Source organism: Achromobacter ruhlandii (genome assembly GCF_002082135.1).
Lineage (GTDB): Bacteria > Pseudomonadota > Gammaproteobacteria > Burkholderiales > Burkholderiaceae_B > Achromobacter > Achromobacter ruhlandii.
In genome coordinates this window covers 5235124-5289430 of record NZ_CP017433.1, presented here as the reverse complement: position 1 = coordinate 5289430, position 54307 = coordinate 5235124, and the positions used below count along the sequence as shown (strand labels likewise).

Annotated in this window: 54 protein-coding genes and 2 tRNA genes; 28 read left to right on the top strand and 28 right to left on the bottom strand. The window is 68.7% G+C overall.

The window, feature by feature from the left end; translation table 11 throughout:
* Nucleotides 1-332 precede the first annotated feature (332 nt).
* The 4 genes from ispB to AruCF_RS23965 all read left to right on the top strand — a co-directional run bounded on the left by ispB (nucleotide 333) and on the right by AruCF_RS23965 (nucleotide 3527).
* On the top strand, nucleotides 333-1298 hold the full coding sequence (ispB, locus tag AruCF_RS23980) for an octaprenyl diphosphate synthase (protein WP_049076730.1): 966 nt from the start codon (nucleotides 333-335) through the stop codon (nucleotides 1296-1298).
* A 161-nt stretch (nucleotides 1299-1459) separates the two neighbouring features.
* Nucleotides 1460-1536 (top strand) — tRNA-Pro (locus AruCF_RS23975).
* 115 nt (nucleotides 1537-1651) lie between these two features.
* Nucleotides 1652-2782, top strand: coding sequence for a DUF3182 family protein (locus AruCF_RS23970; protein WP_049076728.1), 1131 nt, complete (start codon nucleotides 1652-1654; stop codon nucleotides 2780-2782).
* Nucleotides 2769-3527: an alpha/beta hydrolase family protein gene (locus AruCF_RS23965; RefSeq protein ID WP_049076726.1), complete on the top strand. Its 759-nt coding sequence runs from the start codon at nucleotides 2769-2771 to the stop codon at nucleotides 3525-3527. The genes AruCF_RS23970 and AruCF_RS23965 overlap by 14 nt, the downstream gene beginning before the upstream one ends.
* A gap of 73 nt (nucleotides 3528-3600) precedes the next feature.
* Here AruCF_RS23965 and AruCF_RS23960 read toward each other — a convergent pair whose 3' ends face one another.
* From AruCF_RS23960 to AruCF_RS23945, 4 genes are all read right to left on the bottom strand, one after another.
* Nucleotides 3601-4416: a carbon-nitrogen hydrolase family protein gene (locus AruCF_RS23960; protein ID WP_080977517.1), complete on the bottom strand. Its 816-nt coding sequence runs from the start codon at nucleotides 4414-4416 to the stop codon at nucleotides 3601-3603.
* Between the two features lie 12 nt (nucleotides 4417-4428).
* Nucleotides 4429-5292 (bottom strand): serine hydrolase, encoded by an 864-nt coding sequence (locus AruCF_RS23955; RefSeq protein WP_049076725.1) that lies wholly within the window; start codon nucleotides 5290-5292, stop codon nucleotides 4429-4431.
* A gap of 11 nt (nucleotides 5293-5303) precedes the next feature.
* The gene (locus AruCF_RS23950; protein ID WP_049076723.1) at nucleotides 5304-6749 is read right to left on the bottom strand and encodes a gluconate:proton symporter; all 1446 of its coding nucleotides are present in this window, start codon (nucleotides 6747-6749) and stop codon (nucleotides 5304-5306) included.
* 437 nt (nucleotides 6750-7186) lie between these two features.
* Entirely contained in the window at nucleotides 7187-7573 is a 387-nt protein-coding gene (locus tag AruCF_RS23945) for a MerR family transcriptional regulator (protein WP_049076720.1), read from the bottom strand.
* A gap of 90 nt (nucleotides 7574-7663) precedes the next feature.
* Here AruCF_RS23945 and AruCF_RS23940 point away from each other — a divergent pair, with 90 nt between their 5' ends.
* On the top strand, nucleotides 7664-8572 hold the full coding sequence (locus AruCF_RS23940) for an alpha/beta fold hydrolase (protein WP_049076718.1): 909 nt from the start codon (nucleotides 7664-7666) through the stop codon (nucleotides 8570-8572).
* Between the two features lie 48 nt (nucleotides 8573-8620).
* On the opposite strand, the gene AruCF_RS23935 is transcribed toward AruCF_RS23940, so the two are convergent.
* Nucleotides 8621-9055 (bottom strand): SecDF P1 head subdomain-containing protein, encoded by a 435-nt coding sequence (locus tag AruCF_RS23935; protein ID WP_049076716.1) that lies wholly within the window; start codon nucleotides 9053-9055, stop codon nucleotides 8621-8623.
* A 194-nt stretch (nucleotides 9056-9249) separates the two neighbouring features.
* Between AruCF_RS23935 and AruCF_RS23930 the strand changes: the two genes are divergently transcribed.
* The 6 genes from AruCF_RS23930 to otnK all read left to right on the top strand — a co-directional run bounded on the left by AruCF_RS23930 (nucleotide 9250) and on the right by otnK (nucleotide 14471).
* Complete coding sequence (locus AruCF_RS23930) at nucleotides 9250-9696, top strand: hypothetical protein (RefSeq protein ID WP_049076714.1); 447 nt, start codon at nucleotides 9250-9252, stop codon at nucleotides 9694-9696.
* A gap of 178 nt (nucleotides 9697-9874) precedes the next feature.
* A complete protein-coding gene (gene otnC / locus AruCF_RS23925) occupies nucleotides 9875-10513 on the top strand; it encodes a 3-oxo-tetronate 4-phosphate decarboxylase (protein WP_049076712.1) in 639 nt (212 codons plus the stop codon).
* A 31-nt stretch (nucleotides 10514-10544) separates the two neighbouring features.
* Nucleotides 10545-11336, top strand: a complete 792-nt coding sequence (gene otnI, locus AruCF_RS23920) for a 2-oxo-tetronate isomerase (protein WP_049076711.1) — start codon at nucleotides 10545-10547, stop codon at nucleotides 11334-11336.
* Entirely contained in the window at nucleotides 11333-12310 is a 978-nt protein-coding gene (gene denD / locus AruCF_RS23915; protein WP_049076709.1) for a D-erythronate dehydrogenase, read from the top strand. Before otnI (AruCF_RS23920) ends, denD begins: the two co-directional genes overlap by 4 nt.
* On the top strand, nucleotides 12307-13212 hold the full coding sequence (gene ltnD, locus AruCF_RS23910; RefSeq protein WP_049076707.1) for an L-threonate dehydrogenase: 906 nt from the start codon (nucleotides 12307-12309) through the stop codon (nucleotides 13210-13212). The genes denD and ltnD overlap by 4 nt, the downstream gene beginning before the upstream one ends.
* On the top strand, nucleotides 13209-14471 hold the full coding sequence (otnK, locus tag AruCF_RS23905) for a 3-oxo-tetronate kinase (RefSeq protein ID WP_049076705.1): 1263 nt from the start codon (nucleotides 13209-13211) through the stop codon (nucleotides 14469-14471). Before ltnD ends, otnK begins: the two co-directional genes overlap by 4 nt.
* 46 nt (nucleotides 14472-14517) lie before the next feature.
* Here the strand turns inward: otnK and AruCF_RS23900 are convergent, their stop codons facing one another.
* Both AruCF_RS23900 and AruCF_RS23895 read right to left on the bottom strand, forming a co-directional pair.
* Nucleotides 14518-15225 carry a FadR/GntR family transcriptional regulator gene (locus tag AruCF_RS23900; protein WP_049076702.1) on the bottom strand — a complete coding sequence of 236 codons (708 nt, stop codon included), beginning with the start codon at nucleotides 15223-15225 and terminating at the stop codon, nucleotides 14518-14520.
* 49 nt (nucleotides 15226-15274) lie between these two features.
* On the bottom strand, nucleotides 15275-16195 hold the full coding sequence (locus AruCF_RS23895; RefSeq protein WP_231891624.1) for a LysR substrate-binding domain-containing protein: 921 nt from the start codon (nucleotides 16193-16195) through the stop codon (nucleotides 15275-15277).
* Nucleotides 16196-16371: 176 nt separating this feature from the next.
* On the opposite strand from AruCF_RS23895, the gene AruCF_RS23890 reads away from it, so the two are divergent.
* The 5 genes from AruCF_RS23890 to AruCF_RS23870 all read left to right on the top strand — a co-directional run bounded on the left by AruCF_RS23890 (nucleotide 16372) and on the right by AruCF_RS23870 (nucleotide 23002).
* Entirely contained in the window at nucleotides 16372-17703 is a 1332-nt protein-coding gene (locus AruCF_RS23890; RefSeq protein WP_049076697.1) for an MFS transporter, read from the top strand.
* A complete protein-coding gene (locus AruCF_RS23885; RefSeq protein ID WP_049076688.1) occupies nucleotides 17703-18794 on the top strand; it encodes a M14 family metallopeptidase in 1092 nt (363 codons plus the stop codon). The genes AruCF_RS23890 and AruCF_RS23885 overlap by 1 nt, the downstream gene beginning before the upstream one ends.
* A 153-nt stretch (nucleotides 18795-18947) precedes the next feature.
* Nucleotides 18948-21035, top strand: coding sequence for a TonB-dependent receptor domain-containing protein (locus AruCF_RS23880; RefSeq protein WP_049076687.1), 2088 nt, complete (start codon nucleotides 18948-18950; stop codon nucleotides 21033-21035).
* A gap of 78 nt (nucleotides 21036-21113) precedes the next feature.
* Nucleotides 21114-21899 carry a 2-oxo-tetronate isomerase gene (gene otnI, locus AruCF_RS23875; RefSeq protein ID WP_049076684.1) on the top strand — a complete coding sequence of 262 codons (786 nt, stop codon included), beginning with the start codon at nucleotides 21114-21116 and terminating at the stop codon, nucleotides 21897-21899.
* A 119-nt stretch (nucleotides 21900-22018) separates the two neighbouring features.
* Nucleotides 22019-23002: a Bug family tripartite tricarboxylate transporter substrate binding protein gene (locus AruCF_RS23870; protein WP_049076683.1), complete on the top strand. Its 984-nt coding sequence runs from the start codon at nucleotides 22019-22021 to the stop codon at nucleotides 23000-23002.
* A gap of 128 nt (nucleotides 23003-23130) precedes the next feature.
* Here the strand turns inward: AruCF_RS23870 and AruCF_RS23865 are convergent, their stop codons facing one another.
* Entirely contained in the window at nucleotides 23131-24027 is an 897-nt protein-coding gene (locus tag AruCF_RS23865; protein ID WP_049076681.1) for an EamA family transporter, read from the bottom strand.
* A gap of 22 nt (nucleotides 24028-24049) precedes the next feature.
* Complete coding sequence (locus AruCF_RS23860) at nucleotides 24050-24694, bottom strand: LysE family translocator (protein ID WP_080977516.1); 645 nt, start codon at nucleotides 24692-24694, stop codon at nucleotides 24050-24052.
* Nucleotides 24695-24888: 194 nt separating this feature from the next.
* Here AruCF_RS23860 and AruCF_RS23855 point away from each other — a divergent pair, with 194 nt between their 5' ends.
* Together AruCF_RS23855 and AruCF_RS23850 are read left to right on the top strand one after the other, a co-directional pair.
* Nucleotides 24889-25365, top strand: a complete 477-nt coding sequence (locus AruCF_RS23855; RefSeq protein ID WP_049076679.1) for an Lrp/AsnC family transcriptional regulator — start codon at nucleotides 24889-24891, stop codon at nucleotides 25363-25365.
* Nucleotides 25366-25444: 79 nt separating this feature from the next.
* Nucleotides 25445-26053, top strand: coding sequence for a LysE family translocator (locus AruCF_RS23850; protein WP_049076677.1), 609 nt, complete (start codon nucleotides 25445-25447; stop codon nucleotides 26051-26053).
* A gap of 216 nt (nucleotides 26054-26269) precedes the next feature.
* Here the strand turns inward: AruCF_RS23850 and AruCF_RS23845 are convergent.
* Nucleotides 26270-26345 (bottom strand) — tRNA-Phe (locus AruCF_RS23845).
* Between the two features lie 327 nt (nucleotides 26346-26672).
* Between AruCF_RS23845 and hemA the strand changes: the two genes are divergently transcribed.
* The 5 genes from hemA to AruCF_RS23820 all read left to right on the top strand — a co-directional run bounded on the left by hemA (nucleotide 26673) and on the right by AruCF_RS23820 (nucleotide 31014).
* Nucleotides 26673-27947, top strand: a complete 1275-nt coding sequence (gene hemA / locus AruCF_RS23840; RefSeq protein WP_006391699.1) for a glutamyl-tRNA reductase — start codon at nucleotides 26673-26675, stop codon at nucleotides 27945-27947.
* An 82-nt stretch (nucleotides 27948-28029) separates the two neighbouring features.
* Nucleotides 28030-29112 (top strand): peptide chain release factor 1, encoded by a 1083-nt coding sequence (prfA, locus tag AruCF_RS23835; RefSeq protein WP_049076675.1) that lies wholly within the window; start codon nucleotides 28030-28032, stop codon nucleotides 29110-29112.
* A gap of 40 nt (nucleotides 29113-29152) precedes the next feature.
* Nucleotides 29153-29980, top strand: coding sequence for a peptide chain release factor N(5)-glutamine methyltransferase (prmC, locus tag AruCF_RS23830; RefSeq protein WP_049076673.1), 828 nt, complete (start codon nucleotides 29153-29155; stop codon nucleotides 29978-29980).
* Between the two features lie 139 nt (nucleotides 29981-30119).
* Nucleotides 30120-30446 (top strand): Grx4 family monothiol glutaredoxin, encoded by a 327-nt coding sequence (gene grxD, locus AruCF_RS23825; protein WP_020926055.1) that lies wholly within the window; start codon nucleotides 30120-30122, stop codon nucleotides 30444-30446.
* Between the two features lie 4 nt (nucleotides 30447-30450).
* Nucleotides 30451-31014: a UbiX family flavin prenyltransferase gene (locus AruCF_RS23820; RefSeq protein ID WP_020926056.1), complete on the top strand. Its 564-nt coding sequence runs from the start codon at nucleotides 30451-30453 to the stop codon at nucleotides 31012-31014.
* A 105-nt stretch (nucleotides 31015-31119) separates the two neighbouring features.
* On the opposite strand, the gene AruCF_RS23815 is transcribed toward AruCF_RS23820, so the two are convergent.
* Entirely contained in the window at nucleotides 31120-32193 is a 1074-nt protein-coding gene (locus AruCF_RS23815) for a DUF6817 domain-containing protein (RefSeq protein ID WP_049076671.1), read from the bottom strand.
* Between the two features lie 181 nt (nucleotides 32194-32374).
* On the opposite strand from AruCF_RS23815, the gene AruCF_RS23810 reads away from it, so the two are divergent.
* Both AruCF_RS23810 and AruCF_RS23805 read left to right on the top strand, forming a co-directional pair.
* Complete coding sequence (locus AruCF_RS23810; protein WP_049076669.1) at nucleotides 32375-33172, top strand: MetQ/NlpA family ABC transporter substrate-binding protein; 798 nt, start codon at nucleotides 32375-32377, stop codon at nucleotides 33170-33172.
* A gap of 3 nt (nucleotides 33173-33175) precedes the next feature.
* Nucleotides 33176-33715, top strand: coding sequence for a 1,2-dihydroxy-3-keto-5-methylthiopentene dioxygenase (locus AruCF_RS23805; protein WP_049076666.1), 540 nt, complete (start codon nucleotides 33176-33178; stop codon nucleotides 33713-33715).
* Between the two features lie 109 nt (nucleotides 33716-33824).
* Here the strand turns inward: AruCF_RS23805 and AruCF_RS23800 are convergent, their stop codons facing one another.
* Genes AruCF_RS23800 through AruCF_RS23785 form a run of 4 tightly spaced genes read right to left on the bottom strand, consistent with a single transcriptional unit; the run spans nucleotide 33825 to nucleotide 37928 of the window.
* Nucleotides 33825-34640, bottom strand: a complete 816-nt coding sequence (locus tag AruCF_RS23800; protein WP_049076664.1) for an SDR family NAD(P)-dependent oxidoreductase — start codon at nucleotides 34638-34640, stop codon at nucleotides 33825-33827.
* On the bottom strand, nucleotides 34637-35425 hold the full coding sequence (locus tag AruCF_RS23795) for a citryl-CoA lyase (protein WP_049076662.1): 789 nt from the start codon (nucleotides 35423-35425) through the stop codon (nucleotides 34637-34639). Before AruCF_RS23795 ends, AruCF_RS23800 begins: the two co-directional genes overlap by 4 nt.
* Nucleotides 35422-36927, bottom strand: coding sequence for a class I adenylate-forming enzyme family protein (locus AruCF_RS23790; protein WP_049076660.1), 1506 nt, complete (start codon nucleotides 36925-36927; stop codon nucleotides 35422-35424). Before AruCF_RS23790 ends, AruCF_RS23795 begins: the two co-directional genes overlap by 4 nt.
* Nucleotides 36928-36938: 11 nt before the next feature.
* Nucleotides 36939-37928, bottom strand: coding sequence for a Bug family tripartite tricarboxylate transporter substrate binding protein (locus AruCF_RS23785; RefSeq protein ID WP_049076658.1), 990 nt, complete (start codon nucleotides 37926-37928; stop codon nucleotides 36939-36941).
* Nucleotides 37929-38030: 102 nt separating this feature from the next.
* Between AruCF_RS23785 and AruCF_RS23780 the strand changes: the two genes are divergently transcribed.
* Entirely contained in the window at nucleotides 38031-38834 is an 804-nt protein-coding gene (locus tag AruCF_RS23780; protein ID WP_024070597.1) for an IclR family transcriptional regulator, read from the top strand.
* A gap of 50 nt (nucleotides 38835-38884) precedes the next feature.
* Here AruCF_RS23780 and AruCF_RS23775 read toward each other — a convergent pair whose 3' ends face one another.
* The 3 genes from AruCF_RS23775 to AruCF_RS23765 form a co-directional block, all read right to left on the bottom strand.
* Nucleotides 38885-39430 (bottom strand): DUF934 domain-containing protein, encoded by a 546-nt coding sequence (locus tag AruCF_RS23775; RefSeq protein ID WP_049076651.1) that lies wholly within the window; start codon nucleotides 39428-39430, stop codon nucleotides 38885-38887.
* Nucleotides 39423-41159 (bottom strand): nitrite/sulfite reductase, encoded by a 1737-nt coding sequence (locus tag AruCF_RS23770; protein ID WP_049076649.1) that lies wholly within the window; start codon nucleotides 41157-41159, stop codon nucleotides 39423-39425. The genes AruCF_RS23775 and AruCF_RS23770 overlap by 8 nt, the downstream gene beginning before the upstream one ends.
* A gap of 159 nt (nucleotides 41160-41318) precedes the next feature.
* The gene (locus AruCF_RS23765) at nucleotides 41319-42848 is read right to left on the bottom strand and encodes an MFS transporter (protein ID WP_049076647.1); all 1530 of its coding nucleotides are present in this window, start codon (nucleotides 42846-42848) and stop codon (nucleotides 41319-41321) included.
* Nucleotides 42849-42972: 124 nt separating this feature from the next.
* Here AruCF_RS23765 and AruCF_RS23760 point away from each other — a divergent pair, with 124 nt between their 5' ends.
* Nucleotides 42973-43836: a LysR substrate-binding domain-containing protein gene (locus tag AruCF_RS23760; protein WP_049076645.1), complete on the top strand. Its 864-nt coding sequence runs from the start codon at nucleotides 42973-42975 to the stop codon at nucleotides 43834-43836.
* Between the two features lie 75 nt (nucleotides 43837-43911).
* On the opposite strand, the gene AruCF_RS23755 is transcribed toward AruCF_RS23760, so the two are convergent.
* On the bottom strand, nucleotides 43912-44103 hold the full coding sequence (locus AruCF_RS23755; RefSeq protein ID WP_006390012.1) for a DUF2970 domain-containing protein: 192 nt from the start codon (nucleotides 44101-44103) through the stop codon (nucleotides 43912-43914).
* Nucleotides 44104-44189: 86 nt separating this feature from the next.
* Nucleotides 44190-45113: a LysR family transcriptional regulator gene (locus tag AruCF_RS23750; RefSeq protein WP_049076642.1), complete on the bottom strand. Its 924-nt coding sequence runs from the start codon at nucleotides 45111-45113 to the stop codon at nucleotides 44190-44192.
* A 320-nt stretch (nucleotides 45114-45433) separates the two neighbouring features.
* Between AruCF_RS23750 and AruCF_RS23745 the strand changes: the two genes are divergently transcribed.
* Nucleotides 45434-46768: a DUF3100 domain-containing protein gene (locus tag AruCF_RS23745; RefSeq protein ID WP_049076640.1), complete on the top strand. Its 1335-nt coding sequence runs from the start codon at nucleotides 45434-45436 to the stop codon at nucleotides 46766-46768.
* Between the two features lie 164 nt (nucleotides 46769-46932).
* Here the strand turns inward: AruCF_RS23745 and AruCF_RS23740 are convergent, their stop codons facing one another.
* The 8 genes from AruCF_RS23740 to AruCF_RS23705 form a co-directional block, all read right to left on the bottom strand.
* On the bottom strand, nucleotides 46933-47514 hold the full coding sequence (locus AruCF_RS23740; RefSeq protein ID WP_049076637.1) for a hypothetical protein: 582 nt from the start codon (nucleotides 47512-47514) through the stop codon (nucleotides 46933-46935).
* Between the two features lie 133 nt (nucleotides 47515-47647).
* Nucleotides 47648-48469 (bottom strand): class I SAM-dependent methyltransferase, encoded by an 822-nt coding sequence (locus AruCF_RS23735; RefSeq protein ID WP_144419176.1) that lies wholly within the window; start codon nucleotides 48467-48469, stop codon nucleotides 47648-47650.
* Nucleotides 48470-48875: 406 nt separating this feature from the next.
* A complete protein-coding gene (locus AruCF_RS23730) occupies nucleotides 48876-49481 on the bottom strand; it encodes a glutathione S-transferase (RefSeq protein ID WP_049076635.1) in 606 nt (201 codons plus the stop codon).
* A 25-nt stretch (nucleotides 49482-49506) separates the two neighbouring features.
* A complete protein-coding gene (locus AruCF_RS23725) occupies nucleotides 49507-51213 on the bottom strand; it encodes an FAD-dependent oxidoreductase (protein WP_049076633.1) in 1707 nt (568 codons plus the stop codon).
* A 5-nt stretch (nucleotides 51214-51218) separates the two neighbouring features.
* Nucleotides 51219-51959, bottom strand: a complete 741-nt coding sequence (locus AruCF_RS23720; protein WP_049076632.1) for an SDR family NAD(P)-dependent oxidoreductase — start codon at nucleotides 51957-51959, stop codon at nucleotides 51219-51221.
* Nucleotides 51960-51967: 8 nt separating this feature from the next.
* Nucleotides 51968-52723, bottom strand: coding sequence for an SDR family NAD(P)-dependent oxidoreductase (locus tag AruCF_RS23715; protein ID WP_049076630.1), 756 nt, complete (start codon nucleotides 52721-52723; stop codon nucleotides 51968-51970).
* Between the two features lie 13 nt (nucleotides 52724-52736).
* Nucleotides 52737-53456 carry an ABC transporter ATP-binding protein gene (locus AruCF_RS23710; protein WP_024070589.1) on the bottom strand — a complete coding sequence of 240 codons (720 nt, stop codon included), beginning with the start codon at nucleotides 53454-53456 and terminating at the stop codon, nucleotides 52737-52739.
* A complete protein-coding gene (locus AruCF_RS23705) occupies nucleotides 53449-54213 on the bottom strand; it encodes an ABC transporter ATP-binding protein (protein ID WP_049076628.1) in 765 nt (254 codons plus the stop codon). The genes AruCF_RS23710 and AruCF_RS23705 overlap by 8 nt, the downstream gene beginning before the upstream one ends.
* Nucleotides 54214-54307 lie beyond the last annotated feature (94 nt).

The following is a 54307-nucleotide window of genomic DNA, read 5'->3' as shown; positions in this document are numbered from 1 at the left end:
GGGCGTGCGTAATTCACCGACGTAATTCGGCCATCTCTGACCGAATCCGGGATATTAGCCCGCGGGCGGGGAAAAGTCAAAAAGCGCTTGCAGGCTAAGGGCTTAGGTGTGGCCTGGGCGCCGCGTCGGGGTGGCTGGCGACCAAGAAAACGGGGGCGGGGCGATTCGAAACGGGGTGGCGGACGGGGCGTCCGCGCCCCGGGCAGGGGTGTCGCTACGTCCGGCTTTGGTTCCTGACAGCCCGTATAATCGCTGGTCGAATCCCTCCGCCATGCCGGCGGCCCAGCGGTAAGAGCTGTTGTGAACGGCTCGTTTCACTCTCCGGATACGTCTTGAATCTCCCCGCGCTCATTGCCCCCATAGTTGACGATATGAAAGCCGTCGATGCGGTTATCCGCGAGCGGCTGAATTCCGATGTGGTGCTGATCCGTACGATCGGCGACTACATCATTGGCGCGGGCGGCAAGCGCATGCGCCCGGCGATGGTGCTGATGGTGGCCCGGGCCCTGGGGTATCAGGGGACGCACCACCAGTTGCTGGCCGCCGTGGTGGAATTCATCCATACCGCGACCCTGCTGCATGATGACGTGGTCGACGAGTCCGACCTGCGCCGTGGCCGGGAAACCGCCAACGCGGTGTTCGGCAACGCCGCCAGTGTGCTGGTGGGGGACTATCTGTATTCGCGTTCGTTCGAGATGATGGTCGAGGCCGACTCGATGCGCATCATGAGCATCCTGTCCGAAGCCACCACGGTCATCGCCGAGGGCGAGGTGCTGCAGTTGCTGAACGTGCACGATCCGGATGTCTCGCAGGAGCGCTACCTGCAGGTCGTGCGCTACAAGACCGCCAAGCTGTTCGAGGCCGCGGCGCAGGTCGGCGCGGTGCTGGCCGGCGCCACGCCCGAGCAGGAAGCCGCGGCCGCCGCCTACGGTCGCCACGTGGGCACGGCTTTCCAATTGGTGGACGACGTGCTCGACTACAGCGGCGACGCCGCCGCGTTGGGCAAGAACGTGGGCGACGATCTGCGCGAGGGCAAGCCCACGCTGCCGCTGATCCGCGTGATGGAAGTGGGCACGCCGGCACAGCAGCAATTGATCCGCGACGCCATCAAGACGGGCGACGCCGACTTTGCCGCCGTGGCCGCCGCCATCCAGGCGACGGACGCGTTGGAACACGCCCGCCAGGCCGCCGTGGCCGAGGCGGATCGGGCCCGCGAAGCACTTTCTGCATATCCCGTTTCCCCTTTTCTAAATTCTCTGTTAGAATTCTGCGCTTTCGCGGTGAATCGAGATCGCTAGTTGAAAACAGCACTGCAAGCGCTGCTTTGAGCAAGGTTGGAATTCACGAGGCGGGAAGGGCAAAACCTTCAAGCCGAAGCGAAAAGATGATTTGGTTGCACTGAGCGCAACGAAGTCAGCAGCTGTAGGGTGTGGGAGATGTATAAGCCCATGCCCAGACTCGGGGCGTAGCTCAGCCTGGTAGAGTACTGCGTTCGGGACGCAGGAGTCGGAGGTTCGAATCCTCTCGCCCCGACCACTTATCTGTGGTCGAATTCTTGAAGGTGTTTCCCGACACCTTTGGCTGAAAGCCGGTACCGCGCAAGCGTTGCCGGCTTTTTTGCGTGGGCACGCCGTTTGCTGGCGTGGCGCCCATGAACTCGTTTTCTCTCGCAGACGGCCCGCTCGTGGTCGCTTATCCTCGCCGCGCCCGGGCGTCCGAGCACGAAGTGGCGTCGCATGACGCCCTGGCGGCGCGCCTGGCCGCGCTGTTGGGCGGGCGCCATGTTCCCGATTACCGGCCCAGTCGCCATCGCGGCGGCCCGGTGCCGTATTACGTGCCCGACCGCTGCATCGCCGGGGCGGCGCGCGCGACCATCCTGGGTATCGCGGGCATCGCCGACCTCTATGGTGGCGTCGTGCCGCATGCCTTCGTCGCCACCAAATCCATCAGCCATGGCCTGACACTGCCGGATGCACCGGCGCCAGCGGGTTGGGTTGCCTCGCTGGCGGATGCATTGGGTGACGCGGTACTTGCCGGCTACACGGCGTTCCGCCCGGAAGACGCGCTGGCCGGTGGCCTGCGGCTGTTGCAACGCGGGCCGGTGCGGTTGAAACCTGCCGATGCGACCGCCGGGCGCGGGCAGGAGGTCGCATCGGATGCGGATGCGCTGCGGCAGGCCTTGGAGCGCCAATGCGCGCGGACGATGGGGCGGCTCGGCCTGGTGATCGAGGAAGACCTGGACGAAGTCGAAACCTGCAGCGTGGGCTGGTCCAAGGTGGGAAAAATGGAGATCGCCTATGTCGGCACGCAGTCGCTGACGCCCGACAATGCGGGCTGCCTCGTGTACGGCGGCTCGGAGCTGCGCGTGGCACGGGGCGGCTTCGATGCCTTGCGCCGGCTGGATCTCGCCGACCGTGAACGCCGGGCGATCGACCTGGCGTGCCAGTATGACGCGGCGGTATCGGCCGCCTATCCCGCGCTGATTGCTTCGCGGCGCAATTACGATGTGGCGTTTGGTCTCGGCGCCGATGGCCGGCCGCGTGCGGGCGTGCTGGAGCAATCGTGGCGCGCGGGCGGCGCCAGCATCGCGGAACTGGCCGCCATGCAGGCCTTTGCGCTCTCGTCCGCGCTGCGCGAAGTGCGCGCCGCAACCCGCGAGCGCTATGGCGCCGACGAACCGCCGCCAATCGCGCAACGCCTGGTGTTCCACGGCCACGACGCGGCGGTCGGACCCATCAGCAAGTCGGGCGGCATCCTGGAGGCGGCCGATGGCGGCGCATAGCAGTCCGCTCGCGCTCGACGTGGATGGCGTGTCGCTGGACGCCACGTTCCTCACCCCGGAAGACAAGGTGCCGGGGGTGCTGTTCATCCATGGCTGGGGCGGCAGCCAGCAGTTCGACCTGTCGCGCGCCAAGGGCATTGCCGCGCTGGGTTGCGTCTGCCTGACCTTCGATCTGCGCGGACACGCCGCCACGCAGGCGCGGCAACGCGAGGTGACGCGCGAGGACAATCTGCGCGACGTGGTGGCCGCCTATGACCGGCTGGCGCAGCATCCGTCGCTGGACTCCGGTTCGATCGCCGTGGTGGGCAGCAGCTACGGCGGTTATCTGGCGGCGCTTTTGAGTACGCTGCGTCCGGTGCGCTGGCTGGCGCTGCATGTGCCCGCCTTGTATCGTGACGACGAATGGCTGGTGCCCAAGAATCAGCTCGATCGCGAGACCCTGCGCGCCTATCGCAGCGTCTACGTCGCGCCGGAAGAGAACCGCGCGTTGAGGGCGTGCACGGCGTTCGCCGGCGACGTGCTGTTGGTCGAGGCGGAACACGACAGCTATATCCCGCATTCGACCATCATGAGCTATCGCTCCGCGTTTCGCCGATCGCACTCGTTGACGCACCGGATCATCGACGGCGCCGACCACGCGCTGACGGAAAAACCGGCGCAACGCGCCTATACCTCGATACTGGTGAACTGGGTGACCGAAATGGTCATGGGCGCCCGCATGGGCGAGGGGCGGGCGCGCTATTGAGCGGTGGCGTTAGGGTGGGTGCGCATCAGGGAAGGCCGGCAACGACGCCGGCCGTTTTCTCTCGCGGCGCGGGTCAACCCGGATAGAGATCGGCGCGGCGATGCTCCCAGGCCGGCAGGCCGGTGCGCAGCGTGACCACGCGCTGCGGGTCGAGGTCGGCCATGACGTAGCCGGTGCGGTCCGGCATGCAGGCCAGCACCGTGCCCCAGGGGTCGATGATCATGCTGCGGCCGAGGCAGGGCAGGCCCGGGCCGTCGCCGCCGATCTGGGCGGCGGCGATCACGTAGCACTGGTTCTCGATGGCGCGGGCGCGCAGCAGGGTTTCCCAATGATCGCGCCCGGTGTGCAGGTTGAAGGCCGCGGGCACCACCAGCACGTTGGCGCCGCGTGCGCGCAGCGCGCGATACAGCTCGGCGAAACGCAGGTCGTAGCAGATGCTCAGGCCCAGCGTCAGGCCCGCCGCCTCGACGGTCCGCAGGTGCGCGCCGGGCGCGAAGTCGGCGGATTCGCGGTAGGGAATGCCGTCGACCACCGCGTCGTACAGGTGGACCTTGCGGTAGGAGGCGGCGATGCTGCCGTCCGGGGCGAAGGTGACGCCGGTGTTGCCGAGCCGGTCCTGGTCCGCCAGGCGTTCATGCATCGAGCCCAGGTGGATCCAGCAAGCGTGGCGTTGCGCCAGCGCGGCGATGCGCGCCGTGACCGCGCCGGGGATCGGACTGGCGGCGGCGCGCAGCGTTGGCGTGTCGCCGCGCACATCGCTGTACTCGGGCGTGACGATCAGTTTCGCGCCGTCGTTGGCCGCCGCCGTTATCCAATGTTCCAGCGCCGCCAGGTTGGCATGGCGGTCACGGCGGCTATCGAGCTGGATGGCTGCCACTCTGATGGACATGCGGGCTCCTTGTCAGTGTGTGGGTGCCTGGGCTTTCAGGCCGAGCGCGACCGCGCGCGCGATCTGCCCCAGCAGGGTTGCGCCTTCGCCGCCCTGGAGCGTCTGCGCGGTCTGCCAGTCGGTGAAGCCGTCGGCCAGCACCGCCAGCGCCACGCTGCGGTCCGCCACGGTGAGGATGCCGGCGTCATGGCGCAGGCCCGGCAGCTGGCCGGCCTTGCTGGCCAGGTGGGCCGGCGCCGGCAGCGCGGCGCCGAAGTGGGCGCGCTCGCGCTGGTCGGCCAGCAGGTCGAGCGCGAATGTCCGCAAGGGCGGCGGCAGCATGCCGTCGCGCAGCATCCAGCAGAGCGCGGCGGTGGCGTCGCCGGCGCTGGTGTAGTTGTCGCGGCCGGCTTCGCGCGCGGCGGCGTCCATCATGCGGCGCTGCAGGCGGGTCGCCTCCAGGTCGGCGCGCTGATTCCATTGGTTGATCGCGTCGAAGCCCAACAGATCGATCAGCGCGTTGGTGGCGACGTTGTCGCTGAGGACGATCATCAGCCGCGCCAGTTCGGCCAGCGACAGGCTGGCGACGCTGGGCAACTGAGCGAGGATGCCGGTGCCCCCGGCGCGCTCGGCGCATGCTGGCAGGGCCAGCGGCTGTTCGAGCGCGTGGCGGCCGTTGGCCACCGCTTCGAGCAGCGCCAGCAGGATGGGCACCTTGATGATGCTGGCCGATGGCTGCATGCGGTCGGCGTGGCGCGCCAGCACGACGCCGCCATCCAGGTCGCGCAGGCTCAGCGAGACCCGCGCGGGCGTGGCCGCGAGCAAAGGCGTCAGCGCCGCGTCGACGTGCTGGCGCAAGGCGTCGCGGTCCAGCGCTTGCGATCCCAAGGGGAACATGGTCGATCTCCTCAGACCAGGAAGAAGAACAGGGACGAGAACAGGCAGAGGTTCACCAGGATCACCGCCCAGCCGTTGTAGAGCATGTATTTGAGCTCGCCCGAGCGCGCCAGGCCCATCTGGCCGAACATGTCCGAGGTGGGGAACGGACCGAACCAATCGATCTGCGAACTGCCCAGGATAACCGCCGTGGTGGCCGCGGGGCCGACGCCGGCGGCCGCCAGCAACGGGCCGAAGATCTTGGCGGTGAAGGTCATCTGCGCCACCGCCGCGCCGGGGATGTGGCCGATCACGTTGAACCACAGCACGATGACGCACAGCATGGCGCCGCTGATGCCGGCCAGGTGCGGCTTGGCCAGTTCCAGCACGGCGTGGTAGGCGTTGAGCTGGTCCACCAGCACCAGCACCGGGTTGAACAGCCAGAAGAGGAAGAAGATCCAGATCAGTTTGCCGGCGCCCGCGTACATCGCCTGCAGAATCGCGCGCGGACCCATGCCGCCGGCCAGCCCGGTGGTGGTGGCCAGCGCCACCATGACGATGATGGCGAAGGCATAACCCGCCTTGGCGAGCACGCCGACGATCGCCAGGAGAACGATGGTCAGGCAGAACGCCCACGCCGCCCGCACGGCGCTGCGCGAGGGGGCCGCATCGAGGTCGAAGGCGGCCGCGCCGGCGCCGGCTTCGTCGTATTGGTGGCTGGCCTCGGTCTTTTTCTGGATGCGGCCCGACATGAACCAGCCGGCCAGCAGCGTCGCCACGGCCATCGGGATGCCCGCCACCATCAGGTACTGCGGATAGCTCAGTCCGGTCAGGCCGGTCACCGTGACCACGTTGGGCGTGAAGGGGCCCAGCACCAGTCCGGCGGAGCCCGCTGTCTGGAACAGGGCGGCCACCGTGGGCGGCGACAGGCGCACGGCGGCGGCGATCGGAATGACCACCGCGGCGATGATGGCGTTGCCGCCCGCCAGGGTGCCCAGGGCGCCGCAGATCAGGGTCGACGTCACCATGATGCCCAGGCGCACGCGCACCTGGTTCGACAGGCCGATGCGGCGCACGATGGCGCGCACCATCTGTTCCGCCGCGCCGGTGCGCGCGGCGACCTCGCCCACGCCGGCGCCCAGCACAATGATCAGGCCGACCACCGCGATGAACGAGCCCAGCGATTCGGCCAGCAGCTTGCCCATGGCGATGGGCGTGGTGCCGGTCATGATGGCGCCGAGCACGATGGCGGCGATGGTGGACAGCACGATGTCCACGCCCAGCAGCGCGATGATGGCGAACACCAGCACGGGCGTCAGGCCCCACAGGCTGGCCTGGCCCGGCATGGCGTAATGGGTATAAAGCGCGATGGCCAGTCCGACCAGGAATACCACGATGGCGGCATTGCGCCGGCGCGGGTGCAGCGTGCCGCCGGCGGGCGGGCGTGGCGCCGCCGCCGTCTGTGCCAATGAGGTCATGTCTTCTCCGTCCCTATCATCTCTGTGGCCAGGCCGTGACGCGCTGCGCGTCCGGCGGTTGTCGGCCTATTGTTGTGATCCTGCCTTGCAATGTTGCAGGCATGGATGCCCAGCGGTCCAACGTCCAGGCCGCCGGGCCCCATCGGGGGGGCCTGACGCTGGACGGTGAGAGTGTGGGCGCGGCGGGCGACAGGTTCAAATGAGTGGAGCGGGTGCGGGCATAACCAAAGGTTATGCGCTCGGCGCGGTGGTATCGCCGTCAGTGACCGCGACGTCATGCCGAAACGGTTGGCGGTGAAGGGCGAAGCGCCCGTCCGCGATCGTTGGCAGGCGGTGTTCCCGGACCTGCGCCGGTCGATGGCGGCCAGGGCGGCGATGGATTCCTGGCGGGGTGCGCGCGGCAGGAGCGCGCTTGCGCGCCGGAGGGCGTGGCGCCGCTATCGCCGGGGCGCCGCCGCGCCCTCGGCCAGCATCTGGCGCAGGCGGGCGCGGCGGCGTTCGAGGTCGGCGATCTGTCGTTCGACCGAGGCCAGTCGCTGGCGTTGCACCGCGGAGGTTTCCGGGCAGGCGGCCGCGCCCTCGATCATGCGCATGCAATCGGGAAAGCCCTGGATCTCGGCAAGGCTGAAGCCGGTCGCGATCAGGCGCTGGATCTGCCGCACCTGGCCGATCGCCGCGGGCGCGAAGCTGCGGTAGCCGTTGTCGGCGCGGGTGCACATCAGCAGGCCGTGCGCGTCGTAATGGCGGATCGAGCGCAGGCTGGCGCCGGTGGCGCGGGCGAGGGCGCCGATCGACATCGGCTTGGCGGCGGGCTGGGGTGTCATGGCAAACATTCACGAAACGACCGCTTGACTCTAACACCGGTGTGACGGTTGAGACTGTGATTCCCCTTTTGTCTTCCAGGAGTCAGTTCCATGCCGGGCCGCCTGTTTTTCCGCTGCTTGCGCCACCTGCTAGTGGCCGTCGCCCTGCTGTCGACGAACGCCTTGGCGTTTGCCGACAGCCGTCAGTACACCGCCGTCGCGCCGGATGGCGTGACCCTTGCCATCCAGGAGGCCGGCGATCCGGCCGGCCCCGCCATCGTGTTCATCCACGGTCTGCTGGGCAGCCGCCTCAGCTGGGAGGCGCAATTGTCCAGCCCGTTGTTGCAGCGCTATCGCCTGATCACCTACGACCTGCGCGGCCATGGCCAGTCCGGCAAGCCGACCGCGCCGCTGGCCTACACCGACGGACGCCGCTGGGCCGACGACCTGGCGACTGTGATCGCGGCCTCGGGCGCGCGCCGGCCCGTGCTGGTGGGGTGGTCGCTGGGCGCGGCCGTGATCACCAACTACCTGGCCGCGCATGGCGACGCGGACATTGCCGGCGCGGTCTACGTCGGGGGCGTGATCGAACTGCAGGTCAGCCAGATCGCGTCGCACCCGGCGGTGTATCGCGGCATGGCGTCGGCCGACTTGAAGACGCACCTGGACGCCGAGCGCGCCTTTCTGGCGCTGTGCTTCGCGACGCAGCCGGACGCGGCCACGTTCGAACGCCTGTTGGCCAATGCCGCCCTGGCCTCGTCCGAGATGCAGGCCGCGGTGCCGGCCATGACGATCGCGGCGCGCGAAGGGTTGGGCGCGATGCACAAGCCGCTGTGGCTCATCTACGGCGCGCGCGATGCGCTGGTGCGCGCCGTGCCGTCGATGGAACGGGCCCGGCAACTGAATCCGCGCCTGCGGACCACGCTGTATGCGACAGCGGGACACGCGCCGTTCGTGGAAGAGGCCGAGCGGTTCAACCGGGACCTGGCGGCCTTCGTCGACGCGGCCGCCAGGCGCTGACGTTCGCGGTGCGCGGAGGCCGTCGGCCGCGGGCGGGCGCGGATCGGCTCAAGCGCCGGGAGACGGCGTGGATCGCTTGGTGGGCCGGGTGGGGAAGTCGCCCGGCGTGCTGCCTTCGTCGTCCACCGTGAGGCCGCCGCCGGAAGTGATGCCGCGGGCGATTTCGTCGGCGGATTTGCCGGCAAAGCCGTGTTCGCCAGCGACGATGCGGAAGCTGTCGCCTTCCAGCGGGCTTTGCAGCGTAGCCGAGGAAAGCAGCACGCCATTCGAGCGCAGCTGGATGCGTTTGCCGACGCGGTCGCGGGTGAAGTCGGCCAGGGCCTGGCGGCTGTCGGGGTGCAGCACCACGTCGACGTAGCGCATCGACGTCTGCGGGTCGATACCGGCGGTGGCCTTCTCCGCCCGCAGGGCCACGCTTTCGGCGTGGGTTGCGGCGGAGGCCAGCAGCAGGGCGGTGCAGGCGAGGGATCGGAAAGCGGTCATGGGCGGGCTCCGGGTGGCGGGCGGATCGATGACGGCATCCTAGCCCGATCGGCGCCGGCGCATATTACGACTTGTATGCGAACGCTGACATTGCCCGCCGCCGGTCACGGTTTGGCGATTCCTGTCTGGCCGCTAATATGGCGGCTCGATGAACGCTCCCGGCCGTGACCGGCCGCCCCGAGGAAACCCACGCCATGAAACCGTCCGCCCCCTGGTTCCTGTCCTGCCTGCTGTTGGCGGGCGCCGCCCATGCGGGCTCGGCGCCGGCCGAGTTGTCGTGTGTTTCGGAAAGCGGCAAGGTGGCGCTGCGAGGCACCATCCCGTCGCCGTCGTCCGAGGAACTCAGCCTGACGCTGACGTACGGCAACGCCAAGCAGGCTTTTGATTCGGGCGATGATCCGGCCTACGTGGTGTCCGATTTCCCGCTGGGCGTGTTCACGCTGGTCGCGCCGGACGACACCTGGCCGCTGACGCTGTATGCGTTGCCGGCCACCGTTGCGGTCAAGAAGGTCGCCAACGGCGATATCGCGGGCACCTTCCAGGCCAAGCTGACCGGGCCGCGCCCGGGGGGAACGACCGCTTCGGGAATGGGCAACCCGCTCACGGCGATCCTGAATTGCGATTACCGGTATTCGCTGTAACGGCCGCTGTAGCGGCCGGCGCCCGGTAGCCGCGCCGGGGCGCGGGCCGCCCCATCGGGTAATCCCGCTACCGGGGATTTCGGCAAAATTTGTATGATGACCCTATGAATTTTGCGAGGGAGATCCGCATGCCGCAAGTCGTTTTCGTCGCCCGTGGCCGTCTCGCGGGCGGCGCCCGATGACGCCGGAAGCCCGTATCCGCGAGGAAATCTGCACGGTCGGCGCCAGCCTCTATCAACGCGGCTACACCGTCGGCGCGGCAGGCAACATCAGCGCGCGGCTCGATGACGGCTGGCTGATCACCCCCACCGATGCCTGCCTGGGCCGGCTCGATCCGGCCGAACTGGCCAAGGTCGATCTGGCCGGCAACCACGTCTCGGGCGGCAAACCGTCCAAGACCCTGGCGCTGCACCAGGGCATCTACCAGGCCGACCCGGCCACGCGCGGCGTGGTGCATACGCATTCGACTCATCTGGTGGCGTTGACGCTGGCGGGAGTCTGGCGCCAGGACGAGGTGCTGCCGCCGATCACGCCCTATCAGGTGATGAAGGTCGGCCGCATTCCCCTGATTCCCTATCGACGTCCCGGCGACCCGGCGGCGGCCGCGCAGGTGGCGGCGTTGGCCGCCCAGGTGCGTGGGGCGCTGTTCGAGCGCCTGGGGCCGGTGGTGTGGGAGCGTTCGGTGTCGCACGCCTCCTACGCGTTGGAGGAACTGGAGGAAACCGCGCGCCTGTGGCTGATGGCCCAGCCGCGCCCCGCCCCCTTGTCCGAGGCCGCCATCGACGAACTGCGCGCCGTGTTCGGTGCGCGCTACTGACCCGCGCCCACCTCAACCCGAAGGAGCCGACATGCCGCGCCTGGCCGCGAACCTGAGCATGATGTACGCGGAGCACCCGTTTCTGGAGCGATTCGCCGCCGCCGCGCGCGACGGCTTCCAGGGCGTGGAGTTCCTGTTTCCCTACGATCATCCGGCCGCGGAAATCCGCGCGCGCCTGGACAGCCACGGACTGGCGCAGGCGTTGTTCAACGCGCCGCCGGGCGACTGGGCCGGCGGCGAGCGCGGGATCGCCGCGTTGCCGGGCCGCGAGGACGAGTTCCGCCGCGGACTGGACCGGGCGCTGGAGTACGCGATGGCCTTGGGCAATCGCAGCCTGCATGTGATGGCCGGGCTGGTCCCCGCCGCGCAGGACCGCGCCGCGCATCGCCAGGTGTATCTGCGCAACCTGGAACTCGCCGCGCGCCTTGCCGCCACGGCCGGCGTGACCATCCTGATCGAGCCGATCAATCCGCGCGACATGCCGGGCTATTTCCTGACGCGCCAGGACGAGGCCCAGGCGATCCGCGCCGAAGTCGGCGCCGACAACCTGCGGGTGCAGTTCGATTGCTACCACTGCCAGATCGTCGAGGGCGACCTGGCGGTGAAGCTGCGCCGCGACATGCCGGGCATCGGCCATATCCAGATCGCCGGCGTGCCGGATCGCCACGAGCCCGACCTGGGTGAACTGAACTACCCGTATCTGCTGGCGCTGGTCGACGCGCTGGGCTACACGGGCTGGATCGGCTGCGAGTACCGGCCCGTGGGCGACACCACGGCGGGACTGGGCTGGGCCAGCCCCTATCTCGCGGGAGGCGGGCGATGAAGATACTGATCACCGGCGGCGCTGGTTTCCTGGGCCAGCGCCTGGCGCGCAAGCTGCTGGAGCAGGGCCGCCTGTCGCTGGACGGCGAGCGCGCGCCCATCACCCAGATCGACCTGCTCGACGTCACCCGGACCGATGCCATCAACGACACGCGGGTGCGGTCGATCGAAGGCGACGTCGCGGATCCGGCCTGCCTGCAGGCCCTGATCGGCGCCGATACGGCGGTGATCTTCCACCTGGCGGCCATCGTCAGCGGTCAGGCCGAATCCGATTTCGACCTGGGCATGCGCATCAACCTGGATGCCTCGCGCGCGCTGCTGGAGGCGTGCCGCCAGCGCGGCCATCGGCCGCGGGTGGTGTTCACCAGTTCGGTGGCGGTGTACGGCGGGGCGTTGCCGGAAACGGTGCGAGACGACACCGCGCTCAATCCGCAATCTTCGTATGGCACGCAAAAGGCGATCGCCGAACTGCTGCTGGCCGACTACACGCGCCGCGGCTTCGTCGACGGCCGGGCGTTGCGCCTGCCCACGATCAGCGTGCGTCCGGGCCGGCCCAACGCGGCGGCCTCGTCGTTCGCCAGCGGCATCATCCGCGAACCGCTCAACGGCGAACCGGCGACCTGCCCGGTGGCCGCCGATACGCGCCTGTGGCTGTTGTCGCCGCGCCGCGCGGTGCAGGCGCTGATCGCCGGCTGCGAGCTGGATGCGGGGGCGGTGGCGGATCGCCGGCCCATCAACCTGCCGGGGGTATCGGTGAGCGCGGCGGAGATGGTGCGGGCCTTGCGCGAAATCGCGGGCGACGCGGTGGCCGACCGAGTCGGCTGGCAGGCCGATGCGCGGGTGCAGGCCATCGTCGGCAGCTGGCCGGGGCGTTGGGATACCGCACGCGCGGCGGACCTGGGTTTGGCGGGTGACGGCGATTTCGCCGAAATCATCCGCGCCTATATCAGTGACGATTTGCGGGGGAAGGTATGAGCCAGTCCAACGAAGCGCGCGCGGTCGGCGTGATCGGCCTCGGGGCGATGGGCGCGGGCATCGCGCAGAGCCTGCGGCGCGGCGGGTGCCGGGTGCATGCCTATGACATCCGGCCCGGCGTCGCGGCGGCGTTCGCGGAACAGGGGGGCGTGGCTTGCGAGACGCTGGCGGACATGGCCGCCGCCTGCGACGTCGTGGTCAGCGTGGTGGTGAACGCGCAGCAGACCGAAAGCGTGCTGTTTGGCGAAGGCGGCATCGCCACCGCCCTGCGGCCCGGCAGCGTGTTCGTGATGTGCTCGACGGTGGACCCGGCCTGGTCGAGCGCGCTGGAGTCGCGCCTGGCCGCGCAGGGCATCCACTACCTGGACGCGCCGATCTCTGGCGGCGCCGCCAAGGCCGCCGCGGGCCAGATGACCATGATGACCGCCGGCGCCCCGGCCGCCTACGCCGCCTGCGGCAACGTGCTGGAGGCCATGGCGGGCAAGGTCTACCGCTTGGGCGAGCGCGCCGGCGCGGGCAGCAAGGTCAAGATCATCAATCAGCTGCTGGCCGGCGTGCACATCGCCGTCGCGGCCGAGGCCATGGCGTTGGGCCTGCGCGAAGGGGTCGACGCCGCCGCCTTGTACGAGGTGATCACCCACAGCGCCGGCAACAGCTGGATGTTCGAGAACCGCATGGCGCACGTGCTGGCGGGCGACTACACGCCGCTGTCGGCGGTGGATATCTTCGTGAAGGACCTGGGGCTGGTGCTGGACACCGCGCGCCACAGCAGGTTTCCGCTGCCGCTGGCGTCCACCGCGCACCAGATGTTCATGCAGGCGTCGGCTGCCGGGCACGGGCGGGAGGACGACAGCGCGGTCATCAAGATCTTTCCCGGAATCACCCTGCCGGAGTCCGCATGACGATCAAACTGGGCTGCATCGCCGACGACTTCACTGGCGCCACCGATCTGGCCAACAACCTGGTGCGCGCCGGCATGCGCACCGTGCAGGCCATCGGTGTGCCGAGCGGGCCCCTGGAGACGCCGGCGGACGCGGTGGTGGTGGCGCTTAAGACCCGCACCTTGCCCGCCGACGAGGCGGTGGCGCAATCGCTGGCGGCGCTGGCCTGGCTGCGGGCGCAGGGCGCCGGGCAGATCTATTTCAAGTATTGCTCGACCTTCGATAGCACGGCGCAGGGCAATATCGGCCCGGTGGCCGACGCGTTGATGGCGGCGCTGGAGACGGATTTCACCATCGCCACGCCGGCCTTTCCCGACAACAAGCGCACGGTGTTCAAGGGCTATCTGTTCGCCGGCGACGTGCTGCTGAATGAGTCGGGCATGCAGCATCATCCCTTGACCCCGATGACCGATCCGAACCTGGTGCGGGTGTTGTCGGCGCAGACCCGCCGCAAGGTTGGCCTGATCGACTATGCGGTGGTGGCGCGCGGCAGCGATGCGATTCGCGGCCGCATCGACGCGCTGCGAAGCGAAGGCGTGGAGATCGCCATTGTGGATGCCATCTCCAATGACGACCTGTTGGCGCTGGGGCCGGCGCTCAAGGACATGCCGCTGGTGACGGCCGGGTCGGGCGTGGCGATCGGCCTGCCCGGCAACTGGGGCCTGGCGCCGGGCGCGGCCGCCGCATTGCCGCGCGAGCCGGGCGCCCAGGCGGTGGTGGCGGGCAGTTGCTCAAGCGCGACCCAGGGCCAGGTGGCCGCGTTCATCGCGGCGGGCCGGCCGGCGCTGGCGCTTGATCCATTGCGTCTCGCCGCGGGCGACGACGTCGTGGCGCAGGCGCTGGCCTGGGCCGCGCCGCGCCTGTCCGACGGCCCGCTCTTGATCTATTCCACGGCACGGCCCGATGCCGTGCAGGCGGCGCAGGCCAGTCTGGGCGCGGCGCGCGCCGGCGCGCTGGTCGAGGAGGCCATCGCGCGGATCGCGGCGGGCCTGGCGCGGCTCGGGGTGCGGCAGTTGATCGTCGCCGGGGGCGAGACCTCGGGCGCGGTGGTGCAGGCGCTGGGGCTGACGCAACTGGCTATCGGTGAGCAGATCGATCCGGGCGTGCCGTGGTGCGCCGGCTACGCGCAGGCGGCGCAAGCGCGCATCAGCATCGCCTTGAAGTCGGGCAATTTCGGCGGCGTTGATTTCTTCACGCGGGCCTTCCATCGGGCTGCCTGATGATCAATCGCTGATTCCCGTGCCGCGCCGTTGCGCGCCGGTGCGTTCAGCGATGCGCCTGGCGCAGTCGCTTGGCGGCGTTGACCATGTGGATGCGCGCGGCTTCGCGCGCCGCTTCCACGTCCTGGCGCCGGATGGCTTCGACGATGGCTTCGTGCTCCCGCAGCACCGCGCGCATCTGGTCGGCGTGGCGCGCCTCGTTGCCGCGCGTGACGCGGGTCGCGGCTTCGAGATACTGGCTGACGAAGGCCAGGGTGGCGAGAAAATACGGATTGCCGGTGGCGCGGGCGATGCTGCGATGGAAGGCCACGTCTTGCGCGACGCCGTCGCCGCCGTTGTCGACCGCCGCGGTGATGGCGGCCAGCGCGTCGTCGATTGCGGCCATGTCGCGCTTGCCGCGCTGGGCGGCCGCCTGCGCCGCGATTTCGGTTTCCAGCGCGCGGCGCAGATCGACGACGTGCAGCACCGCGTCCAGTGAGCCCAATTCGGCCGCGTCGATGCGCAACGCGCGGTTGCCGCCCTGGCCGGTGACGAATACGCCGCTGCCCTGGCGCGCTTCGACGATGCCGTCCTGGCGCAGGCGCGACACCGCTTCGCGGATGACGGTGCGGCTGACGCCGAATTGCTCGGCCAGGCGCGTTTCGGTGGGCAGTTTTTCGCCGGGCAGCACGCGGCCCGCGTCGATCTCGGCGAGCAACTGCTTGGCCACTGTGTCGGTCAGCGAGGGAGGCGCGTGGAGTCGGGGAAAGGCCATGGCATGGGGCCGTGAGAAGAGGGCGCGGCACCGCCCCGGGACAGGGGCTTCATGATAACCCGGCGGCTCCGGCCGCCGCGCGGGCGCGGTTCAGGCAGTCGATGAAAAGCTGCGCGGCCGGCGTCGGCGGGGAGTCGGCGCGCGTCAGGATCGATACCCGCGCCGCCGGCAGTGGGTGCGCCAGCGGCAGGATGCACAAGGACGTCGGCGCCAGCACGCGGTGCAGGCCATTGCGCACGAAAAAACCCACCGCGTCGCTCTGTCCCAGGATTGCCAGGGCGATGGCGATGGACTGGCACGGGATCACATCGGCGGGCGGCGGCAGGCCGCGTTCGGCGTAGGCCAGGCGCAGCAGATTGGTGGGCGTCTGCGTATTGCCGGGCATCAGCCATAGCAGGTCGCGCAGCTCGGCCAGGTCGGTTGCGTGGCGCAGGGGATGGTCGGCGCGCGCGCCCACGGCCAGCGGTAGTGTGAACAGGGTGGTGCGGGCAAAGCCGTCGTAGATGTCGCCGTCGTATTCGGTCTGGACCACGAGGTCGTAGCGGCCCGTCTCCAGCTGTTCATGGCTGTAGGGTGGCGCCACCTCATGAAAGGCTACCGCGACGCGCGGCATGCGGGCGCGGAACGCCGCCAGCGCGGCCGGCAGTATCGGCAGCACCGACGAACTGATGGCCAGGTTGAGCGTGCCGCCCTCGCCGTCGCGCATCTGGTCGATGTCTTCCTGCGCGCGCCGCGCTTCCTGCAGGATCAGCACGGCGCGCTTGTGCAGCGCCTGGCCATAAGGCGTCAGCTCGACCCCCTTGGCGCTGCGCCGCACCAGTTCCGCGCCCAGGCTCTGTTCCAGTTCGCGCAGGCTGCGCGTGGCCGCCGGCTGGGTCACGCACAGGGCGCGGGCGGCGGCGCGGATGCTGCCATGTTCGGCGATCAGCACGAAGGCGCGCAACTGGCGCAGGTTCATCGGGGCGGGCACGGCGGGCTATAAGCAAAAGTCATCACTGCGCGAAAAATACTGTCTTTTGCGTTTCGGCGGCCATCCGTATATTCACTAGGGCCTGTTCACACTAAAAGGAGCTTTAGTGTGAACAGGCCCTAGCCACGGCTTCGGAAACACGGGCCGGCATAGAGATCGGACATCAAGGGGAAAACATGTCTATCGCCATCGCGGCCGGCGCCGGCGCGCGCAGCCTGCATACGCCATCCATGCGCCGGCGGGTCATCGCCGGCACCACCATCGGCAACGCGCTCGAATTCTTCGACTTCACGGTCTTCACCTTCCTGATGCTGGTCATCGGGCCGCTGTTCTTTCCGGCGGCCTCCAGCTACGGGCAATTGCTGCTGACCACGGCTACTTTCGGCGTCGGCTTCCTGATGCGGCCGGTGGGCGGCATGCTGATCGGCTCGTACGCCGACCGCCATGGCCGCCGCGCCGCCATGACCTTGACGCTGTGGTTGATGGGCCTGGGTTGTGCGCTGATCGCCGCCGCGCCCACCCATGCGCAGATGGGGCTGCTGGGGCCGGTGATGATGGTGCTGGCGCGGCTGATCCAAGGCTTCGCCGCCGGGGGCGAGGTCGGCGCCTCGACCACGTTGCTGGTCGAGCACGCGCCGCCGTCGCGGCGCGGGTTCTATTCCAGCTGGCAGTTTGGCAGCCAGTCCCTCGGCGTGGCGCTGGGGGCGGTAGTGGTGGGGACGCTGACCGCCGCGCTGACCGCCGAGCAGATGCAGGCCTGGGGCTGGCGCGTGCCGTTCGTGATCGGCATCCTGACGGTGCCGGTGGGCGCCTACATCCGCCGCAATCTCGAAGAGACGCTGCACGTCGATGAGCCGGATGCGCGCCGGCCGCGCGGCGGCGGCCACCAGCCGCTGCGCCGCATCTTCGCCGAGCACAAGACCGAGGTCGCCAAGGGCATCCTGCTGATGATCGGCGGCATGGTCTGCGCGCAGATCATCGGCTTCTACATGCCGTCGTACGCGCATCGCGAACTGGGGTTGCCGGCGACCTCGACCTTGTCGGCCAGCGTGGTGGTGGGCGCGGTCGGCTTCCTGTTCGCGCCGCTGGTCGGCATGCTGGCCGACCGCGTCGGGCGCAAGCGGGTGATCTTCTGGTCGCGGGTGACGACGGTGGCGGTGCTGCTGCCGTGTTTCGAATGGCTGATCGCCGCGCCCAGCAGCATGCGGCTGATGCTGGTGGTGGCGCTGCTGTCGATCCTGCTGGCGCTGCAATCCGCGCCCGGCATCACCATGCTGCCCGAACTGTTCCCGAAATCCGTGCGTACCACTGGCATGTCGGTGGTGTACGGTCTGGGGATTTCCGTGTTCGGCGGCTTCGCCCAATTCTTCGTGACCTGGCTGCTGCACGTGACCGGCAATCCCATGGCGCCCGCCTGGTACCTGATGGTGGCGGTGGCGCTTTCCACGGTGGTGTTGTTCTGGATCCGCGACCGCACCGGCGACGATATCGACAACCAGGAGGCCTGATGCAATCCGCTACGCCCTATTTTTCCCGCAGCTACGCCGAAGCGCGCGCGCGCTTCACGGCGGCGGCCCGGCCGCTGGCCGCGCAGTTCGCGTCCTATCCCGTCGCGCCCCTGGGGCGCGAGGGCGAGGCGCTGGCCACCGACGTGGCGCTGATCGGCGACAAGACAGCCACGCGCCTGCTGATCATGACTTCCGCGACCCACGGCGTGGAGGGCTTCTGTGGCTCAGGTTGCCAGCTGGCCCTGCTGGACGACGCCGAGATGCTGGAACGCGCGCGCCAGGCCGGCGTGGCGCTGTTGCTGGTGCATGCGGTGAACCCGCATGGCTTCTCGTGGATCGCGCGCACCGACGAGGGCAATGTCGACCTGAACCGCAACGCGCAGCCCTTTGACGGGCAGCCGTTGCCGGCCAATCCGGAGTACGGGCGCATCCACGAATTGCTGCTGCCCGAGCAGTGGCCGCCGTCGGACAGCAACCGCGAGCAGATCGCCGCCTACATCGCCGGAAACGGCCTGCCGGCCTTCAAGCAGGCCGTCACCCGCGGTCAATACACGCATGCCGATGGCCTGTTCTATGGCGGCGACCGCCCGGCCGCCTCGCTGTCGAACCTGCGCCGCATCCTCCAGCAGCATGCGGCCGCATACAGGCAGATCGGCTGGATCGACGTGCACACGGGGCTGGGACCGCGTGGCCATGGCGAGAAGATCTACGCGGGCCGCCGCGACGAGGCCGAAGTGGCGCGCGCGCGCCGCTGGTGGGGCACCGACATCGCCGTGCCGTACCAGGGCACGTCGGCCTCGGTGGACATTACCGGGCACCTGGCGGGCCTGATCTACCAGGCCTGCCCGGATTCGGTGCCGACGCTGATGGCGCTGGAATATGGCACGCAGCCCGCCGAGCAAGTGGTGGATGCGCTGCGTGGCCGCAATTGGCTGCGCGCGCATCCCGACGCCGCGCCGGCGCTGCGCGACCAGATCCTGCGCACGACGCTGGAAGCGTTCTATTGCGATGCGCCGGACTGGCATGGCGCGGTGCTCGGCCAGAGCCGGGTGGCGGTGCTGCAAGCCGTGCTGGGCCTGGCGGGGGACTGACACTTGCCGGCAAGGCCGATTCGCGGGAATCGGCCTTGCTTTGTCATCGAGATGTTATATCATCCTTCAGCTGGTTGTAATGATATAACATCAAAGAGGCTGAAAATGACAGGCAAGACGCAGGGAAAGCAGGGGTTTCGGGGAAGGCGTGGCATGGCGCGGGCGGGGCGGATGGGCGGCGCGCGGGCGCTCAAGCCCCTGGTCTGCTCCTTGATGCTGGCCGCGCCGGTGGCGCAGGCCGAAACCGAGGCCGATCCCTCTCGCAACCGCACACTGGCGCCGATCACGGTGTCGGCCAATCCGCTGGGCCTGGACCTGAACAGCACCATGCTGCCGGCTTCCGTGCTGGAAGGCGATGAACTGGTCGAGCGCCGCGCCGGTACGCTGGGCGAGACCCTCAAGAGCCTGCCGGGCGTGAACAGCGATACCTTTGGCGGCGGCGCCAGCCGCCCGGTGATCCGTGGCCAGACCGCGCCGCGCGTGAAGGTGCTGTCCGACGGCTCCGAGGTGATGGACGCGTCCGGTATTTCGCCGGACCACGCGGTGACGGTGGAACCCCTGCTGGCCGAGCGCATCGAGGTGCTGCGCGGCCCGGCCACGCTGTTGTACGGCGGCGGCGCGATTGGTGGCGTGGTGAATGTGGTGGACAAGAAGGTGCCCACCGCCGTGCCGGAGAAGGGCGTGGAGATGGAAGCCGAGTTGCGCGGCGCCACCGGCACCAAGGAGCGCGCCGGCGCCGTGGGCATCACCGCCGGCGAAGGCCAGTTCGCCGTGCGGGTCGAGGGCATGAAGCGGCGCACCAGCGACTACGACGTGCCGGACTGGCCCGGCGGCAAGCTGGCCGGGTCGTATAGCGAGTCCACGCAGGGCACGGTCGGGATGTCGTGGATCACGCCGCGCGGCTACGTCGGCCTGGCTTTCACGCACCTGGAAAGCAAGTATGGCCTGCCCGGCCATAATCACGAGTACGAAGGCTGCCATCCGCACGGCACCCACCTGCATTGCGGCGGCCACGACCATGACCATGATCATGGCGACGAAGACGAGGAAGGCCACGACCATGATCACGGCCACGAACACGGCGGCGTGCCCTACGTCAAGCTGCGCAGCAACCGCCTGGACCTGCGCGCCGAATACCAGGACCCGTTCGCCGGCTTCGAGAAGATCCGCGTGCGCGGCGGCCTGACCGATTACCAGCATGAGGAAATCGAGGGCGGCCAGGTGGGCACCCGCTTCAAGAACAAGGGCTACGACCTGCGCGTGGAGCTGCAGCACAAGCCGGTGGCTGGCTGGCGCGGCGTGATCGGCCTGCAGAATGCCTACAGCGACTTCCGCGCCGATGGCGAGGAAGCCTTCCTGCCGCGCAGCCGCACCCGTTCGAACGGTTTGTTCGTGCTGGAGGAATACCAGTTGAACGACTGGCGTTTCGAAGTCGGCGCGCGCCAGGACTGGCAGCGCATCGCGCCGTCTGGCGGCGCTTCGCGCAGCAGCCTGTCGGGCACCTCGCTGTCGGCCGCGGCCATCTGGGACTTCGCGCCGCAGTATTCGGTGGCCCTGTCGCTGTCGCGCTCGCAGCGCTTGCCGACCGCCCAGGAGCTGTATGCCGATGGCGTGCACCTGGCCACCAATACCTATGAGCTGGGCAACTCGGGCCTGGGCCGCGAGACCTCGCGCAACATCGACCTGACGCTGCGCAAGCACTCGGGCGACACGACGTTCTCGGCCAGCGTGTTCCACAACAAGGTCAAGAACTACATCTACGCCAACACGCTGGACCGTTACGAGGATTTCCGCCTGATCGAATACACCCAGCGCGACGCCGAGTTCACCGGGGTGGAAGGCGAGCTGCGGCACCAGTTCACGCCGGTGTTCTCGGCGGCGGTGTTCGGCGACTACGTGCGCGGCAAGCTGACCGGCGGCGACGGCAACCTGCCGCGCATCCCGGCGGCGCGCGCCGGCCTGCGCGGCAACGTCAAGTGGCAGCAGTGGTCGGGCGGCGTCGAGTACGCCCGCGTGTTCTCGCAAAAGGACATCGCCGCGTACGAAAGCAGCACGCCGGGCTACAACCTGGTCAATGCGGTGGTGGCGTACCGCGGCCGCTACGGCGCCACGGGTTACGAGGTCTACCTGCGCGGCACCAACCTGCTGAACAACCTGGCCTACAACCATGCCTCGTTCATCTCGTCGGTGGCGCCGCTGCCCGGACGCAGCGTGATGCTGGGGATGCGCCTGACCTACTGAGGGGAACCGGCGCGACCGGGCTTCGCGGGCGGGCGGATGTGCTAAGTTCCAGCCATGCCGCCCGCCCCGGAGTCCGCCATGCTGAAGTTCGCCGCCAACCTGTCGATGATGTACCCGGAACATGCGTTCCTGGACCGCTACGCGGCCGCCGCGGCCGATGGCTTCGCGGGCGTGGAATGCATGTTTCCCTATGAGGCGCCGGCCGCCTTCGTGCGTGAGCGCATGGATGGCGCCGGCGTGTCGCAGGTGTTGTTCAATGCGCCGCCGGGGGTGAGCGCGCGCGGCGAACGCGGGCTGGCCGCGCTGCCGGGCCGCCAGGACGAATTCCGCGCCGGTATCGAACAGGCGCTGGGTTATGCCACCGCATTGGCCTGTGCCCGGGTGCACGTGATGGCCGGCGTCGCCCCCGATGGCGTCTCGCGCGACGCCATGCTGGACTGCTACCGCGAGAATCTCGACTGGGCCGCGCGCCAGGCGCGCTCGGCCGGCGTGACCGTGCTGATCGAGCCCATCAACACGCGCGACATTCCCGGCTATTTCCTCAATCGCCAGGACCAGGCCCACGAGGTGGTGCAGGCGGTCAACGCGCCCAACCTGAAAGTGCAGATGGACCTTTACCACTGCCAGATCGTCGAGGGCGACGTCACCGCGAAACTGCGCCAGTACCTGCCCACGGGGCGGGTCGGGCACCTGCAGATCGCCGGGGTGCCGCTGCGGCAGGAGCCCGATCGCGGCGAACTGGATTACGGCTGGATCTTCTCGGTGCTGCGCGAACTGGACTACGCGGGCTGGATCGGTTGCGAATACCGTCCGGCGGCGGGCACCTCCGCCGGCCTGCGTTGGCTGGCCGCGGCCCGCGCCTGAGCGGCGGGCGGCGCTTGGCCATGAACCTTTTGCCATGATCGCCGCGCATGCCGTGCTCGCCGCTGCGTGAAAATATAGTTAATATGTTAATTAAATCAAGAATTCCGGGAGACAACCGCATGTCCAGAAGAGGTTTCATCCGCTGCGCGCTGGGAACCTTGGCCGCCGCCGCATTCGCCACGAGCGCCATGCCCGCGCTGGCTGGCGAATTTCCCGATCATCCGATCCGCTGGCTGGTGCCGTTCAGCGCGGGCGGCGGCAGCGACCTGGCCACCCGCATCGTTGCCAGGCACGTCAGCCAGACGTTGGGCCAGCCGGTGGTGGTGGAGAACCGTCCGGGCGCCGCCACCATCGTCGCCGCCCAGGAAACCGCGCGCGCCGCGCCCGATGGCTACACGCTGATGACCGCCGGCATGAGCACGCTGGCGCTCAATCCGTGGCTCTACAAGCAATTGCCGTACGACCCATGGAAGGACCTGAAGCCGGTCTCGACGCTGGTGGCGCTGCCCATCGTGCTGGTGGCCTCGCCGGCCTCCGAGCTGAAGAACATGCCCGAAGTGATGGCGTACCTGTCCGACGACAAGAAGGCCAGCTACGCCTCGCTGGGCGTGGGCAGCCCGCACCATCTGGCGATGGAGTTGTTCCTGTCGATGTTCGGCGCCAAGGCCACGGCGATTCCCTACAAGGGCACGCCGCCGGCGTTGCAGGACGTGGCGGCGGGCGTGGTGCCGCTGATGATGGCCGACATGGCGGCCGCGCGGCCGTTGATCCAGGCGGGCAAGCTGCGCGCCATCGCGGTGCCGGCAAACGAGCGCTCGGAACAACTGCCCGACGTGCCCACCTTCGGCGAGGCCGGCGGCCCGCCGCTGGAAGCGACCGCCTGGCAGGGCGTGGTGGCGCCGGCGCGCACGCCCAAGGCGGTGGTCGACAAGCTCAGCGGCGCGATCCAGGCGGCGTTGAAGTCGCCCGAGGTGATCACGCAGCTCAAGCTGCAGGGCATGGAGCCGATGGGCAGCTCGTCGAACGATTTCTTCGACTACGCGCATCGTGAATACGAGAACTGGGGCGCGGTGATCCGCCAGAAGAATATCTCGGTGGATTGAGCGGCGGGCGATGGCCGCGCCGTTCGTGTGCCGTGGGCAAGGCCCCTTCGGCGGGCGCTGCCTGGCCGCCCGGGTCTTGCCGGCAGCCGTCCGCGGCGGCGCGATGAGGCTGACTGCGCAGCAATCGCCTAGTTCGCCGCCGCGCGCTTTTGCCGCCGCGCGGTGGCGGCGCAGCCGGCCGAGGCGATGATGATGCCGCAGATCGCCAGCCACTGCGTGCCGGACAGGTGTTCGTTCAGCACGATGACGCCGGCCAGCGCGCCCATGGCGGGCTCCATGCTCAGCAGCACGCCAAAGGTCTTCTGCGGCAGGCGCCGCAACGCCACCATCTCCAGCGAATAGGGCAGGGCGCTCGACAGGATGCCGACCGCCACCCCGGCCAGGATCAGCTTGGGATCCAGCAGCGCCATGCCGGCGTGGGCCGCGCCCACCGGCAGCGCCACCATGGTGGCCGCCAGCAGGCCCAGCGAGGTCGCCTGGCCGCCGTGCACGTTGCCAGCCATCTTGCCGAAGATGATGTACAGCGCCCAGCACACCGCCGCGCCCAGCGCATAAGCGATCCCGACGGGATCGAGGTCGTGCATCGACTGGCCGGTCGGGATCAGCAGCACCAGCCCGGCCAGCGCGCAGGCGATCCAGACGAAGTCGATGGCGCGCCGCGACAGCACCACCGCCAGGGTCAGCGGCCCGGTGAATTCGATGGCGATCGCCACGCCCAGCGGCAGGGTGCGCAGCGCCATGTAGAACAGCAGGTTCATGCAGGCCAGCGTCACGCCGTACAGCGCGATCTTGGCGGCGTTGCGCGCGGTCAGCGGAAAGCGCCATGGGCGCCAGAACGCGATGAGGATGATGGCGCCGATGACGATGCGATAGGCCGTCGTGCCTTGCGCGCCCACCTCGGGAAACAACGACTTGGCGAACGACGTGCCGACGCACAGCGAGGCCATGGCGCCGATCAGCGACAGGGTCGGCATCAGGGTGGAGGCGGAGGCATCGCGTCCGGAGGGAAGGGTGGCGGCGGTCATGGTGCTGCGTCTGCGGAAAGAATCAGGGGTTCAAGGTCAGGCCGGTGGAGTAGAGCACGTACAGGGCAAGCGCCAGCATGATCGCGCCCAGCAGTCCTTGCTGCATGCGCAGGAACCACGGGTTGCGACCGACCCAGCCGCGGATGCGCGACGCGCCGTAGGCAAAGCAGCTGCCATACGGCAGGCTCAACGCCTTCATGGTCACGCCCAGCACCAGCATCTGGATCCACACCGGGCCGTTGTCCGGCGTGGTGAACTGCGGCAGGAAGGCGATCATGAACAGCAGCACCTTCGGGTTCAGCAGATTGGTCATGAAGCCCTGCCAGAACGCGTCGCGCGCCTCGCCGGGCCGCGCGGCCAGGGACACGTCGGCGTCGCGGGCGCAGCGCAGCATGGCCTTGATGCCCAGGTAGCCCAGGTACAGGCCGCCCGCCGCCTTGATCGCCAGGAACAGCGTGGGAAACGCCTGCAGCACCGAGGCCAGTCCCAGCACCACGGCCGGCACCTGGATGAAACCCGCCGCCACATTGCCCAGCACGCTATGGAACGCCGGCCGGAATCCCTGGGTCATGCCTCGCGACAGCGTCAGCGCCATGTCCGGGCCGGGAGTGAGTTTCAACGCCGCGTCGGCGGCCAGGAAGAGCAGGAAAAGCTGGAGTGACGGCATGGGAATCGGGCTGCGCCTGGTCGCGAGGGCGGCCAGAGGGTTCCCAGTGTAAGCAAGGCGGGTGATTAATTCCTGCAGCCGGCGGTGCGCAAATGAAGTTTCCCGTCGAATTTGGGGGCGGGTCGTGCGGCGCGCCCGTTTAGAATCAGCCTACAGGCCCGCGCGGCCTGGACCGCCGCGGCGCCGAGACCCCCATGGAACTAGACGATTTCGACCTTCAGATCCTGCAAAGCCTGCAGGAAGACAACCAGCGCACCAGCCAGGAGGTGGCCGAGCGCGTGAACCTGTCGCCGGTATCGTGCCTGCGGCGCATGAAGCGGCTGCGCGAGTCCGGAGCGGTGCTGGGCGATGTGTCGGTGGTGGACCCGGCGGCGGTGGGGCGCGACATCATGATGGTGGTGTTGGTGTCGCTCGAGAGCGAGCGCGCCGATAAGCTGGACACCTTCAAGCGCGCGATGCGCAACGCGCCGGAGATCATGCAGTGCTTGGCGGTCACGGGCGAAGTGGATTTCGTCGTCACCATGACCGTGCGGGACATGGCGGAGTACGACGCCTTCGCGCAGCGCCACTTCTGGGGCGATCCCAATGTGAAGCGCTTTTCGACGCTGGTGGTGATGAACCGCGTCAAGTACGGACTGGCGGTGCCAACCACGCATCCGGGCCAGGCATAGCGGGCTCGCCGCCGATTGCGCGCCCCGCGCCGGCGGCGCTAGACTGGCCGCCACCCCCTTTTTCCCATGTCTCACCGCCATGGCATTGCATAGCTGGCTCATCTACCTGGTTGCCGTGATCGGCCTGTCGATCACTCCCGGCCCCAACACCTTGCTGGCGCTGACCCACGGCGCGCTGCACGGGCATCGCAAGGCGCTGTGCACCATCGCTGGCGGCGCGGTCGGCTTCATTGCGCTGATCGCCTTGTCGATGCTGGGCATCAGTGCATTGCTCAAGGCCTGGGGGCCGGCGCTGACGGTGCTGAAGTGGGCCGGCGGCGCCTATCTGGTCTGGCTCGGCATCCAGCTGTGGCGCTCGCCCGGCGTGCAACTGCGTCCGGCGCCCGACATGCCGCGGCTGCGCGGCACGCGCATGTTCAGCCAGGGTTTTCTGTCGGCGATCGCCAATCCCAAGGCGCTGCTGTTCTACGGCGCGTTCCTGCCGCAATTCATCGATCCGGGGCGCAGCCTGTTGACGCAATTCGTGATCATGGCCGCGACCTTCGTGGCCATCGAGTTCGTGGTGGAGTACGTGTTGGCGCGCCTGGCGCACCGCGTGCGGCCGTGGCTGGAGCGCGCGGGGCGGCGCTTCAACAAGGTGTGCGGGGGATTGTTCGCGGCGATGGGGGCGGCGTTGCCGGGGTCTTGATCATCGTGCATTGCCGGGCGCCGGCCGGCGCTGCGATGGCGGGCTCGCACCACAACCCTGCGCCGCGGGCCTGCGCCACCAACCGGCACCACCACCGGCACCACCAACCCGCGCATTACAGACCCGCGCATTACAGACCCGCGCATTACAGACCTGCATCACAAACCGGCCCCACAATGCAAAAGCCCGACTCCAAGGAGCCGGGCTTTTTAATTCTGGTGGCCTGGGGCGGAATCGAACCACCGACACGCGGATTTTCAATCCGCTGCTCTACCAACTGAGCTACCAGGCCAACGAAGTCCGCAACTATACACAATTTTTTGGACTTGTGCCAGTCGCCTCGAAAAAAGTTTGAAGAATTTCCGGGGCGCCTTCCAATGTGGAAAGGGGCAAGGGGCGCATACTACCGCAAACGGCCATTGCATGGGGGCGATGCAAGGTCACGTGGCGGGGCGACACGGGTCGCGAGGGGTGCGACGCAGGGTCGCGGTCGGGACGCCAAATGGCGTGGGGATAACCCGCGGGAGTATAATCATGGCCGGTCCGCTGTTACATGCACGCTGCACCGCATGGGCTTTGCGGGGACCACAGCTCTAATACTCACGGCCTTGTCCTTTACATGTCGGTAGCTGTCCTAGCCTTCGGTCTGAATCACACGTCCGCGCCGGTGTCGGTTCGCGAACGCGTGTCCATGCCCGTCGATCTGGTCAAGCCGGCGCTGGAAGGCCTGCGCTCGGCGTTCGGCGGGTCGGTGCGCGAAGCCGCCATCCTGTCGACCTGCAACCGCACCGAAATCTATTGCGCCGCCGACGGCCACGTGGCCGACCAGCTGCCCGCGTGGCTGGCCGAGCACAACCGGCTGGACGCCGGCACGCTGCGCCCGCATCTGTACCGTCACCAGCAGGACGACGCCGTGCGCCACGCCTTCCGCGTGGCCAGCGGGCTCGATTCCATGGTGCTGGGCGAAACCCAGATCGTCGGCCAGATGAAGGACGCCGTGCGCGCGGCTGGCGAAGCCGGTTCGCTCGGCACGCTGCTGCACCAGATGTTCCAGCGCACCTTCTCGGTGGCCAAGGAAGTCCGCTCGCAGACCGCCATCGGCGCGCAGTCGGTGTCCATGGCCGCCGCCGCGGTGCGCCTGGCCGAACGCGTGTTCGGCAACCTGGACCAGGCCCGCACGCTGTTCATCGGCGCGGGCGAAATGATCGAGCTGTGCGCCACCCACTTCGCCGCGCAGCGTCCGCGCAGCATGGTGGTGGCCAATCGCACGGCCGAGCGCGCCGAGCTGCTGGCTAACCGGTTCTCGGCCAGCACCATGAAGCTGTCGGACCTGACCGACCGCCTGTCCGAATTCGACGTGGTCGTCTCCTGTACGGCCAGCTCCCTGCCCATCCTCGGTTTGGGGATGGTGGAACGGGCCACGCGTCTGCGCCGCCACCGCCCCATGGTGATGATCGACCTGGCCGTGCCGCGCGACATCGAACCCGAGGTCGGCCGCCTGGACGACGTCTACCTGTATTCCGTCGATGACCTGGGCCGCCTGGTCCAGACCGGCACCGACGCCCGCCGCGCCGCCGTGGTGCAGGCCGAGGCCATCATCGAAACCCGCGTCCAGGGCTTCATGCACTGGATGCAATCGCGCGAAGTGGTGCCCGTCATCCGCGACCTGCACCAGGCCGCCGAAGATGTCAGCGCCGCCGAACTCGAACGCGCCCGCCGCCTGCTGGCGCGCGGCGAATCGCCGGAAGCCGTGCTGGAGCAGCTGGCCCACGGCCTGACCCAGAAATACCTGCATGGCCCGCTGGCGGCGTTGAACCGCAGCGAAGGCGAGGACCGCAAGCAGCTGCTTGCCTGGATGCCGCGCCTGTTCCCCGGCCGCGACTCGCGCCGTTAGCGGCGCTGCCTCCGCCCCGCCTTGCGGCGGGCGCTCGTTGCGGGCGCCCGCCATTTCCGTTTTCCCTTGCTGAATTCCCATCATGAAATCTTCCATGCGCAGCCGGCTGGAGCATCTGTGTCACCGCCTGATCGAGGTGGACGCGCTGCTGGCCGAACCGGAGACCGCGGCCGACATGGACCGCTTCCGCAAGCTTTCGCGCGAGCGCGCCGAGCTGGAGCCGGTGGTCGAGGCGTTCACCGCCTTCGTGCGCGGCGAGGAAGACCTGGCGACCGCGCAGGAGATGCTGTCCGATCCCGAGCTGAAGGCGATGGCCGAGGACGAGATCAAGAGCGGCCGCGTCAAGCTGGAATCGCTGGAAGCGGCGCTGCAATTGCTGCTGCTGCCGCGCGACCCCAATGACGGCCGCAGCGTGTTCCTGGAAATCCGCGCCGGCACCGGCGGCGACGAAAGCGCGCTGTTCTCGGGCGACCTGCTGCGCATGTACACGCGCTACGCCGAACAGCGCGGCTGGCGCGTCGAGTTGATGTCGGAAAGCCCGTCGGAGTTAGGCGGCTACAAGGAAGTGATCGCGCGCATCGAAGGCGACGGCGCCTATGGCCGCCTGAAATTCGAATCGGGCGCGCACCGCGTGCAGCGCGTGCCCGCCACCGAGGCGCAGGGCCGCATCCACACCTCGGCCTGCACGGTGGCCATCATGGCCGAAGCCGACGAGATGTCGGAGATCGTCATCAACCCGAGCGACCTGCGCATCGACACCTTCCGCGCCAGCGGCGCCGGCGGCCAGCACATCAACAAGACCGATTCGGCCGTGCGCATCACGCACTTGCCGACCGGGCTGGTGGTGGAATGCCAGGACGACCGTTCGCAGCACCGCAACAAGGACAAGGCCATGCAGGTGCTGGCCGCGCGCCTGAAGGACAAGGAAACGCGCGAGCGCCAGAGCAAGGAAGCGGCCGAGCGCAAGAGCCTGATCGGCTCCGGCGACCGTTCCGAGCGTATCCGCACCTACAACTTCCCGCAGGGCCGCGTCACTGACCATCGCATCAACCTGACGCTGTACAAGCTGCAGCAGATCATGGAAGGCGATCTGGAGGAGCTGACCGGCGCCCTGATCGCCGAGCACCAGGCCGAGCAGCTGGCGGCGCTGGGCGACGATATCTGAGCGGCTGGCGGGCCCCTTCGGCGATCACCCTTCGACCACCATGACGACCCAGCTCAAGAGCCTGTTGCTGGACACGCGCCTGCCCCGGCTCGAGGTGCGCATGCTGCTCGAGCACGTGCTGGCCAAGCCGCGCGCCTGGCTGCTGGCGCATGACACCGATCCGCTGACGCCGGAAACGGCCGCGGCCTACGAGGCGCTGGCGCAGCGCCGCCTGGCCGGCGAGCCGATGGCCTATCTGCTGGGCCAGCGCGAGTTCATGGGGCACATGTTCCGCGTCACGCCGGACGTGCTGATCCCGCGCCCGGACACCGAGGTGCTGGTGGAAACCGCGCTGGAATGCGTGGCCGGACAGTCCGCGCCCGCCGTGCTGGACCTGGGCACGGGCAGCGGCGCCATCGCCATCTCGATCGCCCTGGCGCGTCGTGATGCCCGCGTGATGGCCAGCGACGTCAGCGCCGCCGCGCTGGCCGTGGCCGCGGGCAATGCCTGGGAGCTGACGGCCTCGGTGCGCTTCGTCGAGGGCAGCTGGTACGACGCGGTGCCGGCAGGCGAGGGCTTCGACCTGATCGTGTCCAACCCGCCCTATGTCGCCAGCGACGATCCGCACCTGGGGCAGGGCGACGTGCGCTTCGAGCCGCGTGGCGCGTTGACCGACGGCGCCGATGGCCTGGAAGACCTGCGCCGCATCGTGGCCGGCGCCCATCGCCACCTGAAGGCGGGGGGCGCGCTGTGGATGGAGCACGGTTGGGACCAGGCCGAGGCCGTGCGCGGCCTGCTGGCCGCCGCGGGCTTCACGGACGTGCACAGCCGGCGCGACCTGGCCGCTATCGAGCGCATTTCCGGCGGACGCTGGCCGGGGCGCGGTTGACGCCGGGCCGGCGATTTGTAACCGGCTGCCGCGCCGCAAGCGGCCGATTCCCGGGGCCGGCCCCGGGGTATCCGGGACGAAATCCCGCCTGTACCTATAATTGGCGTATTCCGTTATGCCTCCTGTCCAAGAGACCACCATGAGCGACGTTCAAGAATTCATCCGCGAAACCGTGACCCAGCACCCCGTCGTGCTGTTCATGAAGGGCACCGCCCAATTCCCGCAATGCGGCTTTTCCGGCAAGGCCATCCAGATCCTCAAGAGCTGTGGCGTCAAGAAGCTGGTCACCGTGAATGTGCTGGAGGACGACGAAGTCCGCCAGGGCATCAAGGAATTCTCGAACTGGCCCACCATTCCGCAGCTGTACGTGGCCGGCGAATTCATCGGCGGTTCGGACATCATGAATGAGATGAACGAGTCGGGCGAGCTCAAGACCCTGCTGGAGCAATCCGGCGCCACGGCCTGATTCCATGCGGCGACTGGTCGTCGGCATCACGGGGGCCACCGGCTCCCTGTACGCGGTGCGCATGCTGCAGGCGCTGCGCGGCGTGGACGACGTCGAGACGCACCTCGTGGTGTCGGCCTCGGGCGTGCTGAACATCAAGCACGAACTCGATGTCAGCCGCCATGATGTCTACGCGCTGGCCGACCACGTGCACAGCGTGCGCGATGTGGGCGCCACGCTGGCCAGCGGCGCGTTCCAGACGGCCGGCATGGTCATCGTGCCGTGCTCGATGCGCACGCTGGCGGCCGTGGCCCATGGCCTCTCCGATAACCTCATCACGCGCGCGGCCGACGTTACGCTCAAGGAGCGCCGCCGCCTGGTGATGATGGTGCGCGAAACGCCATTCAACCTGGCGCACCTGCGCAACATGACCGCCGTCACCGAGATGGGCGGCATCGTGTTTCCGCCGCTGCCGGCGTTCTATCACCGGCCGGCCAGCATCGAGGAGATGGTGGACCACACCGTGGCCCGGGTGCTGGAGCTGTTCGACATCCATGTGCCCGGTCCGCACTGGGAAGGCATGAAATAGGCGCCGTCGCGGCCCACGGGCCGTGAAGGTCAAACGCCCCGGGGATTTCCCGGGGCGTTTTCGTTTTTGCCTTGCGCGTGGTTGCCGTGGTTCAGCGCGCCGCGATCACGCCACCAGCCCCAGGCCGTTCAGGGCCGCCAGGTTCTCCGGCCAGCGGCGCGCGCGGGCGTTCTGCAGTTCGATGCGGGCCCAGGCCATCCAGCCGGCCCACTCGATGCGCTTGTCCCACGCGGTGCCCCAGGCCTGCAAGGCAGCCAGGCCGGCGGCCGCGTGGCCTTCGGCGGCCTCGAAGTCGCCCGCCGTCAGCGCCAGTTGCGCCAGCAGCAGGCGCGGCTCGGCGACCCACGGGTTGTGCGCCACCGCGGCTTCCAGCATGTGGCGCGCCGTGTCCATTTTGGTCTGCGGATGCATGCGGGTGACGACCTGCCAGTACAGCGCGCTGGCGGCGGCCTCGTCGCGCGGGCTGAGCGTGGCGCGGCAATGGTCGAAGGCCGGCGGCAGCGGGATGCCGGTATCGGCCGGCAGCGCCGACAGCGGCGCCAGCAGGTGCGACAGCATCGACAGGATGTTCGACGGCGGCTTCAGCGGGCCAGGCCACAGCGAGGCGGCCCAGTGTGATTTGAGGTCGCGGCGCTGCTGCTGCGGATAGCCGGCGAAGATCTCGTCCTGCCAGCTGTGCCACTGTTCGCCGATGTCGGCGGCCGACACCACGATGAAGGCGGCGACCTGGCGCGGCGTGAAGGTGAAGACCTGGCCGTCGGCCCCGTCCAGCGTCAGACCTTCGGGCCCCTGGCCCTGGCCTTGCAGGATGGCCTGCACGAAGCGGGTGCGCGGCATGGCGCAGAACAGGCTGACCCATTCCTCGGCTTCGGCGCCCAGCACTTCGCGCAGCGTGCTGCGCTCGCGCTCGCGGTCGAACAGCGTGAGGTCGACGTATTCGTTGCCATACACGCTGTGGAACAGGCCCAGCAGCCGCACTTCGCGCGGCTGGTTCCACAGCGCCAGGGTGCGGTAGACGCCCAGCAGGTGGTGCTTGAAGGTGCCGGCCTTGTGCCAGTCTTCGCCGGCGCTGCGGGCAAACAGCAGGTCGAGCAGGACGGGCAGGTCGGCATCGACGGCGGCATAGTGGTCGGCCAGCAGGGCGCGCGCGTGCGGATGCAGTTCGTTGGGGGTGGACATGACAATGACGGCAAGGGGTTGGGAATCCAGCCGCTATTGTGTCGTGCGCAAGCGTGCTTGTCATGGCGTGGCGCTTATATGGAAATACGCATATCAATATGAAAATTCATCGCTTCCGGTTTTGAAGGACGCTCACTAGAATCCGGGGCTTCCCTTTCCTTGTTCGATTGCCGAGATTCCCATGCGTCTACGCCACACCCTGGCCGCCCTTGCCTCCCTGATCGGATTCGCCGCCGCCGCGCCGGCCATGGCGCAGGACGCCGAACTGAAAGTCGGCGTGACCGTCGGCCCGCACGCCCAGATCGGCGAAGTGGTGCAGCAGGTCGCGGCCAGGCAGGGCCTGAAGGTCAAGCTGGTCGAGTTCAGCGACTTCATCCAGCCCAATGCCGCGCTGGACGCCAAGGAACTGGACCTGAACATCTACCAGCACAAGCCCTTCCTGGAATCGCAGAACAAGGCGCGCGGCTACAAGCTGGTGCCGGTGGCCACGGCCGTGGTGCAGCAGATGGGCATCTATTCCAAGCGCGTGAAGTCGCTGGACGACCTGCAGCCGGGCGCCAAGGTGGCGATCCCCAACGACCCGACCAATGGCGCCCGCGCGCTGTTGGTGCTGCAGGCCGCCAAGCTCATCAAGCTCAAGGACGGCGTGACCGTGACGGCCTCGCTGTTCGACGTGGTCGACAACCCCAAGAAGCTCAAGTTCGTCGAGATCGAGGCCGCGCAGCTGCCGCACTCGCTGGCTGACGTCGACGCCGCCGCGGTGAATTCGGCCTACGCCATCCCGGCCGGCCTGTCGCCCGCCAAGGACGCGCTGGCGCTGGAAAGCAAGGATGCGCCGTTCGCCGCCGTGGTCATCGCCGCGCGCGAGGACAACAAGAACGATCCGCGCATCGCGCGCTTCATCAAGGCCTACCAGTCCGACGAGGTGAAGGCCTTCGTGGCGCAGAAGTTCCCTGGCGCGTATTCCACCTCCTGGTAAGCGATGTCGACGCTGACGATCTATCCGCAGGACGATCCCGCTGCCGGCCGGCGCATCGATGAGGTCGGCGAGATCCGGCGCGAGCTGGCCGCCATCGGGGTGACCTTCGAGCGCTGGCAGGCACAGGCGCCGCTGACGCCCGGCGCGCCGCAGGCCGAAGTGCTGGCGGCGTATCGGCCCGAGATCGAACGGCTGGTGGCCGAGCGCGGCTATCGCAGCGTCGACGTGGTCAGCCTGGACCCGGCGCATCCCGAGCGCGAGGCCTTGCGCCGCAAGTTCCTGGCCGAGCACACGCACGCCGATGACGAGGTGCGCTTCTTCGTCGCCGGCAGCGGCCTGTTCACGCTGCATGCCGCCGGCCGCGTCTACGCGGTGCTGTGCGAGCAGGATGACCTGATCTCGGTGCCGGCCGGCCTGCCGCACTGGTTCGACATGGGCTCGGCGCCCGCGTTCACCTGCATCCGGCTGTTCAATGATCCGGCGGGCTGGGTGGCGCAGTTCACGGGCGACGAGATCGCCACGCGTTTTCCGGTGCTGCCCTGACAGCGAGGGCGCGGCGCGCCGTGACGACGCGGCCTGATCGTGTCCTTCGCCTCAAGCGGTCCGGCTACGCGCCCGGACCGCGCCGCCGCGTTCTTCCTTGCGATTCGCTCTAAGCGTATTTGCCCGTCAGGCCCCCATCCACCAGCAGTTCCGTGCCGGTGATGTACGACGCTTCATCCGACGCCAGGAACGCCACCGCGTTCGCCACTTCCCACGGCGTGCCCATGCGGCCCATCGGCACCTGCCGGTCGCGCGCCTTGCGCGCCGCCTCCAGGTCGTCCTTGGCGAACATGCCGGCCACGTTCTTCGCGACGCGCGGCGTATCGATCAGGCCCGGGATCACCGTGTTGACGCGGATGCCGTCGGCCGCGTATTGCTGCGCCGCCATGCGGGCGAAGTGGATCACCGCGGCCTTGCTGACGCTGTAGGCCAGGTGGGGATACCCGGTGTAGCGGATGCCGGCGATCGACGACACGGTGACGATGGCGCCGCCGCCCTGCGCGCGCATCACGGGCGCCAGCAGGCGCGTGGCGATCAGCAGGCTGGTGACGTTGACGCGCTGGATGCGGTCCCAGTCGGCCAGGTCGATGTCTTCCGGGCCGCCGACCTTGCCGATGCCGGCATTGGCCTGCAGCACGTCGATGCGGCCGTAGTGGCCGAGCGCCGCGTCCACGGCGGCCCGCATGGCGTCCGCGTCGGCCACGTCGGCCTGCAGGGGCAGCGCCTGGCCGCCGGCGCGTTCGACTTCATGCGCCGCGTCCTCGGCCGCCGCCCGGTCGGCGTCCAGCGCGATGATGGCCGCGCCCTGGCGCGCCAGGGTCACGCAGCTGGCCTTGCCGATGCTCCAGCCGGCGGCTGATGAACCGGCGCCGGCCACCAGCGCGACCTTGCCCGCCAGCCGCGCGCCGGGCGCGGACGGGATCACGACGGTTCTCCGTCGCGTTGGTGCGACTTGCCCTTGCCGACGTAGGGAATGGCGTGGTCGATGGTTTCCCAGATAAAGCGGCCGCTTGGGCTCTGCTGCTCCTCGGCCACGTGCGACACCAGGCCGGCGGCGCGCGAGATGACCGCAAAGCCGCGCATCAGCGCGGTGGGCACGCCGATCTCGCTGAGCAGCGCGGCGACCGCGCCAGTGGCGTTGATGGTGATGTGCTTGCCGTAGGTCTCGTCGATCGCCGCCGCCAGCAGGCGCAGCGCCTTGAGCGAATCGCCGGGCAGGTCCGGCTCGGCCTCGGCCAGCGCCAGCAGCTTGATCGAACGCGGGTCGTCGGGCTTGTGCAGGTGATGGCCGAAGCCCGGCAGCGCCTGGCGGCTGTCGCGGAATTCCTGCGCGATCGCCAGCGCCTCGGCGCGGCCGTCGGCGGCCTGGCGGATGCGGTCCAGCAGGCGCGAGCAGTTCTCCATGGTGCCGACGAACTGGCTGCCGACCGCCATCAGGCCGGACGCCACCGCGCCCTGCAGGTTTTCGGGCGCGCTCATGTAGATCAGGCGGGTGGCGATGGCGCTGGGCGTGAGGCCATGCTCCATCAGGGTCACCAGCACCGCGTCGACGATGCGCATGTCCACCGGCCGCGCCTCGCGGCCCAGGATCTGCATGATCATGACTTCGGTGAAGGTCTTCTTGCCGATCAGGTCTTCCACCAGGTCGACGTCGCGGTACGACATGCCGGTGAGGTGATGGGCGCAGAGGCGGGTTTCGGGCGTGGTCATGGGGATTCCTTGAGGGCCGCGTCGCGCACGGCGTTCTTGAGCACCTTGCCGACGGGCGAGCGCGGCAGGCTGGCGTGGAGGTGGATCTGCTTGGGCGTGGCGACCGGGCCGAGCAGGGCGCGCACGTGGGCCTTGAGCGCATCGGCGTCGGCCGCGACGCCGGGATGCAGTTGCACCGCGGCGTGCACGGCCTCGCCCCATTTGTCGTCGGGCAGGCCGAACACCGAGCATTCGTAGACGGCCGGATGCGACGACAGCGCGTTCTCGACATCCACGGGATACACATTGAAGCCGCCGGTGATGATGACGTCGCGCAGGCGGTCCTTCAGGAACAGGTAGCCGCGTTCATCGATCAGGCCGGTGTCGCCCGTGTGCAGCCAGCCGTCGACGATGGTCTCGGCGGTCTTCTCGGGCAGGCGCCAGTAGCCCGACATCACCAGGTCGCCGCGCACCACCACTTCGCCGATGGCGCCGCGCGGCAGCAGCGCGCCAGCCGGGTCCATGATGGCGACGTCCGACAGCCAGGTGACGCGGCCGACCGAGGCGCGGTTGTCGGGCGATTCCAGGTCGGCGGGACGCAGCACCGTGACGATCTGCGGCGCCTCGGTCTGGCCGTAGGTGGTGCCCAGCACCGGGCCGAAGAAGGCGCGGGCGCGTTCGATTTTTTCGGGCGGCATGGGCGCGCCGCCATAGATCAGGTTGCGCAGCTTGGGGAAATCGGCGCGCGACACACCCGGCTGCGCCATGATCATGTAGATCAGCGTCGGCGGCATGAAGCTGAGGGTGCCGCCGCGTTCGCGGAAGGCGGCGGTGATCGAGGCCGGCGTGGCGCTGTCGAGCAGCACGTGCGCGCCGCCGCGCGCCAGCACGGGCAGCAGGTAGGTGCCCGTGCCGTGCGTCACCGGCGCGGCGACCACGTAGCGGTCCTCGTGCGTCAGGCCCCAGCTGTGGATCTGGTTGATGATGGCGGCGTTCCAGGCGTGATAGGGCTGCATCACGCCCTTGGGCAGGCCGGTGGTGCCGCCGGTGAACTTGATCGCCTGGGTGGCTTCGCGCGGCAGCGCGTGGCGCAGCGGTTCGCGGCCGGCGCCGCGTTGCAGCAGGGTCTCGAAGGCCAGGCCGGCGATGTCCGGCGCCAGGCTGACGCGATGCGGCGCGCCCGCCGCCACCAGCGCGTCGCCGGCGTCGTCCACCATGACGATGGACGGCTCGGTGGCATCCAGGATGCGCCCGATCTCGCGCGCCGTGCTGCGGGTATTCAACGGCACCCAGATCTTGCCGCTGGCCAGCACTGCCAGCAGCGCCAGGATATGACGGCTGGTGTTGCCCGCGCACAGGGCGACGCGGGTCTGTGGCGCCGGGTCCAGGTCCTGCAACGCGGCGGCCAGCGCGCGCACGTCCATGGCCAGCCGCGCATACGTCACCTGGCCCTCGGGCGCGTCCAGCGCCACGCGGTCCGGATACTGCTCGGCGGCGCGAAAAAAGAAATCTATCGGGTACACCCTGGTGCTCCTCAGTTGGCTTTGATGTCGGCGCGCTTGACCACTTCGCCCCATTTGTCGATTTCGCTGGCGATCTTCTTGCCGAAGGTCTGCGGCGTGTTGGGCGGTTGCGGCGGGTAGAAGCCCGATTGCTGGAACGAGGCCAGCAGCGCGGGGTTGGCCAGGGCCTTGTTCATGGCCTGGTTCAGGCGCGCGATGATCGGTTGCGGCGTGCCGGCCGGCGCCATCAGGCCGAACCAGGATTCGACGTCGAAGCCGGGCAGGCCGGACTCGGCCAGCGTCGGCACGTCGGGCACGGCCGGAAGCCGCTGCGGCGAGGTGACGCCGATGGCGCGCAGCTTGCCGGCCTGCACGTGCGGTAATGACGAGGGCAGGTTGTCGAACATGGAATCGACCTGGCCGCCCAGCAGGTCGGCCACCGCCGGACCACTGCCGCGATAGGGCACGTGCAGGATGTCGGTGCCGGTCTGCATTTTGAACAGTTCGCAGGACAGGTGGATGGACGAGCCGCTGCCCGACGAGGCGCAGGTCAGCTTGCCGGGGTGCGCCTTGGCGTAGGCCAGGTATTCCGGCACCGTCTTGACCGGCAGCTTGGGGTTGACCACCAGGATGTTGGGGATGGTCGCCAGCAGGCCGATCGGCTCGAAGTCCTTGACGAAGTCGTAGTTGAGCTTGCTGTAGAGCGTGCGGTTGATGGTGTTGGCGATCGACCCTACGTAGAGCGTATAGCCGTCGGGCGCGGCGCGCGCGACGATTTCGGCGCCGATGTTGCTGTTGGCGCCGGTCTTGTTCTCCACCACGATGGTCTGGCCGAGTTCCTCGTTCAGGGCCTTGGCGACCAGGCGCGCCACGATGTCGGTGGCGCCGCCCGCGGCGTAACCGACCACCAGGGTCACCGGGCGTTCGGGATAGGGTTTGGCAGCCTGGCTCGGCGCGCTGAATGCAATGGCGCCCGCCAGGGCCGCGACGCTGGCGGCCAGCCGCCTGCTGAATGTCTGCATGGTTGTCTCCGTCCTGTTTGTCTAATATCTGGACAGATCTTTGCCTGCCCGACTTCATATTGGGCTTTGATAGGCGCCTCATCAACGCAAGGTGTCCAGAAAATGAACAAACCGGAAAGCGACGACGGCGGGCCGCGGGTGTTGCGGCGCGGGTTGCGGGTGCTGGGCGTGCTGCGCCAGGCGGGCGCGGCCGGCATGCACGTGACCGACATCGCGCGCGCCGCCGGCATGCAGCGCTCCACCGTGTACCGCTACCTGGACGTGCTGGCGCAGGAGGGCTACGCGCTGCGCGAGCCGGATGCGCCGCACTGGCGCATGGCGGAGCTGGGCGTGATGATGGCCGGCGATCCGCACGCCGAAGCGGTGCGCGGCCTGCGGCCGGTGCTGCGGCAGATCAGCGACGTCAGCGGCGATTCGGCATTCCTGATCTGCCGCGCCGGCGGCGATTCGCTATGCCTGCATCGCGAGGTCGGCAACTACCCGGTGCAGGTGCTGGCGGTGACCATCGGCCATCGCCAGCCGCTGGGGGTGGGCGCGGCCGGCCTGGCGCTGCTGGGCGCTTTGCCGCCGGCCGAGGCCGACGAGGTGATCGCACAGAACGAGCAGGCCTTGCGCGCCTATGGCGGCATGACGGTGGCGCAGATGCGGCGGTTGGCCGAGAACACGCGCGACCGGGGTTGGGCGGTGGTGGGCAACGCGGCGGTGCCGGGCGTGCTGGGGGTAGGGGTGGCGTTGTGCGACGCGGGCGGCTATCCGCGGCTGGCGGTCAGCGTCTCGAGCCTGATAGACCGCATGCAGGCGCCGCGCCAGCGCGCCATTGCCGAGTTGATCCGCACGCAGTTGGGGCAGGACGAGGTCAGGCGCCAGCGCTGGAGCTTGCCCGGCGTGGTCGACGAGGCGGATTGAACGATAAGGGTTCGGTCCGGCCTCGATGGCATCGAGGCCGGCTGCGCTTGTCAGGCCTGCGCCGGCGCGGGCGCGCGGTAGGTCTTCTGGTAGTGCACCGTGAAGGTCTTGAACGCTTCCAGCGCCTTGCGCGGGTCGTGGCCCGGCTTGACCAGGAAGCTGTCGAAGCCGACGCGCGCCTGGTAGTGGATGGTGTCGATCATCACGTCGCCGACCGCGCGCAGTTCGCCCGTCCAGTGATAACGGGTGCGCAGCAGTTGCGCCAGCGAATAGCCGCGACCGTCGGTGTAGACGGGGAAGTCCACCGCGATGAAGGCGATGCCCGCCGGATCGAGCGTGCCATCGGCTTCCAGCAGGTCGCGCAGGTCGGCGTCCGGTTGCAGCAGGACCGCGACCGGATGGCGATGGCGCCGCAGCGTGGCGTGCGAGGCCTTCCAGGTGGCCAGCGGCACGATCCAGCCGGGCTCGTCGGTCGGCACCTGGCCGTCGGCCGCGACCTCGGGGTCAGGCACGAAGGGGCGGGCGCTGTCGGCTTCCAGTCGGCCGTTGCGGATCAGGTGCGGGCCGGGCGCGTCGTGGGCGTAGGGCTCAGACATGGGCGGCCTCCTGGGCGGGCTTGGCAAAGGCGGGGTCGGAATACACGTCTTGCTTGAAGGGATCGATGCCGACGCGGTCCACCACGTCGATGAAGCGTTCTTCCTCGCTGTCGCGCAAGCCCAGGTAGGTGCGGATCAGGCGGTCGACCACGCCCGGCACCTGGTCGCGGGCGAACGAGGGGCCGATGATGCGGCCGATGGCGGCGCCGCCGCCCTTTGTGGATTCGATGTCGGGCAGGGGCTTGGCGGCGCCGTTCTGGCGGCCGCCGATGGTGACCTGGTACCACTCTTCGCCGGCCTTATCGACCCCCAGGATGCCGATGTGGCCGACGTGGTGGTGGCCGCAGGAGTTGATGCAGCCGGAGATGTTCAGGTCCAGCTCGCCGATCTCGAACAGGTAGTCGAGGTTGTCGAACTGGCGCTGGATGGCCTCGGCCACGGGGATCGACACGGCATTGGCGAGCGCGCAGAAATCCCCGCCCGGACAGGCGATGATGTTGGTCAGCAGGCCGACGTTGGGCGTGGCCAGGTTCAGCGCTTCGAGCTTGCCCCACAGCTCGTGCAGGCGGGCGCGGCGCACGTCGGCCAGGATCAGGTTCTGCTCGTGCGACACGCGCAGTTCGCCGAAGCCGTATTCATCGGCCAGCGCGGCCACCGCGTCCATCTGGTCCGCGGTGATGTCGCCCGGCGGCACGCCGGTGGCCTTGAGCGAGACGGTGACGGCGGCGTAGCCCGGCGTCTTGTGCGCATGCACGTTGGTGCGGAGCCAGCGGGCGAAGCGCTTGTCGGCGGCGGCCAGCGCCGCCGTGTTGTCGGTGTCGTTGGCCGCGGCCGGATCGTATTGCGGCCAGATGAAGCGCGCGGCGATGGTGTCGACGAATTCCTGCGTGATGGTGTCGGGGCCGCCCTTGATCAGCTGCCACTGTTCGTCCACCTGCTGCGCATAGACTTCCGGCGTCAGGTCCTTCACCAGGATCTTGATGCGCGCCTTGTACTTGTTGTCGCGGCGGCCATGCAGGTTGTAGACCCGCAGCGCGGCCTGCAGATAGGTCAGCAGGTCCTGCCATTCGACGAACGGGTTGATCAGCTTGCCGACGATGGGCGTGCGGCCCATGCCGCCGCCGACCCAGACGCGGAAACCCAGCTTGCCGTCGCGCTCGACCGCCTGCAGGCCGATGTCGTGCACGCCGACCGCCGCGCGGTCCTGCACGGCGCCGCTGACCGCGATCTTGAACTTGCGCGGCAGGAACGCGAATTCGGGGTGCAGCGTGGACCACTGGCGGATGATCTCGCACCACACCAGCGGGTCGATCAGCTCGTCCGGCGCGACGCCGGCGAAGTGGTCGGTGGTGGTGTTGCGGATACAGTTGCCGCTGGTCTGGATGGCATGCATCTGCACCGTGGCCAGTTCGGCCAGGATGTCCGGCACGTCTTCCAGCTTGGGCCAGTTGAACTGGATGTTCTGGCGCGTGCTGAAGTGGCCGTAGCCGCGGTCCCACTTGCGCGCGATGTGCGCCAGGGTGCGCAGCTGGCGCGAGGCCAGGATGCCATAGGGAATGGCCACCCGCAGCATCGGCGCGTGGCGCTGGATATACAGGCCGTTCTGCAGGCGCAGGACGCGGAATTCATCTTCGGTGAGCTGGCCATCGAGGAAGCGGCGCGTCTGGTCGGCGAACTGCGCCACGCGCTGCTCGACGAGCTGCTGGTCGACGGGGTCATACACGTACATGTCTACTGCCCTTGAAGTCTTCTCGGTCTGGTCCCCGCAAGCGTGGCCCGCCGTGGGCGGGGACTGGGGGATTCATAACCGTAACAGGCAGCTGCTTCGAGCGTCTAAGTCATTCTGGTAATAAGCGTATGCCTGCGGCGTACGCCTGCGTGGCGGCGTTCAGCCGCCGGACCCGGCGACGGCCCGGGGACGCGGCCGGGCGCCCCGGAAGGCGGCCAGGCTGGCCAGCGCCAGCAGGCCGACGGCCGCCGCGCCGTACAGCATCACATCGCCGAATCCCTGCGTCAGCGCGATCCGGGCCACGTCCGCGGGGATGGCGGGCGCGGCGCCATCGCCCAGGTTGCCCGCCGACAGGGCCTCGGCCATGGCGCGCAGCGTGGCATCGGCGGGCGCCTGGGGCCAATGGCGGCGCAGCGACGCCAGGACGCTTTCGACCAGCAGGAATCCCATCAGCGCGATATTGATGGACAGGCTGATCATGCGCACGCTGATGTCGATGCCCGAGGCCATGCCGGCGCGGTCGCCGGGCACCGCGCCCGTGGTGGTGTTGGTCACGGCCGTGTTGATCAGGCCCAGGCCGGCGCCGGCCAGCAGGCAGCCGGGCAGCATTGTCAGCCAGCTGGCCTGCGCGACGCCGCTGCCCCATTTCATCAGCGCGAAGCCCAGGCAGATGGCGAACAGGCCGGCGGGGATCACCGTGTCGGGGCGGTAGCGCAGCGCCAGCTTCTCGCCCAGCGGCGGCGCCACCAGGGTCGGCAGGGTGTAGGCCAGCAGCGCCAGGCCGGTGCCCAGGCCGCCATAGCCCAGGCCGTTCTGGAAATACAGCGGCAGGTAGATCATGAAGGGCCAGAAGCTGAAGTTCATGGCGGCCGACGCCAGCAGCGCGCCGGAGAAGCGGCGGATGCGGAATACCGCGAAGTCGAACATCGGGTCGGCGCAGCGGCGTTCGGCGATCACGAAGACGACCAGCGCCAGGATGGCCGCGCCCAGGCTGGCGAGGGTCGCCAAGCTGGCAAAGCCCGCCGATGGCCCCTGGGTGATGAACCAGGCCAGGCCGAACACCGCCACTGACAGCGAGACGATGCCGGCCACGTCCAGCTTGCGCTGGCGCGGATCGCGCGATTCGTCCACGCCCTTCCACGCCAGGCCCAGCGCGATCAACGCCAGCGGGCCGTGCGCCAGGAACACCCATTGCCAGCTCGCTACCGCCACGATGGCCGAGCCGATGACGGGGCCGAATCCCAGGCCGACGCCGAAGGCGATGCCCCAGGCGCCAAAGGCCCGGCCGCGCGCGGCGCCGTCCTGGAAGCGGTGCGACAGCACCGCCACCTGGCAGATCAGCATGGCGCCGCCAGACAGGCCTTGCAACGCGCGTCCGGCGATCAGCACGCCGGTGTCCTGCGCCCAGCCGCAGACCAGGGAGGTCAGGCCGAACACCGCCAGGCTAGCCAGCAGCAGGCGCTTGCGGCCGTAGCGGTCGGCCAGCGTGCCCGCGGCCATCAACACCGTGGTGCAGGCGATGGTGTAGGCGTTCATGATCCATTGCAGTTCCTGGAAGCCGCTGTGCAGGGCCTGTTCCAGCGTGGGCAGGATCACCGGCACGCTGGAAATCTCCAGGCCGAACATCAGGGCGGCCAGGCAGACGGCGGCCAGCGTAAAGCTGTTTTTCTGCGCTATCGAAAGCGGCATCGGGGTTCTCACGAGAGGTCGGCGGCGGGAATCCGCCGCGGGACCTCATTCTGGGAGCCTGTTAAAAATGATGGAAATGATTTAATTTCGTCGAATTAATTAATTTTCATCATGAGTTGATGCCATGGACTTCGATACCGCGTTGCTGCGCACCTACGTCGCGGTCAAGGAGGCCGGCGGGTTCACCCGCGCCGCCGAACGGCTGCACCTGAGCCAGTCGGCCGTCAGCCACCAGATCCGGCGCCTGGAGGAGCAGGCCGGCACCGCGCTGCTGGTCCGCACCACTCGCAGCCTGGCGCTGACCGAGGACGGCGAGGACTTCCTGCGCTACGCCGAACAGGTGCTGCGCGCCCAGGACGCGCTGGCGCGGCGCTTCCAGCGGTCAGCGGTGGCGGGGGCGGTGCGCCTGGGCGTGCCCGAAAACTTCATGGGCGAACGCCTGCCGCTGCTGCTGGCGCGGTTCGCGCGCGCCTTTCCGGCGGTGCGCCTGGACGTGGTGGTCGGCAGCTACCTGGATCTGCGCACCCAGGTCGAGGCGGACGCGCTGGATCTGGCCGTGGTGATGGCGTTGCCCAGCGAACCCGAGCGCGGCGCGATGCTGCGGCGCACGCGCTTCGTGTGGGCGGCCGCGCACGCATTCGATTTTCCCGATGACGAGCCGATCCCGCTGGCTTTCGCGCCATCGCCCTGTGTGCACCGGCTGGTGGGCGTGGATGCGCTGCAGGCGGCCGGTCTGGAATGGCGGGTGGCGTTCACCTCGCCCAGCCAGGAGGGCCTGCGCGCGGCGGTGCTGGCGGGGCTGGCGGTGACGGCGCTGCCGCATGAGGACGTGCGGCCAGGCATGGACGTGATCGACGGCCGCTACGGCCTGCCGCCGTTGACGCATGCTGACTTCAGGTTGATTTCCCGCCAGGTGGAACCGCAGGCGCCGGCGGTGCGGGCCTTCGGGCAACTGCTGACGGAAATGTCGGCGCTGGCGCTGCCTTAGCGTGCTGGCTCGCGGCTTCGCGGGCACGCGATCCATCCAGTGACTCCAGGGCGTCGTTGCCGATCGCGCGGCGGCCTACAGCGCGGCGTTGACCGCCCAGCGCGCCACCAGCACCAGGATCACGACCAGGCAGGCGGCCATCAACAGGCCGGTGAGGATCAGCGGGGCGGGCTTGTTGTGGGCGATGTCGGCGTCGTAGCCGCGGCCGCGGCGCACGCCGAAAAAGCCCCACAGCACGGATTTGACCGTGCGCAGGAAGCTGAGCATCGGGAAGGTCTCCGGACAAGGGATGCGGCCACTGTAGCCGCCCCGGCGCGGGCGGGGCAGATGCAGATCCGCCTCAGGCGACCATATCAGATGGCGCCGGCGGCGGGCGTGCCGATGCCGCGCACGATGTGGTCCAGCAGTTCGCGCGCGGCCGGCGAAATGTGGCGGCCGGCGCGGCTGAGCACGTGCAGGCTGCCCTGGTTGAGGATGGGGTTGGCCAGCGGCAGGCTCGCCAGCCGCAGCGCGGCCATGTCGGCGGTGACCGCGATCGGCGGCGTCAGGGCATAACCGATGCCGGTGGCGGCGAACTGCCACAGCGCCTTGAACGACGAGGTGGTCAGCACGTTGCGCAGCCGCACCTGTTCGCTGATCTCGGCGGCCTGGATGTGCTGGCGCACGCCGAAGCCTTCCTGCATCGCGGCGCCAGGGTAGTCGACCAGGTCGGTCAGCAGCAGCGGGCGCTGCAGGCGCGTCAAAGGATGCTCCTGGCGCACGATGGCGCGGATCGGCTCGGGGCGAGAGTAATGCGTGCGCAGCCGGGCGTCGTTGGGCGGCTGGAACACCAGGCCGATGTAGGCCTGGTCGTCGACGATGCGCTGCACGATTTCCGAGGTGCGGGCCACGTCGATGTCCAGCGTGACTTCCGGATGATTGCGCCAGTAGCCGGGCAGCACGCGGTCGAACATCAGTTCGACGAAGCCTTCGCCCAGCACCAGGTCGATGTGGCCGCGCTCCGCCTTGCGCAGGCTGTCGATCTCCGAGAAGAAGCTCTCCTGGATGTTCTGCTGGCGCTTCACATAGCGCGCCAGGATGTGGCCGGCGTCGGTCGGCACCACGCCGCGGCCGCGCCGTTCGAACAGCGCCATGCCGCAGTCGCGCTCCAGCGCGGCGATGGCGCGGCTGACGGCGGACGGGTCCATGTTCAGGACTTCGGCGGCGCCGCGCACCGAGCCGCGGCTCATGACCTGCATGAAGTAATGGGTGCGGCGGGCGTCGAGTTTTTCGTCCATGGCGGTGCTCCGTGGCGCAAAGGCATCGGTTCGGTCTGCAACATATTGAGGGTTTACCCTTATATATTGCTGGTTCTTGCAAAAAATTCCCTGTCCAGGGGCATCCGTTGCATTTTACGCAACACATTAGCCCTGGCGGTGTCATGGTTGGCCCGCCGGGCCCCGGGCGAAAATCGCCGCTGCCGCCCGCTCGCATCGCGAGCCGTCCCTACGGACCGCCCCGCGCACGCCGTCCCGCACCTGCCGTTCAGCGGGGCTGGCCCGCCACGGACATGCCGATCGGGCCGCGCCATACCTACTCACGTACTCAGGGGAATCCGATGTCTCAAGCCGGCGCCAGCCTGGCCATGCCCGCCATGTCGCTATCCAGCCGCCTCCGCATGCTCGTCGCCATCTTGCTGGTGGTGCTCGTGTCCGAAGCGATCGGCAGCGTTACCTTCGCGGTGGGCCCGGGCAAGATCGTTCTGCAGCCCATGCTCTGGGCCATCTTCATCGGCGCGGTCGTGGCCGCCTTCGGCCAGCGCCTGCCGGCCAACGCGGGTATCGACACCGCCATGCAGACCCGCATCAGCGGCTACCTGCAATACGCGCTGCTGCCGTTCCTGGCCAAGCTGGGCCTGATGGTGGGCGGTTCGCTGCCGCAGGTGCGCGAGGCCGGCTGGGCCCTGGTGTTCCAGGAATTCGGCCACTTCTTCGGCACCATGGCCATTGGCCTGCCGCTGGCGCTGCTGCTGGGCATCAAGCGCGAAGCCATCGGCGCGACGTTCTCGGTGGGCCGCGAGCCCAGCCTGGCGATCATCGGCGAGCGCTACGGCATGAATTCGCCCGAAGGCCGCGGCGTGATGGCCGAGTACATCACCGGCACCGTGATCGGCGCGCTGTTCGTGGCGCTGATGGCCGGCTTCATCACCAGCCTGAACATCTTCGATCCGCGCTCGCTCGCCATGGGCGCCGGCGTGGGCTCGGGCAGCATGATGGCCGCGGGCGTGGGCGCCATCGCTTCGCAGCAGACGCCGGAAGTGGCGCACCAGGTGGCCGCGCTGGCCGCCGCCGCCAACCTGCTGACCACGGTGGTGGGCGTGTACTTCACGCTGTTCATCTCGCTGCCGACGACTGTATTCCTGTACGGCAAGCTGGAGCCGGTGCTGGGCCGCTTCTCGCGCGGCAAGGCCGACACGGCCGCCGATGCCGCGGCCGCCACCGAAGCGCCGTCGCACGCCGTGAAGATGGGCTTCGGCGACCGCCTGACCGCCTACGCCGTGTGCGGCCTGTTCGCGCTGGTCGGCAATCAGTTCGGCTACAAGGTGCCGATCCTGGACGCGCTGCCCGGCATGCTGATCATCATCCTGCTGGTCGTGATCGCCGACCTGCTGCTGCGCGTGGTGCCCAAGCTGCCCGCCGTGGCGGTGCTGTCGCTGATCGCCATGACCGTGGGTTGCCCCGGCGCGGTGCCGTACTCGGACCAGATCATCGCCGCGGTCAACAAGGTCAACTTCCTGCCGTTCACCACGGTGATCCTGGCGATGGCCGGCCTGTCGATCCTGAAGGACCTGCCGGCCTTCCGCAAGCTGGGCTGGAAGATCGTGGTGGTGTCGCTGGCGGCCAACGCCGGCACCTTCCTGGGCGCGACGATGATCGCCGAGTTCTTCCACTGATCGGACCTCGCCGTCCGGCAAGTGAAAAGCCGCCCGTGTGGGCGGCTTTTTTCTTGCGTGGATCGGCGCAGCGGCGCACGTGAGCGTGATGTGAGGCGCCTCTACACGAGCCCTTCATGTCTCGCGCCAGGGCGCAAGGCGCGGGGCGCGCCTGCGCGGTTCAATCAAGTGCGCGCGTTGGGCCGGTAGCGGGCTTGATCGGTGACGTTCTCGGTGGGGCCGATGTTCTCGACCTTGGGGATGCCGAGGCCCGCGGCCTTCATGGCCACGGCGGTCTGCAGTTCCTGCACTTGCGGATTGCCCATGGCCACGCGGTAGGGTTGCAGCGGCGTCAGGCCCTCGATGGTGCCGAGGTCGTTGGCGCTGTCGGCGCGCAGCGCCACCGGGTCGGGGCGCGCCGAGAATTCGTCGATGGCGCGGCGCAGGCGGGCGTCCGCGTACAGGTCGCGCAGCTGGTCGACATTGATGGCGGCGGGCGCGGCGGCCGCGAGGGCGACCGCTTTGGATGGGGTGTTGGCGACGACGCGGCTGGTATCGGCGTCGTCGGCCTGCGGCGGGGCCGCGCGGGCGATGCGCTGGGCCTGCCACGCGGCCTGCGCCTGCGCGCTGCGTTGCGCCTGGCGCGTGGCGGCGTTACGGGCGGCCCATTCGGCTTCCCAGACGGGGCGGGTGTCGTCCAGCAGCGGAATGCGCGCGGCATACGGCGGGGCGACGCGGGCGATGGGGGAGACGGCGGTCACGTTCATGCGTGGGCTCCCGGTGCAGTGAGGTTACAGGTTGGTCTGGCCGGTATCTCGAAAGTTCAATATAGGGCCGCGCCGCCGCCGCTGGCATTTCAATCTGTAAGGAAAGGCACCTGATTCGAATCGCCCTGTGCAGTCAGGCTGACTCCGCGCCTGCCGAAGGACTTTTCTGGCTCACCAAAAAGAGATTCCGATTGAACAAGGTCGGACGAGACAGGTTGGTTCGGAACTGCGCTTTTTTTTCCGTCCAGAGGACGGGGTTATTCCGCAGCCTTCGTCGTGCTCTCCACATGGATTTGAGATTGAGCAGAACGATGATGGGAAGCAGAAATGGAATAAGCAGCAGGGAAGAGGTGCTCTTGTGTGTCGGCAGTTCGCGAATGTCAGTGAAACCGGCCACTCGATGTAGCGTGCGCAGGCGTTGGACGCCCGCCAGGAAGATGTGGCCGTAGTAGGTCCGCGTTTGGGAGGCCCCGCCGGGCCCGGTATGCTCCATGCGCCAGGCCGACTCTTCGGCGGCATAGGGTGTATCACGCAGCAGTTGGGACTCAAACACCAAGTTGGCCAATCTGCCGACCAAATTGGAAATATTGGGTGTCGTGATCACCAGCGTGCCGCCAGGCTTCAGTACACAGTGAAATTCCTGCAAGGCAAGCAATTGATTCGGCAGATGCTCGATGCCTTCCTGGCATACGACGATATCGATCGAGCCGTCCGGAATAGGCAGGCGTTCGGCCAAATCCGCGAATTGGGCTTGGCCATCCAGTAAAAAACTCTCTGGAAACAGATCATAGGCCAGTACGTCGGCCCCGGACTCCCGCAAAACGGCGGTTGCAGGACCATCGCCGCACGGGATATCAAGAGCAACCTTTCCATGCAGTGTCGGCAGCGATTGGATGTATTGCTTGACCCAGGGATAGATGCCGCTGGTGGGAAACTTTGGAACAGGCTTGCTCATGAATCGGTGGTGCCACGCATACAGCAAAACGATTGATCTGGTTCAGCGGCGATGAGCGCATTGGTCCGCCGCGGCTTGATCAACATGGTTACCGATCGGGCATCGTGAAATCAATATGTATGACAGGGCTGAGTTCCATATTCGCCCTTCACTCGGTCTGAAACTGATGGGACATGCTGCAAGTGGGAAAGAATGCAGCATCAGGTTTCAATGAATCGAGCATTCATGGCCCCGATATCTATTTGAAAAGTCGCGTGATCGACTCGAGCCATTTCACGATAAAAAAAGCCCCTGGCAAGCGCCAGGGGCGAGCGGCGGGCCCAAGGGGGCGCGCCGTACCGGGCGGCCGTTGCGCCTGGAGCCCGGCGGGTTCTCCAGGCCTGGCGGCCGCCCAAACCGGAGCGGGTCAGGCGTGCGGCAGCGTCGCCTGCATCGACGGGCGCTGGTTGAACGCCTTGAACCATGCGGCGACGGCGGGGTGGCCGGCGCGCCAGTCGAAATCGGGATAGCGGAAGTCCAGATAGCCCAGGGCGCAGCCGACGGTGATGGTGCCGATGTCCAGGCGGCCTTCCAGGCGGGCGGCGGTCTTCTCGAGCAGCGCCAGGCCATCGCGCACCTTGCCCATCTGGCCTTCGTACCAGCCGTCCCAGCGCAGCGGCTCGGGACGCAGCACGGTCTCGTAGCGCGCCAGCAGCGCGGCGCCCAGCATGCCGTCGCCCAGCGATTGCTCGGCCAGCGCGGCCCAGCGGGCGGCGCCGGTGGGGAACAGCGCGCCCTTGCCCAGGTCGTTCAGGTATTCGCAGATGACGCGGCTGTCGAACAGGCGCTGGCCGTCGTCGGTGATCAGCGTCGGTACCTGGCCCAGCGGATTGTCCGGGATGATGTTCTGGTCGCGGGCCACGGGGCCGGCGGCGCTGGGCAGTTTCTCGATGCGGTCGGCCAGGCCCAGTTCGTGGGCGATGACCATGCATTTGCGCACGAAGGGCGAGGCGGGCGAAAAGTAGATCTTCATGGGGTTCCTTGTCGGGGGTGGTGCGTCAGTGTTGGCCACGGGCCAGGTGTTGTCCAGCGACCCAGCCGAAAGTCAGGGCGGGTCCGAGCGTGATGCCGGGCGCGGGATAGGCGCCGCCCATGACGGAATGCATGTCGTTGCCGGCCACATAAAGGCCAGCGATCGGTTGGCCGGCGGCGTCCAGCGCCTGCGCGTTGCCATTGGCGGCGATGCCGCAGGCGGTGCCGATGTCGCCGGCATAGACCTTGACCGCGTAGTAGGGGCCGGCGCCGAGCGGGGCCAGGCAGGGGTTGGGCTGGTGCTCGGGATCGCCCAGGTAGCGGTTGTAGGCGGTGCTCCCCTTGCCGAAGTCGGGGTCCAGGCCTTGCGCCGCGTATTCGTTGTAGCGCGCGACGGTCGCGTGCAGCGCAGCGGGCGGCACGCCCAGTTTCTGCGCCAGCGCCTCCAGCGTTGCGCCTTGCAGCAGGTAGCCGGCATCGATGAGATGCTGGCGCGGCCGTCCGCCGGGCAGCGCCAGGCCCAATCCCCAGGTGTCGATGAAGCGCTGATCGCACAGCAGGAAGGCCGGCATGGTCGGCGCCTGTTCGTGGCTGCGGTACATGGCCTGCACGAAGGCGTGGTACGAGGTCGATTCGTTGACGAAGCGGCGGCCGGCGCCGTTGACGGCGATCAGCCCCGGCTTGGCGCGGTCCCACACCAGGTGCGGATAGTGCAGCCGCTTGCCGCCGGGTTGTTCCAGGATCGAAACCGGGGCCCAGAAGGCGGGGCTGGAATGCCCCTGGCCCAGCGCCGCGCCGGCCTCCTCGGCCAGGCGGATGCCGTCGCCGGTATTGTCGCGCGGCGACATCGACCAGTCGTCGGTGGGGTGGGGATAGGTCTGGCGGCGGCGCGTCGAATCCCACGGAAAGCCGCCCGTGGCCATGACCACGCCACGGCGGGCGCGGATGTTCATGCGCCGGCCTTGATGCTCCACGGTGGCGCCCAGCACCGCGCCGTCGGCGGCGCGCAGCAGCGCCAGCGCCGGCGTGTTGAGCCAGTACGGCACCTTGCGCGTCAGCATGGCGTGGAACAGTTGCGCGGCCAGCGCGTTGCCCAGCAGCAGGCGGGTGCCGCGGTGGTAGCCGCGCAGGCGGTCCGCGCCATAGCGCAGCACCAGCTTCATGGCGTGGCGCCACGAGGCGAACGCGCGGGTGGCGCGCAGCAGGTGGCGCACGTCGGTAATGCTGACCATCATGCCGCCCAGCACCGTGAATTCCTTGAGCGGATCGCGTAGCGTCCTGAAGTGACGGCCCAGCTTGCGGCCGTCGAATTCCACCGGATCGAGCGAGCGGCCGCCCATGGCGGCGCCGGGCAGATCGGGGTAGTAGTCGGGCGAGGCGGTGCGCGCGGCCACGCGCAGGAAGCCGCGCGCGACCAGGTCATCCATCATGCGCGGGCCGGCGTTCAGATAGGCGCGCTTCATCTCGTCGGAGGCCGCGGCGCCGACGGTTTCCTGCAGATAGGTCCAGACCTTGTCGAAGCTGTCCGGATGGCCGGCGGCCTCGGTCTGCGCGTTCAGCGGTATCCATAGCGCGCCGCCGGAAATGGCGGTCGAGCCGCCGATGCGGTCGGTCTTCTCGATGAGCAATACCTCCAGGCCCGCCACGTTGGCGGTCAGCGCGGCGCTCATGCCGCCCGCGCCCGAGCCGACCACGAGCGCGTCGACTTCCTTGTCCCACTTGATGCTGTCCATGCTGCCTATGCTCCCGACCCGCCCAGCGACTTGCCGCCGTCCACGAAAATCACCTGGCCGGTGATGAAGTCCATTTGCGGCGAGGCCAGGAACGACACCGCGTTGGCCACGTCTCGCGGCTGGCCGGCGCGGCCCGTGGGCTGCAAGGCCAGCTGGGCCGCCAGGCGCTCGGCGCTCAGGTTGCGCAAGAGCGGCGTGTCGATCAGCCCGGGGGCGATGGCGTTGACCAGGATGCCGCGCGGCGCCAGTTCCATGGCCGAGGCGCGGGTGTAGCCCACCAGCGCGGCCTTCGAGGCCACGTAGTGCGGATGGTTGCGGGCGCCCAGGTAGGCGCGCGAGGCGATGTTGACGATCTTGCCGCCGGCGGCCATGTCGCGCGCGGCTTCCTGCGTCAGCGTGGCCACCGCCAGCAGGTTGACGTCGAACATGCGGCGGTAGTCGTCGCTGGAGACGTCGAAGAATTTGCGTTCGTCGAACAGGCCGGCGTTGTTGACCAGCGCCGCCAGCGGCGCCAGTTCGCGCACCAGGGCGCGGGTGGCGTGTTCGTCGGCCAGGTCGACCACGCGGTAGTCCACATCCAGGCCCTGCGCGCGCAGCGCCTGGGTTTCCTGGTCGGCCAGGGCCGCGTTGCGGTCGGCCATGACGACCCGAAAGCCGTCGCGCGCCAGCCGTTCGACGATCGCCAGGCCCATGCCGCTGGCGCCGCCAGTGACCAGGGCGGTGCCGAGGGAGTTGAGGGGTTCCATATCGATTCCTATACGGCCAGGTAGCCGCCGTCCACCGGCAGCACCACGCCATTGACGTAGCTGGCCATGGCCGAGGCCAGGAACAGCACGGGGCCGACGATCTCGTCGGCGCGTCCGGCCCGCGCCATCGGCGCGCGCCGCATGTACCAGTCGGTGCCGTGGGCCTGGGCGCGCTGGCCGGCGGTCATCTCGGTTTCCATCAGGCCGGGGGCCACGGCGTTGACGCGCACGCCGTGCGGCGCCAGGTCGCGCGCCAGCACTTCGGTGAAGGAGCGCACGCCGCCCTTGGAGACCACGTAGCCGGCGGTCGAGATGCCGCAGCCGTAGGCCACGATCGAGCACAGGTTGACGATGGCGCCGCGGCTGGCCTTGAGCTGTTCGACAAAGGCGTGGGTGACGTTGAAGGTGCCTTGCAGGTTCACGTTCATCACGCGTTCCCAGATCTGCGGCGTCTGCGGATCGTCGAACGGCGCCCGCGCCGAGATGCCGGCGTTGTTGACCAGCACGTCGATGGGGCCGTGGCGCGCTTCGCATTCGGCGGCGAAGGCGCGCACCGCGGCGGCGTCGGTCACGTCCAGCGCGGCGTCGATGGCGCGGCCGCCGGCGGCCGCGATGTCCTGGGCGCTGGCGCGCGCCAGGGCGGGATCGAGGTCGGCCACGATCACGCTGGCGCCTTCGCGGGCGAAGCCCTGCGCGATGGTGGCGCCCAGGCCGCGTCCGGCGCCGGTGACGAGGACTCGCTTGTCTTGCATCATCAGGGTCATGGTGTGTTGGCTCCTAGCCGCCCAGGTAGGCGCGTTGCACGCCTTCGTCGCTGGCCAGCGCGGCCGATGCGCCTTCCAGCGCGATCTCGCCGTTTTCCAGGATGTAGGCATAGCTGGACACCGACAACGCCAGCTTCACGTTCTGTTCCACCAGCAGGATGGTGATGCCCTGCTCGCGGTTCAGGCGCAGCACGATGTCGAAGATCTGTTCCACCACCAGCGGCGACAGGCCCATGGACGGTTCGTCCAGCAGGATCATGCGCGGGCGCGCCATCATGGCGCGGCCGGTGGCCAGCATCTGCTGTTCGCCGCCAGACAGCGTGGCGGCCTTCTGTTCGAAGCGCTCGCGCAGCCGCGGGAAGGTGTCGCAGACCATGTCCAGGTCGGCCTTGACCGCCTGGCGGTCCTGGCGCAGGTAGGCGCCCATTTCCAGGTTCTCGCGCACGCTCATCTCGCGGAAGATCTCGCGGCCCTCCGGCACCTGCACGATGCCGCGGCTGACGATGGCGTCGGCCGGCTGGCGGTGGATGGCCTCGCCGGCAAAGCGCACGCTGCCGGCGGTGGGCGTCACCAGCCGCGAGATCACGTTGAGCGTGGTGGACTTGCCGGCGCCGTTGGCGCCCAGCAGCGCGACGATGGCGCCTTGCGGCACCTTCAGCGACACGTCCTGCAGGGCGCGGATATTGCCGTAGGCGGCGCTGACGGATTCGACTTCAAGCAGGTTCTCAGCCACCGGCGGCTCCCTTGCCCAGATAGGCTTCGATGACGCGGGGGTTGCTGCGCACCTCCGCGGGCGTGCCTTCGGCGATCTTCTCGCCGAATGACATGACGGTGATGCGATCCGAGATCGACATCACCAGCTGCATCACATGCTCGACCAGCAGCACCGTGATGCCGTCGCGTTCGCACAGCTCGGTGAGGATGCGGTCGAGCGTCTCGATTTCGCGGTTGCGCAGGCCGGCGGCGGGCTCGTCCAGCAACAGCAGCTTGGGCGAGATGGCCAGCGCGCGCGCCAGTTCCAGCATCTTCTGGCGGCCGAAGTCCAGGCTGCACGCGGGCGTGTCGAGGAAGTCGGCCAGACCGACGCGTTCCAGCAGGTGCTCGACGCGTTCGCGCGCCTCGGCATTGGCCGGACGCAGCAGGCGCGAGGCCGCGTTGGCGCCGTGCGCATAGGTGCCCAGCAGCGCGTTCTCGCGCACCGTCAGGGCGCTGAACAGCTCCAGGTTCTGGAAGGTGCGGGCCACGCCCAGCGCGGCCATCTCGTGCGGCTTCTTCTTCGTGATGTCGACGCCGTCGAACACAATGCGGCCCTGCGTCGGCCGGTAGTAGCGCGAGACGCAGTTGAAGGTGGTGGACTTGCCGGCGCCGTTGGGGCCGATCAGCGCGTGGATGCGGCCGCGCTCGACCTGCATCGACAGGCCGTTGATGGCGGTCAGGCCGCCGAACTTCACCGTCAGGCCCTGGACGTCGAGGTAGGGTTGGGCGCTCATGCCGCGCTCCTTTGCGTGGGTTTGGCGGTCGCGCCCTGCGCGTCCCGGCGCGCGGGCAGCGGCGCGGCCGGCGGCGGCGCGCGGCGGCGCGCCT

What these genes read in the sequence shown, in the direction of transcription:
- AruCF_RS23750 (WP_049076642.1), bottom strand. Translation starts at nt 45,113, where the DNA reads ATGGACGAAAAACTCGACGCCCGCCGCACCCATTACTTCATGCAGGTC.
- AruCF_RS23860 (WP_080977516.1), bottom strand. Translation starts at nt 24,694, where the DNA reads ATGCCGTCACTCCAGCTTTTCCTGCTCTTCCTGGCCGCCGACGCGGCG.
- otnK (WP_049076705.1), top strand. Translation starts at nt 13,209, where the DNA reads ATGACGATCAAACTGGGCTGCATCGCCGACGACTTCACTGGCGCCACC.
- AruCF_RS23730 (WP_049076635.1), bottom strand. Translation starts at nt 49,481, where the DNA reads ATGAAGATCTACTTTTCGCCCGCCTCGCCCTTCGTGCGCAAATGCATG.
- otnC (WP_049076712.1), top strand. Translation starts at nt 9,875, where the DNA reads ATGACGCCGGAAGCCCGTATCCGCGAGGAAATCTGCACGGTCGGCGCC.
- AruCF_RS23760 (WP_049076645.1), top strand. Translation starts at nt 42,973, where the DNA reads ATGGACTTCGATACCGCGTTGCTGCGCACCTACGTCGCGGTCAAGGAG.
- AruCF_RS23855 (WP_049076679.1), top strand. Translation starts at nt 24,889, where the DNA reads ATGGAACTAGACGATTTCGACCTTCAGATCCTGCAAAGCCTGCAGGAA.
- AruCF_RS23815 (WP_049076671.1), bottom strand. Translation starts at nt 32,193, where the DNA reads ATGTCCACCCCCAACGAACTGCATCCGCACGCGCGCGCCCTGCTGGCC.
- AruCF_RS23900 (WP_049076702.1), bottom strand. Translation starts at nt 15,225, where the DNA reads ATGGCCTTTCCCCGACTCCACGCGCCTCCCTCGCTGACCGACACAGTG.
- AruCF_RS23720 (WP_049076632.1), bottom strand. Translation starts at nt 51,959, where the DNA reads ATGGAACCCCTCAACTCCCTCGGCACCGCCCTGGTCACTGGCGGCGCC.
- AruCF_RS23785 (WP_049076658.1), bottom strand. Translation starts at nt 37,928, where the DNA reads ATGCAGACATTCAGCAGGCGGCTGGCCGCCAGCGTCGCGGCCCTGGCG.
- hemA (WP_006391699.1), top strand. Translation starts at nt 26,673, where the DNA reads ATGTCGGTAGCTGTCCTAGCCTTCGGTCTGAATCACACGTCCGCGCCG.
- AruCF_RS23940 (WP_049076718.1), top strand. Translation starts at nt 7,664, where the DNA reads ATGCCGGGCCGCCTGTTTTTCCGCTGCTTGCGCCACCTGCTAGTGGCC.
- AruCF_RS23890 (WP_049076697.1), top strand. Translation starts at nt 16,372, where the DNA reads ATGTCTATCGCCATCGCGGCCGGCGCCGGCGCGCGCAGCCTGCATACG.
- prfA (WP_049076675.1), top strand. Translation starts at nt 28,030, where the DNA reads ATGAAATCTTCCATGCGCAGCCGGCTGGAGCATCTGTGTCACCGCCTG.
- AruCF_RS23745 (WP_049076640.1), top strand. Translation starts at nt 45,434, where the DNA reads ATGTCTCAAGCCGGCGCCAGCCTGGCCATGCCCGCCATGTCGCTATCC.
- AruCF_RS23805 (WP_049076666.1), top strand. Translation starts at nt 33,176, where the DNA reads ATGTCGACGCTGACGATCTATCCGCAGGACGATCCCGCTGCCGGCCGG.
- AruCF_RS23765 (WP_049076647.1), bottom strand. Translation starts at nt 42,848, where the DNA reads ATGCCGCTTTCGATAGCGCAGAAAAACAGCTTTACGCTGGCCGCCGTC.
- AruCF_RS23770 (WP_049076649.1), bottom strand. Translation starts at nt 41,159, where the DNA reads ATGTACGTGTATGACCCCGTCGACCAGCAGCTCGTCGAGCAGCGCGTG.
- AruCF_RS23705 (WP_049076628.1), bottom strand. Translation starts at nt 54,213, where the DNA reads ATGAGCGCCCAACCCTACCTCGACGTCCAGGGCCTGACGGTGAAGTTC.
- otnI (WP_049076684.1), top strand. Translation starts at nt 21,114, where the DNA reads ATGCTGAAGTTCGCCGCCAACCTGTCGATGATGTACCCGGAACATGCG.
- otnI (WP_049076711.1), top strand. Translation starts at nt 10,545, where the DNA reads ATGCCGCGCCTGGCCGCGAACCTGAGCATGATGTACGCGGAGCACCCG.
- AruCF_RS23950 (WP_049076723.1), bottom strand. Translation starts at nt 6,749, where the DNA reads ATGACCTCATTGGCACAGACGGCGGCGGCGCCACGCCCGCCCGCCGGC.
- AruCF_RS23780 (WP_024070597.1), top strand. Translation starts at nt 38,031, where the DNA reads ATGAACAAACCGGAAAGCGACGACGGCGGGCCGCGGGTGTTGCGGCGC.
- AruCF_RS23735 (WP_144419176.1), bottom strand. Translation starts at nt 48,469, where the DNA reads ATGAGCAAGCCTGTTCCAAAGTTTCCCACCAGCGGCATCTATCCCTGG.
- AruCF_RS23965 (WP_049076726.1), top strand. Translation starts at nt 2,769, where the DNA reads ATGGCGGCGCATAGCAGTCCGCTCGCGCTCGACGTGGATGGCGTGTCG.
- denD (WP_049076709.1), top strand. Translation starts at nt 11,333, where the DNA reads ATGAAGATACTGATCACCGGCGGCGCTGGTTTCCTGGGCCAGCGCCTG.
- AruCF_RS23755 (WP_006390012.1), bottom strand. Translation starts at nt 44,103, where the DNA reads ATGCTCAGCTTCCTGCGCACGGTCAAATCCGTGCTGTGGGGCTTTTTC.
- AruCF_RS23935 (WP_049076716.1), bottom strand. Translation starts at nt 9,055, where the DNA reads ATGACCGCTTTCCGATCCCTCGCCTGCACCGCCCTGCTGCTGGCCTCC.
- AruCF_RS23725 (WP_049076633.1), bottom strand. Translation starts at nt 51,213, where the DNA reads ATGGACAGCATCAAGTGGGACAAGGAAGTCGACGCGCTCGTGGTCGGC.
- AruCF_RS23970 (WP_049076728.1), top strand. Translation starts at nt 1,652, where the DNA reads ATGAACTCGTTTTCTCTCGCAGACGGCCCGCTCGTGGTCGCTTATCCT.
- AruCF_RS23880 (WP_049076687.1), top strand. Translation starts at nt 18,948, where the DNA reads ATGGCGCGGGCGGGGCGGATGGGCGGCGCGCGGGCGCTCAAGCCCCTG.
- AruCF_RS23795 (WP_049076662.1), bottom strand. Translation starts at nt 35,425, where the DNA reads ATGACCACGCCCGAAACCCGCCTCTGCGCCCATCACCTCACCGGCATG.
- AruCF_RS23945 (WP_049076720.1), bottom strand. Translation starts at nt 7,573, where the DNA reads ATGACACCCCAGCCCGCCGCCAAGCCGATGTCGATCGGCGCCCTCGCC.
- AruCF_RS23850 (WP_049076677.1), top strand. Translation starts at nt 25,445, where the DNA reads ATGGCATTGCATAGCTGGCTCATCTACCTGGTTGCCGTGATCGGCCTG.
- ltnD (WP_049076707.1), top strand. Translation starts at nt 12,307, where the DNA reads ATGAGCCAGTCCAACGAAGCGCGCGCGGTCGGCGTGATCGGCCTCGGG.
- AruCF_RS23885 (WP_049076688.1), top strand. Translation starts at nt 17,703, where the DNA reads ATGCAATCCGCTACGCCCTATTTTTCCCGCAGCTACGCCGAAGCGCGC.
- grxD (WP_020926055.1), top strand. Translation starts at nt 30,120, where the DNA reads ATGAGCGACGTTCAAGAATTCATCCGCGAAACCGTGACCCAGCACCCC.
- AruCF_RS23715 (WP_049076630.1), bottom strand. Translation starts at nt 52,723, where the DNA reads ATGACCCTGATGATGCAAGACAAGCGAGTCCTCGTCACCGGCGCCGGA.
- AruCF_RS23930 (WP_049076714.1), top strand. Translation starts at nt 9,250, where the DNA reads ATGAAACCGTCCGCCCCCTGGTTCCTGTCCTGCCTGCTGTTGGCGGGC.
- AruCF_RS23810 (WP_049076669.1), top strand. Translation starts at nt 32,375, where the DNA reads ATGCGTCTACGCCACACCCTGGCCGCCCTTGCCTCCCTGATCGGATTC.
- AruCF_RS23865 (WP_049076681.1), bottom strand. Translation starts at nt 24,027, where the DNA reads ATGACCGCCGCCACCCTTCCCTCCGGACGCGATGCCTCCGCCTCCACC.
- AruCF_RS23740 (WP_049076637.1), bottom strand. Translation starts at nt 47,514, where the DNA reads ATGAACGTGACCGCCGTCTCCCCCATCGCCCGCGTCGCCCCGCCGTAT.
- prmC (WP_049076673.1), top strand. Translation starts at nt 29,153, where the DNA reads ATGACGACCCAGCTCAAGAGCCTGTTGCTGGACACGCGCCTGCCCCGG.
- AruCF_RS23955 (WP_049076725.1), bottom strand. Translation starts at nt 5,292, where the DNA reads ATGTTCCCCTTGGGATCGCAAGCGCTGGACCGCGACGCCTTGCGCCAG.
- AruCF_RS23820 (WP_020926056.1), top strand. Translation starts at nt 30,451, where the DNA reads ATGCGGCGACTGGTCGTCGGCATCACGGGGGCCACCGGCTCCCTGTAC.
- AruCF_RS23960 (WP_080977517.1), bottom strand. Translation starts at nt 4,416, where the DNA reads ATGTCCATCAGAGTGGCAGCCATCCAGCTCGATAGCCGCCGTGACCGC.
- AruCF_RS23870 (WP_049076683.1), top strand. Translation starts at nt 22,019, where the DNA reads ATGTCCAGAAGAGGTTTCATCCGCTGCGCGCTGGGAACCTTGGCCGCC.
- AruCF_RS23775 (WP_049076651.1), bottom strand. Translation starts at nt 39,430, where the DNA reads ATGTCTGAGCCCTACGCCCACGACGCGCCCGGCCCGCACCTGATCCGC.